The sequence below is a fragment of the Alteromonas sp. MmMcT2-5 genome (assembly GCF_022348315.1).
Taxonomy (GTDB): Bacteria; Pseudomonadota; Gammaproteobacteria; order Enterobacterales; family Alteromonadaceae; genus Alteromonas; species Alteromonas macleodii.
Window position 1 is genome coordinate 1 of record NZ_JAKRFB010000024.1, and the last position, 57,671, is coordinate 57,671.

A 57,671-nucleotide genomic window follows, 5' to 3' on the forward strand; every position below is an offset into this window, starting at 1 on the left:
ATTTTTGATCGGATAACGCCGAAATAGGCGATCGGATTAGACCGAAATCAGTGATCGGATTGAACCGAAATGGGTGATCGGAATGGGCCGGAACATGCAAACGGTATTAAATCCAAAACCTGAAAACACTTTGCCCAGCTCTTCAACATTGTCATAGTCAATATCACTGCTAGTTAATATTTTCATGCGTTACTCCTTGTCTATTTTTTTATTTCTATTAAACCATCCTCATGGGCTTTATTTATAAACGTTTTAAGCGCTTCCTCAACTACTTTGACAGTGGAGTTAGAAAAAGCTTTTAAAATCTTTTCAATTGAAACTTCCAATTTTTCTGCATTTTGAAGGTCCTCTTCATCTTTTAATGTGGATTTTAGATTCTTATCATTTAAAAATTTAGAGTACTTCGCATTTTCTTCTTTTGCATTTTTATTAAACTTAATTATTTTACTATTAAGTCCCTCTAATGATTCGATTAATAGTGCTCTCAACTTATAATTAGACAATGGGCCTACTTCTGCATATAACTTTAGTGTTTGACCTTGAATTGCAATCCAGCAAATTAAAGGGTAACCAGCCCACCACTTCTCGCACCCAGCCCAACAGTAAAATTCTGCCTTTTCGAGTTCATTCAACCAACTCTCAGGCAAAAATGAAAAATTTGTTGGTGTGTCATTAAAATATCTAAATTTAATGCCTTCTTTAATAAATATCTCGCCTTCTGATTTCAAAGATTGTGAAACAAACTGAAACTCGGTTGATTTGCCATTTTCATAAATAAAATCGATTGCCGCTTTATGCTCACGATACATTTTTATTGCCAAATTTTTCATATTAATACTTTCTTCATTCATCCCTGTTATCCTTCCTAAGGTGTCTTTGTAGTGTTCTATAAATGTATAAACTTTGGAGGAGATTACATCTGCATGATGCTCTAGTAATAAACCAATTAACTCAAAGCAAGCGGCATAATTTAAAGTTGAATAGCTTTGTTCCTCTGGCTCTTCTTCATTTAAGGTTAGAAATATACCGATTACGTCATATTCATCGAAACGCTCTTCAACATCTTCCCTATATTTAGGGAAGATGCGAATAAGTCCCCGATGTGAGATCATAGCTGCATAGTAAATCACAGCCATTACCGCCCATGAGCCAACAGTTAACTTTTGCCGATAGTGAGTTTTCCAGCAAGCGCCGCCAGACTCGTAAAGAGATATTCTTATCCAGAATGGATAAACTGCTGCCGTGGCCTCAACTGCTGGAAGTGATTGAACCCTTTTATCCTAAAGCTGGCAATGGTAGACGTCCGTACGCGCTTGAGACCATGTTTCGCATTCATTGTATGCAGCAATGGTATAGCCTCGGTGATGAAGCCATGGAAGATGCGTTATATGAAATTGCCTCGATGCGTCAGTTTGTGCAACTGTCATTGGATAAAGCCATTCCAGACCGCACTACCATTATGAACTTTCGGCACTTGCTGGAAAAGCACAAGCTGACTCGCAAATTATTCAAAACGGTCAACCAATGGCTGTCTGACTGCGGTGTGATGATGACGCAGGGTACACTTGTGGATGCGACGATTATTGAAGCACCCAGCTCCACTAAAAACAAAAAGAATGAACGAGACCCTGATATGCATCAGACCAAGAAAGGCAATGAATGGCACTTCGGTATGAAAGCCCATATTGGTGTGGATGCCAAGAGTGGCCTCACCCATACGCTGGTGACCACCGCCGCAAACGAGCATGACCTGAACCAGTTGAAGAACCTGTTGCATGGCGAAGAAGAATTCGTTTCCGGCGATGCCGGTTATCAGGGCGCTTCGATGCGGGAAGAGTTGCAAGATACGAATGTGGAATGGCTGATTGCTGAACGCCCCGGAAAAGTCCGGGCACTGAAAAAGCATCCTCGCAAAAACAAAACGGCCATTAACATCGAATACTTAAAAGCCAGCATCAGAGCAAAAGTGGAGCATCCGTTTCGGATCATCAAATGTCAGTTTGGCTTTATCAAAGCACGTTATAAAGGGCTGATGAAAAATGACTCACAGTTAGCCATGTTATTCACCTTAGCGAACCTGTTTAAAGTAGACCAGATGTTAAGGCGACAGCCAAGATCTATCTGAAATCCGGGAATAACCCGGAATAAGGCCGAAATCAGGCCTAAAACGGCAGTATATTTGCCGAAATTGAAATTTTAGCGTTCAAAAATTAGACGGTAAGTGCAAAGGCTGGTTCAAGAACTAAATTGCAGGACTTATTCGCAGTTTCCTTAAAGTAAATTCATAAAACCATTATATTGCGACAAAATAAGTCGCCAGTTAAAGTGAAGCAATGACTTATTTTGTCGCAATAGTCATTTGTTGTGTGCAGAAAGCAATTTAAGAATTAATTATGCCAGCAAGAAAAGTGAAATCGTTAACTAGAACTCTAGCCATGCTTAAGTGTATTCCTGTCGCGCCTAAGTTCTTAACTACTAATCAAATACACAGACATTTGTTAAGTATCGATCCTGATGTCAGTCTAAGAACTGTCCAACGTGATTTAATTGAGTTATCGGATATTATGGGCTTAACTTTTGGAGAGTCACCAGAAGGTTACAAATGGTCTTTTGCTTTTGATTCTCCCAACCAGTTCATTCCAGCAATTTCTAGGGAGGAAGCGCTATCTTTAAAACTGGTGAAGGAACACCTTAAGCTATACTTGCCTAGTCACGTCTATAACCGTCTGACAGCGCTATTCAAGAAGTCAGACGACGTTTTAAAAAAATCATCAGAGACAAAAGATTGGCTTAATTTAGTGCAACCAATGCCACAGGCGTTATCGTTTAAGCCGACGAATGTAAAACAAGAGTTTATTGATAGCATTTATCAAGGTCTGTTAACAAAATCTTGGCTGAAAATTCAATATGATACGAAGAACAAAACCTATAAGATAAAACCATTAGGTGTGATAATTCGTGATTCAAAGCTTGTTTTGGTTTGTCAGTATGACGGCTTTGATAATATGCGAAACCTATTAGTGCATAGATTGAAATCTGTAGAAATATTAAGTCAAACATATCAGTCTGACTTCTCTTTAAAAGCCTATATTGCCAACCAAGCCGCTGGCGTTTTACTGAAACAAGAAAAGATTGAATTAACGTTTGAAGCTAAAGGCTACGTCAAAAATTTATTAAACGATAGCGAACTCAATGAAAGTCAGGAAGTATCCTTGTTATCCGATGGCTGGGTTTCGGTTAAAGTCTCTGTGCCACACACCGTCGAGCTAGAAAATTGGATACTTAGCCAATTGCATGAAATACGATTACTAGGCCCTGACTTCATAAAACAACGCGTACTGGACAAAGCGAAACAAGGGTTAGAGCTAAATAATATCTAAGTGTCATATTTTATCGTTTCGATACTCTACTATTTTACCGTTATTAGAGCGTTTTGGTCTTTGCAAATTAAAAGGTCAACACCATGAAAATTAATATAATTCTTTTCGCCAAAACCAACCAATACCGAAGTCAAAATGCAGAGACTTGTCCAAGGAATTCGGTGATTGGAGTGCTATATTTAGGCGATTCAATCTCTGGTCAAATGTAGCTGTACTTGCAAACTTGTCTAAATCCTTTAGCCAAGAAAGTGACACGTTATTGCAGTTTATTGAAGCTTCTATTTAAAAAAATGGCATTGCATTATTTGTTGTGTGGTTGTGCGAAACAGAATGGAAAATATTCTAGAGTTACTTTGTTTATTACAAAATGCCGTAAGAGGAAATCTCAATTTCTTCAACGATAAATAACAAGGGGTGGAAACAAAATTTGGTCACGAGTGGTCACGAATTGTGACCACTCGTGACCATCCTGACAAAATTCATCTATTCTCAAAGGAAAAAATAAAGGGAGGCGGAAGCTTTGAAAAAACTGCATAGAACTAATTAATCTATTGCCATCAATGACTTAATAGAATGAAAAATTTTTAAAATGGCAATTAATGTAGTTTTCAGGATAAAAATTAATGGTGCGTCTACCCTGATTCGAACAGGGGACCTCTACCATGTCAAGGTAGCGCTCTAACCAACTGAGCTATAGACGCATATAGAATTTTGTTGCACCTGATAGGTGGGCGAATGCCAAGCAACGGCGCGTATAATACTTAGCACGAGCGTTGCCTGCAAGGAAAACTTATCAAATGACGATTCAAGTGACTAATTTGACAGCAATTAGCCACTTTCTTCAACAATTGCGATTAACTTAAATCATTTTAAATGGAAGCGGCTTGATAGCGTCTACTAAAGATCCGTCGTTAACAGCACGCATAAAATACTCCCCCAATCTGTCGGTTTCTTTTAAAACCGTTTGCCAATATTTGATGCGTGTATCTGCATCGAGCACCTCGAAATCTTTTCTGTCGGGGATTTTGCTATAAGGTAAGTTCGCCACAAACGATGCCGAAGGCACTAGCATTACAACGTTATCATAGCTTGACCGATGAGGCACCCTGCCCTTCAAGCCCTTATCGAACCAGCCTGGAATGGGCTTGTCGTAAAAATGCGGATATAACACTAAGCCATCGTCTGGCCCAAAGGACAAATCGAAGTGGTAGTCAATAATACCGCCATCTCGATACATTCCAGCTGGCGCACCTTCAATTTGCTGTACGCCCTCAATAACAACAGGAATAGAACCAGACGCTAGCAGCGCGGTATGAATATTTCCATGCGTTAATGCATGGTACTGAGTAGGCAGTTGATACGGGTCGTTTATCGCAAACTCCGTACCCGGCGTTGAGAACACGTAGCGTGTATATAAACGTGAAAGGTGTCGTCGGTTCACTGTATTGGCCGCTGCACTCATCGCCAAGCCCGAAAGTTGCCTAAACTTACTTTCAAAACGAGTAGCACCTAAACATTTAGCAACGATCAGGTGAGCTTTAAAGCGGGAGTTAGACAGCACTTCTTGCTTACCTGCTTCATCCACCATTTCTTTCAGCAGGTCTTCAGCTTTAGCCGTAATTTCTCTAGGCGTAGGCTTATCACTGCTATAGGTCGTTGTTGAATAAGAAGAGGCTAGACGATTTATGGCTGCTAGGGGATCATTTTGAACAGCGCAAATGGTACGAAACGCACCTGCTGAAGAGCCAATCACGTGAATTTGATGCTTAACGTTGGCAAACCACTCAGGGAACAGTACGCGATCTAGACCAGCCAGAGAAAACCATTTCGGGCCGCCAGATGCCCCCAGAAAATAGCTAAATAACTCAGGCGTAAATCCGTTTTTCATTATGGATTCACGTGCTTTTTTACCTGCGTATATTTCTAAGGGTGCCACTCAATGTCCTCGCTGTGCGCCGAATAGAAGCGCTTGATAAATATTTAGGGGGTAGCAAGCCATGACTAATAAATCCAATAACTTACCCATTTAATTAGTTTCGGGGGAATTTAACAGTTAAAGGCGCGAAAGTAACCTTTATAGCAATGCCCTCACATCTGCTCAGACCAGACTTTTCAACGACTTCACCCGAATCTTAAGGCGTTAGTGCATCTATCACTTTTACAAATATTCGATACTCATCTTCAGTGATATTTTCCAAACGCTTATTTTGCCAAGCCACAATTTTAGGCAACAGCGCCCGATAGATTCGCTCTCCTTCCACTGACAATGAAATTAATGTGGCCCGTTTATCTCGCTTGCTCACACGCTTAACGATAGCATCTCGCTTAACCAATCGCTCCAGCGCTCGCGAAACCTGCACTTTATCTAGTCGTGTTGCAATAGCGATTTCTTTTGCCGTTAGCAGTGATTTTGGCGAGCTTTCATTTCGGCCGCCTAATGTGGCTAAAATTCGCCACTCTGGTTTAGTAAGTTTATATTCTGCATATTCTTTTGAGAGCGATTCACTTAAATCGCTCGCAAGCATGGCTACCTTGTAGGCAAGCATATCTTCTAGCTGCATTTTTTAAGCCCTTTTCACTGCATTACTCTTGCTATTTTTACTTCTGTGACCGCCCTGAAAGCCATGGTTGTTTTTCATTTACCTTAGGCGTTACTTATACCCACAGTGTCGCTACCATCGGTCGAGCGTTCAGGCGCGTTCAACATTAACCCAGGTAACTCTCACAGCTAATATCGTGCATTAAAAAACACGCAATACGTGTAACCTTGTAATGGGCATCACATAAAAGGTGTAAAGCTAGCGTACCAAATGACGTTGGTTCTATTCCCTCTACTCGCCCATCGCCATTGATTTACATTTCATTTACCTCTAGCCTAAATCACATAGTTTCATTTGTAACTACTTTATTTTGCATTCATCTGTACAGCCACATCGATGGCCGCCTGTGGGAGGGTTTATGGATAATTTGTCGTATTTAACGGGTTTTAATAACGAGCACGAGACAGAGGCACTGCCGGGTGCCCTTCCTAAAGGCCAGTTCAGCCCACAAAAAGTGAATTATAAACTTTACGCTGAACAGTTTAGCAGTACAGCATTTACTGCCCCACGAGCAGAAAACCGCCGCAGCTGGACCTATCGTTTACGCCCCTCTATTGCCATGGGCGACTTTGAAAAAATTGATAACGGCCTGGTAAAAACAGCACCTGAGTCTGATGTCCATTGCCCTCCGAATGTACTTAGGTGGGACCCTGTTCCCTTACCAGACAAAGACGTTGATTTTGTAGACTCGCTTGTAACCATCGCCACTAACGGTGACGCTAAAGCCCAAGTAGGTATGGGCATTCACTGCTACAGTGCCAGTGCTAATATGCAAAATCGTGTTTTCTACTCATCAGACGGAGAAATGCTTATTGTCCCCCAGCTAGGTGACATGCTGATCACCACCGAGTTTGGTAGACTCAACTTGTCTGTAGGTGAAATAGCCGTTATTCCTCGTGGCGTTCGTTTTTCGGTTAACCCTATTAATGGGCCAATTCGCGGATATATATGCGAAAACTACGGTCATCCTTTTGTGCTGCCAGAGCGCGGCCCGGTAGGCGCGAATGGCTACGCGAACCAGCGTGATTTTTGCTATCCCACGGCCTGGTTTGAAGATAATGAGACGCCTCACACTTTGGTAAACAAGTTCTGTGGAAATTTGTTCGAAGCAAAACTCGATCACTCTCCCTTTGATGTGGTGGCTTGGGTAGGTAACTCTGCCCCTTATAAATATGATTTGTCCCGTTTCAACGTTATGAACACCGTAAGTTTTGACCACCCGGATCCGTCTATATTTACCGTGCTTACCTCACCATCTGAGCTGGAAGGTACGGCGAACGTTGACTTCGTTATTTTCCCTCCAAGGTGGATGGTTGCTGAAAATACTTTTCGCCCGCCGTATTACCACAGAAATATTATGAGCGAGTTTATGGGGCTAATTGAGGGGATGTACGACGCCAAAGAACACGGTTTTGTGCCCGGCGGCATGAGCCTTCACAACTGTATGACTCCCCATGGCCCAGAAGCTGAAGTATTTGAAAAAGCCTCGAACGCCGAGCTTTCACCACAGCGTTATGAAAACACGCTGGCGTTTATGTTTGAATCTCGCTATGCCATTGCGCCAACGGAGTTCGCTTTAAACAGTGATATTCGTCAACGAGATTATTTGGCGTGCTGGAAAGGCCTTAAAAAGTACTACGATGGTGAAAAATAAGCGCCCTGAGATTAGTAACGTTACACGTCCTGATACCCAAACAAGCAGTTGTACTGATTTTTGAACACTACCGACAAGCATCACTTTTGCTTAATCGCATTTATTTTCAAACAGTTAGGGGAAGTTAGCTTTCCCTAATTCAGCATCTCATTCACGGGTGAAAACAAAACGTTACAGCTTTGCTTTCCATGCCCAAAATCCTTGAACTCGACACCTATTGCTTGCTTTTTCACTGCGCCCTTACAATCAGGTAACAATTATAAAATGTGATTTACGTTGAGGATGTATCGCTATGGCTGATTTGTTTGAAAACCCTATTGGTTTAGACGGGTTTGAATTTTTAGAGTTCACTGCGCCTAAAAAGGGCATGTTGGAACCCATTTTTGAAGCTATGGGCTTTACCCTTGTTGCTCGCCACAAATCAAAAGACGTGGAATTATGGCGTCAAGGCGACATCAATTTATTAAGTAACTACGAAAAGAAATGTCATGCAGCCTATTATGCCGAAGAACACGGTCCATCAGCGTGCGGTATGGCATTCCGCGTTAAAGATTCACAGCACGCATATAAAGAAGTGCTTGCCCGCGGTGCTCAGCCTATGGATACCCATACCGGTCCAATGGAACTGAAACTCCCTGCTATTAAAGGTATTGGCGGTGCGATGCTTTACCTTATAGACCGTTATGAAGGCGAAAATACCATTTACGACATCGACTTCAATTGGATTGAAGGCGTTGATCGCCATCCTGAAGGATGTGGCTTCCATACGCTCGATCACCTCACCCATAACGTGTACCGCGGCCGCATGAATTTCTGGGCAGGGTTCTACGAAAAGCTATTCAACTTTAAAGAAATTCGCTATTTCGATATTAAAGGTGAATACACGGGTCTATTATCGAAAGCAATGACGGCGCCAGACGGTAAAATTCGCATACCGCTAAATGAAGAGGCGGTTGGCGGTGGTGGCCAAATTGAAGAGTTCTTAATGAAGTACAATGGTGAAGGTATTCAGCATATCGCTTTCGCTTGTGACGACCTAGTGGCGTGTTTAGACAAGCTTAAAGCGAAAGGCATGAAGTTTATGACGCCTCCACCAAATACCTACTACGATATGCTTGAAGAACGTCTTCCTGGGCACGGCGAAAACGTAGATGAGCTACAAAAGCGCGGTATTCTATTGGACGGCACAACGGAAAATGGTGAGCCTCGCCTACTGCTTCAGATATTTTCTGAAACCGTTTTCGGCCCAGTGTTCTTTGAATTTATCCAACGCAAACAAGACGAAGGTTTCGGCGAGGGTAACTTCAAGGCACTATTTGAGTCGATTGAACGCGATCAGGTAAATCGAGGCGTGCTAAACAAGTAATTCGATAGCTAACACAATACTAGGGCAGCAAGTCTCATTACTTGCTGCCTTTTTCATAAAGCGCGCACGCAGCGCCGCTTGGGTCAATGATGACACAAAAGCTGTCTTTTCCGTGATGACGTATATCACCCGCCTGTTTTCCACCTTTGGAAGTAACTTCTTTCAACGCAGCATCTAGATTTTCTACGGTAAAGTAATTAATCCATCCGCTTGGGTACTGCGCGTTTACACCCTGCTTATGACAAATGCCGCCCACAGGTGTGCCGTCGGCCTTCATCATGACATAATCATTGTAGCCGCCCATATCTATGGGCTCTTTCTTCCATCCCATCACCGCTTCATAAAAGCTGACAAGTTCGTCTGCGTTTTCTACCGTAATATCGCACCATGAAGAATCTGACATTGTCTTTCCCTCTGTTTTTTGTTTAGGGCTGTTGTTTTGTTAGGGCTCTATTTATGGTTGAGGCATTTGTTCTAGTCAGCGCTCTTGTTCTGGTTAGAGATCAAATACCCAGTAATCTACATAACTGATAAGCGCAATGCCCCATTGCTTCAATAAGCAAAACCCAAGACTAAATTAACTACTAACAGTAGTACCTTACTGAATATTTGTTAACTAATAGATCATTCTAATGTACTGATGTTTTAAAGGTAAAAAGGCTAGAGTCTATTGACCTTTGCTGTACATCAAAGATCAACATGGCAAAAAGAGCTCGATCATTTGAATCTCGCGTTTTAGTAATACGCAAATTTCTGAAAAAAGCCATGGTTGTCAAGCTAAGAAATTGCAAAATTACAAAACATTTTTTATTTTAGTTGTAGACATGGCCTGTGGAAAATGCTTGTGAAATTGAGAATGTTATCCACTGAACATTGTTTGTACAGTTTATTTATCCCTTTAAATACATACACTTACAACAAAGCCCCAAACTACTCAACAAACTTATCCACAGATTAAGTGGATAACACGTAGCACTTAATCACAGTTAGTGGTTTAATGTGAATATCTTCGAAGTTATCTTTTTTTCGGTTTCTCATGCCCAAACAAACACTTTTAGTCAGAGAATCTTTGTTTACCATTCACAGCTTGGATCCTGAAACCAATATCCCCGCATCTGTACTTAATAGCCCTCTTTTTTTCTTAGGTAAAACAGAAGATGAACTATCTATTGTTGTGCCTGACTCGGTAGACGTACCGTCACTAGATAGTGATGAAGGTTGGCGTGCACTTGAACTGTTAGGGCCTTTGCACTTGTCCATGGTAGGGATCATGGCCCAAATCGGCCAAGTGTTAGCATCAGCAAAAGTGGCCATATTTGTGGTATCAACCTTCGACACTGACTTCTTTTTAGTAAAAGACAATAAACTAAAAGATGCCATTAGTGCGCTTAAGAAAGCTGGCTATTCGGTAAGTGAGGACGTCTAATACCGTGAATGCTAAGCAACTACAATACGCACCAGACAGTTTTACCAAGCAGTTTGTAACTTTAAGCCCATTTTCAGGGCAAGTGGTTTCACTCTCACACATTGACGATCCCTATTATAAAAGTGGCCTTATGGGGCCTGGTGCAGCAATAAGCTCAACATCAAATACTGTCTTATCGCCTTTCGCTGGTAAAGTATTGAGCGTTTCCCCGCTAGATTACGCTATCGACATACAGTCTAGCGCGGGCCTTAAATGCAAGATTAAATATGGTGGCGATACTAGTCATTTGCATGGCGCACAATTCGCCTGTTCTTTGAAGCGGGGCGATGAAATAAGACTTAAACAAGTACTTTTTACCGTGAATGCTGCATGGCTAAAGCAGCGCGGTGTTAGCAATGCCTGTTCAATGACGTTGCTTAATGCAAATGCGCTTATCGGCGTGGTGCCTACGCATCAAAAGTTTGTCGAAGCGGGCGAAGATACGTTGTTGACACTTTACCTCTAAGGCCTGTTGACCTAATTGTAAAACAGGCTTTCAGCCCTGAATGATTTACTATTAAAAATCATCGCAAGTGAGTTTATCAACGTATCAACAGCTTGTATGATGGAGCACATTGAAAAACAAAAATGTACAGGCGCACTGTTTTCGGGCTATTGCGGTTTTCTATTTTCTCTAGCTCTTCAAAACAACGCCACATAATGGCACTGTTCTAACCAGCGTCTTTCATTTACAAACAACAAAGTAGTACGGAATAAATCACCATGAGCACAATCCTTTATGGGATCCCAAACTGTGACACCATTAAAAAAGCAAAAAAATGGTTAGCAGACAACGATATCGCTTTCACATTTCACGATTACCGCAAGGACGGGATAGATAACGACTTTCTTGTACGCGCCGAGTCTGAGCTTGGCTGGGAAGCAATGCTCAACAAACGCGGCACGACCTTTCGCCAGCTAGAAGAGCAAGAGAAAGCGAATCTAGATAAAGATAAAGCACTGGCCCTGCTAGAGCTTCATCCTGCCATGGTTAAACGCCCTATCCTTGTTCATGACAACGCGTTTTATATTGGCTTCAAACCCGCGCAGTATGAGGAAATATTTTGCTAAACGACTCTGTTATTGAAATTGCGAAAGAATTAATAAACCGCCGTTCTGTAACGCCAGAAGACGCAGGTTGCCAAGAAGCCATGGGCGAGTTTTTAGGTGCTTTAGGGTTTAATAATGAAACCATGGTATTTGAAGACACGACGAACCTTTGGTCTCGCAGAGGTAAAGAAGGCCCGGTATTTTGTTTCGCAGGTCACACTGATGTAGTGCCTAGTGGCCCTGAGTCAGCATGGAAAACACCGCCATTTACCGCGACAGAAGTTGACGGCTATCTGCATGGGCGCGGCGCAGCTGACATGAAAGGCAGTCTTGCCGCTATGCTAGTAGCCACCCGCGAGTTTGTGAACAAATACCCTGATCACAAGGGAAGTATTGCGTACCTTATTACTAGCGACGAAGAAGGCCCTTTTATAAACGGTACCACCCGCGTTATTGATACCCTTGAAGCCCGTAACGAAAAAATTGATTGGTGTATTGTTGGCGAACCCTCTTCAACCGATGAAGTAGGCGATATCGTTAAGAATGGCCGTAGAGGTTCATTAACGGGTGATTTAATAGTAAAAGGTATCCAAGGCCATGTCGCCTACCCTCATTTAGCTAAAAACCCTGTTCACAGTGCAATGGCGGCCCTTGACGAGCTAGCTAAATCTCATTGGGATAACGGTAACGACTTTTTCCCTCCCACCAGCTTCCAGATATCAAACATTCACGCGGGTACAGGTGCGGGCAATGTGATCCCGGGCGAGATGCAGGTTTGCTTCAACTTCCGTTTTTCAACGGAAGTAACCGACCAAATTCTCATTGAGAGAGTCACGGCAATTTTGGAAGCCCACGAACTGGAGTACGAGATTAAATGGACGTTTAACGGTCAACCCTTTTTGACCGATACGGGTGCCCTGTTAGAAGCCACTCAAGGTGCAATAGCGGCGGTTAAAGGAACACCTACCGTGCTGTCTACTGCTGGCGGTACATCAGATGGTCGCTTTATCGCGCCAACAGGCGCACAAGTGATAGAGCTAGGCCCGGTGAATGCCACTATTCACAAAATTGACGAGTGCGTGAAAATGTCTGACCTTGAACAGCTTGCTGATATGTACTTCGGTATCTTAGAACGCTTGCTGGCTCAATAGCCGCTATTGATGGTTATGAATCAAGTGCCAGAAAAAGCGTGGTTAGGCCAGCACAACGACTATCTCGTTGATGCTGGCAACGGCCATAGACTGCATCGCGACGTGATATCGCCGTTTCTTGCCATGCAAGATGCTGCGCAAAAAGACGGTATAGACTTACAGTTGGTCAGTAGCTTTCGAGGCTTCGACAGGCAAACTGCCATTTTTAACCGCAAATGGGCAGGTCAAGCACAGCTTCTTGATACCAACGGTGATGGACTGCCATTCGAGGCACTAAGCGATAATGAAAAGCTTCATGCTATTTTGACATGGTCAGCACTTCCCGGCGGCAGTCGCCACCATTGGGGCACTGACATCGATGTGTACGACAGAGCTGCCGTGCATAACTGGGGGGGCAAGTTTAATCTTGTCGAAAGCGAATACCTTTCTGGCGGACCGTGCCATGCCCTTTCATGTTGGCTAGCTGACAATATGGAACAGTTTGGCTTTTATCGTCCTTTTTCTGTTAATAGGGGTGGCGTCGCAGTAGAGCCATGGCATTTAAGCTTTCGAAACACAGCGTGTGCTTTCGAAAATGCCAGGCACTTAGATGGCTTTACGAAAGCCATCGAACAAAGCGATATAGAAGGCAAAACATGTATTTTGCCACAGCTACCTAGCTTGTATAATCGCTACGTATTGAACAAAGGGCTGTAGCCTACGGAATTTTTATGAGTACTACCTGGGTCATTATCATTATTGTTTTAGTGTTGGGCGTTGTGATTGGGAATATCACGCTGCTTAAATACAGTGCTAGATTTAAATTTCCGACACCTTCTAAACCTTATGATGATAGTGACGACGATTCAAACAAGGACAGTGAAAGCGCGAATACATCCGTTAAAGACCAAGATAAAGACAGCAACACCCCAATGAAATAACCCTATTCTGATAGCGTCTGTCGCGGCATTTTAATCGAAGCCTAAGTAAAGCTTTTATAATTCGAGGCTTTTATAATTAGAGGCTTTTATAATCAAAAGCTTGTACCCATTGTTTATGCCGAAGCGGGCACTTCAGTATTAGGACTCTCAATTATTCATTCACAAATCACTTTTCACATTTAAACACACTCTAAGAGGTTCTAGACGTGTCTAAAAAACAATCCTTACTGGGCAATATCGGCGTACAAGTTGTCATTGCTATGATTATTGGCACCGCTGTTGGCGCCTTTATGGGTGAAAGCGCTGAAATGTTCGCACCACTAGGTGCCATTTTTATCAATTTAATTAAGATGCTGGTCATTCCACTGGTGGCAGTAGCGCTTATCTCTGGCGCTGCGGGGCTTGGCAACAGCACTAATGCAGGAAAAGTGGGGCTATCTACCCTTGCTTATTTTGCGTTAACGTCAGCACTTGCCGTAACACTGGCCCTCATTATGGGTGAAGTGTTTAAGCCAGGAATGGGTATCGACGTTTCAGCGGTAGAAGGTATGTTCTCTGGTGAATACGCCTCTAAAGGTGAGCTACCTTCATTTTGGGCTACTGTTACGGGTATGATCCCCACTAACGTATTTGCCTCGTTAACCAACGCGAACATTCTTCAAATTCTGGTGTTTTGCTTGTTCTTTGGCCTCGCCCTTTCTAATCAGCCTAAAAAGAACCGCGAGCCTATTTTAAATGGCGTGAACACTATCGTTGATGCCATGGTGTGGATGATCAACTGTGTGATGAAAATCGCGCCTATCGGCGTATTTGGTTTAATGGCAGAGGCAGTAGGAACATTTGGTTTTGCCGCGCTCATGGTGGTATTCAAACTCTTCTTGGTGTTTACTGCGGCAATTTTAGTATTTGGTTTTGTGGTTTACCCGCTTTTGGTACAGCTATTTACAAAAACGTCGGCTAAATCATTTCTCGTGGCTATGAAAAAGCCTCAGGCGGTTGCTCTTTCAACCGCGTCATCCATGGCGACACTGCCGGTCACTATGAATACAGTAGAGAATGAGCTAGGTGTCAGAAACGCAACGGCATCTTTTGTACTGCCGTTAGGCGCCACCATCAACATGAGCGGAAATGCCATTTATTATGGCTTGGTAGCGGTGTTTTTTGCGCAGCTTTTCAATATAGATTTATCAATGGGCGCTTATGTTGCCATCATCCTAACCTCTACCCTTGGCGCGGTTGGTCAAGCGGGCGTTCCTGGGCCATCATTCTTGGTCGTTGCCGTGTTGCTTGCTGCCGGTATTCCCATTGAAGGTTTACCCCTGCTATTTGCCTTGGACAGAATTTTCGACATGATCCGCACTGCGCTAAATATTACGGGTGATGCAGCATGCGCAGTTATCGTAGATACGATTGCCATTGATGCTGATGCTATTGAAGAGCAGCCAATAGAAAATACGGCCAAATAAAGCCTAGTCTTACAGATAGAAAAGGGCAGCAAAGCTTTTTGAAACGCTTAGGCTGCCCTTTTTTAAATGGATTGTGTCGCTTTTTGCTTATCGCTATTTTATACCAGTCTGCATAGATAATTACCCACTCAGCGAGACTTAAAATGTTCGTAATCGCGGCGTGTTACCGCAGGTATAGTGGTTCTACATTAAGGTGACACAACAAAGAGTACGGACATTTTAAACTCGCCCTTCGGGAAGGTCTGGCAAGCTTCCTAACTTCATTCTGGGAATTTGAAAGGGAACAGCCATTCCTGCATTCCCACGCTTCGCTAGGAAACTTGCCAGCACCTTCTGAGTGGGCAATTATATATGCGGATTGGTATTAATCGGCACTTAATTGATAAACGTTAATTCACCAAAGCATACGCCCTTCATAATCTTATAAAGGGGTTGTTTTCACAGCGGTACCGCTAATGCTCACCATAAGCATACTGCCTTTATCGCCAATCACTTGATAGTCTAAGTCGATGCCAACCACAGCATTTGCGCCCATGCTTCTGGCTTCATGCTCAAGCTCAGTAAACGCTAACTTACGTGCGGTGGTTAACTCTTCTTCATACGACCCAGAACGACCACCCACGATGTCGCGAATAGAAGCGAAAAGATCTTTAAATACGTTTGCGCCCATCACGGCCTCGCCCACAACAATACCGTAATAAGCTTCAATTTTATGCCCTTCAAGCGTTGGGGTAGTTGAAACAATCATGCGTAACTCCTTTTAATGTGAACTGTTTATTTGTCGCTATTAAGGGCGTGCGCCCTCTAGCTGTTGTTTTCAAACCACTGCTTAACAGACTTAACAAGTGCCTGAGCATCGTTAGTGTTATATGCCACTGCTGGCTGGTTGCCCCATACAGGTTTTGGCCACGCACAATCATTTTCAAAACGTGCGACGTGATGAACATGAAGCTGCCTTACCACATTGCCTAGTGCTGCCACATTAAGTTTAAGTGGTGAAAACAAGGACTGCATGGCTTTTGATGCCAATGCGGACTCTTTGAGTAAAGTAATCTGCTCTTCTTCAGACAAATCGATAATTTCCGCAATATCATTTTTCATTGGCACTAAAATGAGCCACGGAAACTGACTATCATTCATCAACAGTACACGACACAGCGAAAGATCACAGACAAAAAATGTATCATTGTGTAAACGGCTATCAAGTTTAAACATCTAGCTTATCCAACGTAGTAGGCACAACGGTTAACAAGGCGCGTTGCCCAATGGCCACTTTTGCATTCGGGAAAACAATGGCTTCACCGTCCTGCTCTGCTATGTACTCTTTACCCGGTTCAGAAGCCAATACCGTGCCTTTAGGGTAGTCAGTGAAGTTTGGCGTATCGTCATCGAAATGAAGCGTAAACTGTTCTTCGTTTCGGTTTATAACTTGGTTCACGCGATAAATATCAAGGTCATCCATATCAACCGTCGGCGCATACTCGGTTTGGGTAATTAGCTGCGTTATCGCTTGTTTCGCATCTTCAAATCGACGCATATCGTTTTGCCCAAATGGACGCACTTTGCCAAGTTCAACCGTAAACGCGTGCGCGTTGTATTGATATGACGAGAAATAGCTAAAGGTCGTTGTCGAGCTTTCCGACAGCAATATGGTTTTCACACCACACGCTGCGAGAAATGCCAGCTGCCCTTTGCTGTGTATTCTGTCATGAAGATAAGGATATACCGCAAACTTTTCATTTTTAGAGGCGCGAATTGCAGTGTGTAGGTCGTAGTGATATCGGGTGCCCTCACCCGCTTCAAAGAAAGACGCCACAGCATCTTCGAGCTGTTTAGCACGAACGCGCTCTGCGTTCACTAAACCTTCGCCCTTAGAGTGTGCACCGCTAAACAAGCGGTTCATGTTCTCTTCAACGAAGCGCTCTGCAATATCCATCGCTGGCAGGTTGCCAAATAAGAACAAAACATCATGTGCCAGCGTTATGTTCCCTGTAAGGATCCCCTTAACCAAATCATCACAGATTTCGATAGGTGCGGTTTCATTACCGTGCACACCACACGATAAAACAATGCGTTTATTAGGCTTGGAGGTTGGCTGAACTGAAAAACTAATAATGCCAGGTGCGGTAATATCGACGAGCGTACCATTAGCTAATGTAAATTGATGAGAGCGTTCAAATAATGCGGAATTACGGCGAGAAAGTGTTAAAAATTGGCCGCTTTCGATAAGTTCTTGCATAAGTGTGAGCTTTGTCTACGTTGTCTAATCTCGAATGCTTCCAGTGTACCCAGACAGGCCTTCAAAATCACGTTATCTCACTGTTTAATTCCCAGTAGCTGTAAGCATTGAACAACGGAACTACAGATTGCCGCACTTTCAGATACTACGCTTGAGCGCGTCTAGGCGAGTTGCCGATAATTATCTCTTGTTGGGTAAGCTGTACGAAATCATCGAATGGAATGGCGCGAGAGAACAGGTATCCCTGCCCTTGTGTCACCCCTATTTCTCTGAGTATGTGAAGCTGCTCTACGGTTTCTATGCCCTCGGCGACTACACAGCACTCTTTTGCATGCCCTATCACTTTCGCCGCTTCGATAATGGCGCGATTAACAGGGTGAGCTTCAAGTTCCATCACAAAAGACTTGTCGATTTTCAGCGCATCCAAATCCAGATCTCGAATATAAGCAAGATTTGAATACCCTTTACCAAAATCATCTACAGAAATAGATACGCCTAAGCTTCGCAGCTCATCTAACTGCTTTTTCACCATTAATGAATTAGACAATGCCACGTCCTCGGTAAGCTCCAGCTCAATTAACGAAAGCGGCATTGAATAGGTACGACTCAGCATCGTCAGGGTTGGAACTAACTGGTTGTCGTATAACTGTGTGGGAGAAATATTCACAGACAGCATTAAAGACCGCTTCATTAGGTCCAATTCCGAGAGCGCCCTAAAGGCTTGCTCAAGCGTCCAGTAGCCCAGTTCACTCATCATATTATACGACTCGGCCGCTTCGATTAGCGGACCTGGAAATAAGACGCCATCAAGAGGGTGATTCCAGCGAAGTAAGCACTCAGCCCCCACTACTTCTAGCGTTGTCAGATCGACTTTTGGTTGATAGTAAAGCTCGAGTTCATTTTGTGCTAATGCACGTTTTAAATCTGCCTTTAGCGCCAAACTTCTGCCCGTGTCGGTTTTGTCTGACTTAGTCAACGCGAAGTAATTTTCGTATTTGTTTTCTTTTGCTTGTTTTAAAGCCGTTTCCGCTCGGGAAACAAAGGAAGTGATATCAAAGTCATTCTTAATACTGCACACCACACCTACGTTAAAGTCTGCAATAAAAGCCGTACCATCGTAATGCATTGGCGTTTTGAAATGCTCGACTAAGCGTTCGAACATTTGTCGCATTACGGTTTCATTACTTTCATTGGGAAAAACGATGCCAAAAACATCACCACTGATACGGCCAATCGATACCGCAGTTCCAAATAGGAGTTGTATGCGGTTGGCTATTTCAAGTAAAAAGCGATCGCCTACATGAATGCCCAGACTGGTTGTCACATCAGAAAAACGCACTACATCGACCAGCATCAATGAAATAGAAGCACTGCGAGATGCTTGCTTCGAAATGCTATCGATAAACGCATAGCGATTGGGAATGGTTGCCAGTGATGTGTGTTGGCTCATGATGTTTTCCTTGAGCTTTACGCTTCGAGGTACTAAAAACAACTAGTTATATAAAACCATGGCGCTACGAAAGGCGCAACGACAGTAACGTATTATTTTGTATACCGTCTTATACTTTTGTACAACATTAGCCTAATATTGGACAAAAAACATGGCGGTAGTACTTATTTCTGGTGACGTTAAGAACAAACTGTGCCGTATTTTGAACCCAATACGAAACAATGAAGAAGTATTTAGAGGGTAATAAAAAACCCGGCGAGTGTACCACTGCCGGGCTATTTCTTTACGGTTCTGCGATTAGCTTTCAATCTTACACGGTGAAAGTTTCCAAACGCGTTCTACGTAGTCACGAATTGAACGATCTGAGGTAAATTTACCCATCTTCGCTGTATTGATGATGGCCATTTCTGCCCAACGCTCTTTGTCGCGGTATGCAGCATCAACTGCAATTTGTGCATCAGAATAAGCACGGAAATCTGCAAGCACCATGTACGGGTCACCGTTATCAAGTAAGCTTTGCTTAATTGACACCAATGCACCTGGTTTACCTGGCGTAAAGTAATCCGTTTCTAACCAATCCAGCACAGCTTTAATTTCTGGATCTTTATAGTAGTAGTCATGTGGGTTATAGCCATTCGCTTTAAGCTCGTTCACTTCTTCTACTGTAAGTCCGAAGATAAAGATGTTGTCATCGCCCACTTCTTCAGCAATTTCAACGTTTGCACCATCAAGTGTACCAATAGTTACCGCACCGTTCAGTGCAAGCTTCATATTACCGGTTCCTGATGCCTCTTTACCTGCCGTACTGATTTGCTCAGATACGTCTGCCGCTGGAATCATTTTTTCAGCCAGTGATACACGGTAGTTTGGTAAGAATGCTACTTTAATCTTGTTATTTACGCGCGGATCGTTGTTGATCTTATCCGCTACCTTGTTAATAGCGAAGATAATATCTTTCGCAAGCTTGTAGCCTGGTGCCGCTTTAGCACCAAACACAAATACACGCGGGTGCATATCGTAATCAGGGTTTTCTAGAATACGACGGTATAGCGCCATAATATTCAGAAGCGCTAAGTGTTGACGCTTATACTCGTGCAAACGCTTAATCTGCACATCGAAAATGGCGTTAACGTCTACTTCTATATCAAGTGACTTGCGAATTTCCTCTGCTAGCAACTCTTTGTTCTCAAGCTTCACTTTCATGAACTGTTTCTGGAACGTTTTATTGCTCGCAAATTTAGCTAACCCTTGCAGTTTGTCTAAGTCGCGCGGCCAGTCTTCACCAATCTTTTTATCGATTAGCTTAGACAGCGCTGGATTACACGCTTTCAACCAGCGGCGTGGCGTAATACCGTTGGTAACGTTAGTTAGCTTACCTGGATACAGTTCATCAAACTCTGGGAACAGAGACGACTTAACAAGACGAGAGTGCATTTCTGCCACACCGTTAACAGCAAATGAACCGATTACCGACAGGTGGCCCATACGAACCATCTTCTCGTTACCTTCTTCAATGATTGAAAGCTTAGCTTTCATGGCATTGTCGCCAGGCCACTTCTTATCAACCTCTGCCATAAAGCGGTGGTTAATTTCATAAATGATTTCTAGATGACGAGGAAGGATCTTCTCAATCATGCGCGCAGGCCACTTTTCAAGTGCCTCTGGTAGCAAGGTGTGGTTAGTATATGCAAATACTTTTGTACAAATCCCCCACGCTTCATCCCAACCAAGCTCTGCGCGGTCAACAAGAATGCGCATTAGCTCTGGTATAGAAATAGCTGGGTGCGTGTCGTTTAGCTGAATAACAACCTGATCGGCGAAACGGCTCCAATCGTCACCATGAGCACGCTTGTAGCGACGGATAATGTCTTTAAGCGAGCACGAGCAGAAGAAGTACTGCTGAATAAGGCGAAGCTCTTTACCCGCTTCGGTCTCATCGTTTGGATAAAGTACTTTTGAAATAGTTTCAGCTGATACATTTTCACGCTGTGCATCAACATAACCACCAGCATTGAATACGTCCCAATTGAAGTAGCCAGACGCTTCTGACTGCCACAACCGCAATACGTTTACGGTTTTACCTTCATAACCTACAACAGGAATATCCCACGGCACACCTTTTACAATTGAGCCAGGGTGCCATTCTTTCAGCACACGTCCGTTGTCGCCGTATTTCGTCTCTACATAGCCGTAAAGTGATACTTCTTGAATAGATTCTGGACGGCAAATTTCCCAAGGATTACCGTAGTGACGCCAGCTGTCTGGACGCTCGATTTGCTCACCGCTTTTAATTTCTTGGCGGAACAAACCGTGCTCGTAATGAATACCATAACCTATTGCAGGTAATTCCATTGTCGCTAGTGAGTCGATGAAGCAAGCCGCTAGTCGGCCAAGGCCACCATTACCCAGCGCCATATCTGGCTCTTCTTCAAGAATGTCTGAAATTTCAACACCTAGCTCTTTCAACGCGCCACTCGCTACATCGAATAAGCCAAAGTTTTGCAGGTTGTTTGAAAGCAAACGGCCCATTAGGAATTCGGCAGAGAAGTAATGAACGGCGCGCGTGTCGTTCAGGTAATGACTTTTCTGGGTTTTACGCAACCCTTCAAGTACTTGTTCTTGAATGGCAGCACAGGTTGCTTTCCACCAAGCGTGATTGTTTGCTTTGTTTTCGTCGGTGCCTAGCGTGCAGTGTAAGTGTTTAATAACCGCTGCTTTGAATGCAGCCTTATCGATCACTGGAGAGGGTTGCGTCTTGGTCGCTTTTGCGTTCATTTTGCGTCTCACTCTTAAGTAGAAGCGGTGTTTACACACCGAAAACGTAATTTAATTACAGAATAACTTCAGAATATGACAGCAATATAGCAGCGCTTAAACGATTATGTTGTAATAATTTTGTTAAAATAACAAAAAATCGCATGAATTCGTATGCATTCATGCGATTTATAACAATTCATTTACAAAAAGGAATTTAAAGTGATTTATTTTTGTACTTATTTAATTATTTTTCCGACTAAGGCTTCGGCTTCAGCAATTAGATCCTGTAAGTGGCTTTCACCGTTAAAGCTTTCCGCATAGATTTTATAAATTTGTTCGGTGCCAGAAGGACGCGCTGCGAACCAGCCATTTTCTGTCGATACTTTAACGCCACCAATTGCCGCGTTATTACCTGGTGCATGGGTTTGAACGGCAGTGATAGGCTCGCCCGCCAACGTATCGCTAGTGACGACAGATGCATCCATCGCCGAAAGCTTTTGCTTTTGTTCAAGGGTTGCTGCCACGTCAACACGGCTGTAAACCGGCGCTGCAAATTTTTCCGTTAGCGCTTTGTAGTGCTCGCCAGGATCTTTACCTGTGATGGCTAGGATTTCAGCTGCCAGCAAACAAAGAATAAAGCCGTCTTTGTCTGTCGCCCACGTGCTTCCATTGCGTTCAAGGAAAATTCCACCAGCACTTTCTTCACCCGCAAAACCAATAGTGCTGTTTGATAAACCATCAACAAACCATTTAAAGCCTACTGGCATTTCAGCTAAAGGTTTACCTAAGCTGTTGGCTACGCGATCAATCATACTGCTAGACACCAGTGTTTTACCGATATTTAAATCGCTAGGCCATTCTGGGCGGTGAGTATAAAGGTAGTTAATAGCCACGGCCAAATAATGGTTTGGGTTCATTAGGCCCGCACTTTTGCACACAATACCGTGACGATCGAAATCAGGATCATTGCCCCAAGCTAAGTCAAAGTTATCTTTCAGCTCGATAAGCCCTGCCATCGCATAGGCAGACGAACAATCCATGCGAAGCTTACCGTCTTTGTCACGGCGCATAAAACCAAACTGTGGGTCAACCGCGTCGTTAACAACGGTAATGTCCAAGCCATATTTATCTGCAATTCGCGACCAATAACCTATGCCTGCACCACCTAATGGGTCAGTACCTAACTTCAAGTTAGCTTTTGCAATCGCTTCCATGTCGATAACGCTTGCAAGGTCTTCAATGTAAGGTTCCATGAAGTCTTCTTCACGAACCAATTTGCGCGCGGTAGCTTGACGAATATCAATGCGCTTAACATTCTTATTGCCATGGGCAATTAATTCATTGGCGCGTTCTTGAATTTGTTTGGTTACATCACTATCGGCAGGGCCACCGTGAGGCGGGTTGTACTTAAATCCACCGTCTGAAGGAGGGTTATGAGAAGGCGTAATGACGATACCATCTGCCTTGTCGGTGTTACCTGCGCGATTGTAGCGAATAATAGTACGTGAAATAACAGGTGTCGGCGTATAGCCCATGCTTTCATTGTCTGCGCGCTGCACGACAACATTGACACCGTTTGCACACAAAACTTCGATAGCGGTAATCATGGCAGGCTCAGATAACGCGTGGGTATCTTTACCAACGAACAGCGGACCGTCGATACCTTCTTGTTTACGATACTCTACCAATGCTTGGCAAATTGCACTGATGTGGGTATCGGTAAACGTAGCGTTGGAAGCTGTACCTCTGTGACCTGACGTGCCAAAAGAGACCGCTTGACCCGGGTCATTCATATCCGGTTTATAGCTGTAATACTGGCTCACTAACTGCGCTACGTTAATGAGTTGCTCTTTTGCTGCATGCTGTCCAGCCTGCGGATGTAATGCCATGAAAAAAATCCTTATTTAGAAGTTTCGTTGTTCTATACCTTGGCTTGCTATTTACCTTCTGAAGAGAAACGCGCAATCACGGTTTCAATAACATCGGGTTGATAGCCTAAGTTACGCAAAACTTGTTCCAGCATATTCGTTTTCTTGGCAGTATTGTTATTTGTTACCACCCAGAACGGGCTATCAGGGATAGCTTTAGGATTAGTACTGCTGCCGTTTTCCAACAATGCCGCCTTACTTGTCGCAAAGTACGTACGGTTTTTACCTTTTATACTTTCAACACGAGTAAAGTTTTCTGCATTAAGCTTGTGCGCTGCACTTAAAACAAACAGGAATTGATCAACGCGCTTGGTAAATGTGCCTAATGCATCTTTTGACACCGCTTCAAGAATGTCTCTTTTCGAGTGAGCTTCTGTTGCTGGCGTTACTGAAGAAACTTCCGAAACCTTTTTAGCTGCCCTTGAGTTCGCAGGCGCTTTTGCTGCCGTTGCTTTAGCTGGAGCTTTCTTCGCTGCAGCCTTTGGCGCTGCTTTAACTGCTGAACTGGCTGTCGCTTTAGAAGGCGCTTTGGTTTGTACTTTAGTCGCCACTTGAGTTTCAACTTCGGGTGTTGACTCACTTGCGTTATCTGCGGTTTCTACAACGTCTGTACTTTTTGGTTCGCTTGTTTTTACAGATGTAGATGAAGCCCCACCATGCTGGACACCGTGGGACACGGCACCGTCTTCAGGCAAAAGTAAACGTCTTAAAATTTGTGATGCACTCTCACCAATATGCTTCGTTTGGCTGGCGATGAAGGCATATAAATCGTCATCTATTTCAATGCTTTTCATAACTACTTCCTTTTTAAGAGGCACCATTATAGACAACACAGATAAACTACGCAGCACTTAATAACAGATGTTTTGCGGGAATCTATGCTAATAAGATAAGAAAGTGACGTTTTACTGCTTCCCATTCCGTCGTATTTGCTGTCGATAAAGTCCATGTAAGCCGTTTTTACTTTTTCAAAAATAGACGTCGCCTTAACAACATTAAGAACATAGGAGAAACAACGCAACGAACCATCAAGTCGCTGATATACCTGCGTATGAAATTTAACAGGCATTTCAATAGAAAGCCTTTCACTATCGTTGCTATTATTAAGAAGTAGTGACCTTCGAAACACCACATTGTCGGCACTCGTTACCGTTCGCTAAACATGTAAGCTAGAACATGAACTCAGACATGAACTTAAACATCATTGCGCAACATCCTTAGAAAAGCCTTAATCGCTTTCTCACTGTTTAATACGTAGTGTGACAGAGTAACTTTAAACTTAAGTGACAATCATATGCGCCAAGATATCATTAACGTACAGCGGGCTCTTAGTCAGAAAATTATTGGTAAAGATCACCAATTAAAACTCGCAATAACTTGTTTACTTGCCAATGGCCACTTATTAATTGAAGACTTACCGGGAATGGGTAAAACCACCCTTTCTCATGCGCTTTCACAAGTTTTTGGCCTACAATATTCTCGCATTCAATTTACTTCTGACTTACTCCCATCAGATATGTTGGGCGTAAACATTTTTCATAGTAATGAACAAGACGAGGCAAAGCGCTTTTCGTTTAGACACGGCCCTATTTTTAGCCAAGTGGTGTTAGCGGACGAGCTAAACAGAGCCAGCCCCAAAACACAAAGCGCCCTGTTAGAAGCGATGGAAGAGCGACAAGTAAGTATAGATGGTGTAACCCACGCGCTACCCTCTCCATTTTTTGTTATTGCTACACAAAACCCAAGCTATCAATCGGGCACTTATCCCTTGCCAGAGTCCCAACTCGACCGTTTCTTTATGCGTATCTCTTTGGGCTATCCAGCGTGGGAAGCAGAAAAAGCCATGCTATTGCAACAGGATGCATCAGCACCGCTTGCACAAATACTAAATGAGGAGAATTTGCGCGAGATGCAACGAGAGGTAGCCACTATTCATACCAGCGATGCCATTATTCATTACATTCTAAGATTGGTGAGTGAAAGTCGAGAAAGTAATGATTACCCTAACCCCCTATCGCCACGAGCGAGTAGAGCGATACTACAAGGTGCCAAAGCTTGGGCGTTTGTTTCCGGAAAATCATATGTTACTCCCGAAGATGTACAGGCCGTCTTCGTGGCCATTACCGCTCATAGGCTAACATTGTCTTCACATCAGTTGGCACAAGGGCAGCAAACCCATGCTTTTGACGGTGAAAAACTGAGCAAGAAATTACTCGATAGTATTGACCCACTGGCAGCCTAGCATTCATGAATTTTCGGAGCGCTAAAGGTGCGTAGAATGCCAGCTTCACTTTCGAATTACCTACAACGTAGGCTATTAAAGTGGTTAGACAGGCGAGTTCCGGCTTCTCACGAACATCACCTCAACTTAAACAGTATTTTTATATTGCCGAGCGGATTCGGTTGGTCTTTTATTATTCTATCGCTGTGTTTGTTTTTACTTGGCACTAACTACCAAAACAACTTGATGTTGCTGCTTAGCTATTTGTGCTTAAGCATTATGCTATTAACGCTGTTTTACACTCATCAAAACTTTGCGCGTTTAGCGCTTAAAGCGACGCCCCCCAGTCCATTTCACTGTAACTTACAGGGTGAATTGCAGCTTCAGGTTATCCCTCACGCGGCAGCGCCAACGAAAACGTGCAATGGTGTATTAGCAATAAAGTGGCTAAATACAGCGCGTCCCATGAAAACCGCTGTTCATGCAAGCAATCAAGACACCTCAGTGGATCAGCAGACGTACAGCTTTTCTTTAAACGACAATGAAGTTACGGATACAAGACAAACGCAAACCCTCAGCGTGCCTCTTTCAATACCAGTACGGGGGCGATTTGCACTGGGCAGACTAACCATTGCATGCGATTTTCCGTTGGGATTATACAAATGCTGGACCCACCTCGATTTTGACCAACAGGTTACTGTCTATGCAAAACCTCAAGAAGGTCCGGTCACTGTTAATAAGGTAGCGAGTTCTAATGAGTCGGATAGCGTCAGTCAGGTTAACGACCTTACAAGTAACGAGGACTTCTACGCATTAAACGATTACGAAGTTGGACAGCCGCTTAATCGCGTATCATGGAAGCATGTGGCGAAAAACGGAAATTGGGTTTCGAAATCCTTTACCTCCTTGCAAAGCGACAGTTTTGTACTTTCAGTTCCCTCAAACATCGATGTGGAAACTGCCGTGTCGGCACTTACCTATGCAACATTGTCTTGGACAGGCGCAGACCGGGTATTTGGAATACAGTACAAAGGGCTTAACATTGCCCCTGCTCGCGGGGTAAAACATAGGCACGAATGTCTTAGTGCGCTTGCTTGTTTGAATTCGCATTCATCACAAGCTTCTTCGACCTCAAATAAAACGGTCTCAATATCTTCCATAAAGAATGAAAGAGCGAGGTCAATAAAATGAGCTCCGCTATCTTAAGCCGTTTAACGCAATTAACCGTTGTTAAAAGCGTGTTTAGCCAACCAACCTCCGTGGCTGTGCTTATGCTCTGCATAGCTTTCTCTCTTATTCTTTTTACTCTCACCGCGCCGCTCATGACATGGGTAATTATGCTAGGTGGATGTGCTGTGATAGTGAGGGCCGCAGGCCTTAGTGCGTTAAATAGTCTGCCGACATCACGCACGGTTAACTTGCTGGCGATATTGGCAGTGTTCGCATTATCGTGGTTCGGCTTTTCAGTAGGATTGCTTGATAGCATGATCAACCTATTGACCGCCGCATGCGCGCTCAAAATCATGCTGGTTGAGAAAAAACGAGATTTTCACTTAATTGTATGTACCTGTTTGTTCTTAATCGGCTGTGGATTTATTTCGTCTCTAAGCGTATTTGCGTGGATTGGCTATACAGGAATACTGGCCCTGCTGCTATTTGCGACTGCCATTTATCACGGTGCAGGAATACCCAAATCAAAAAGCATTAAATTCGTGACCGTGCTTATTGTCCAAGCTTTCCCTATCGCGCTGCTACTGTTCTTACTGCTTCCCCAACTCCCTCCGCTTTGGCAGATGCCCACGTCAAAATCTACTGAAACCGGGCTTTCTGACACAGTGACGCCTGGTGATATTGCGTCACTGGCAAGTTCGTCTGAATTGGCTTTCAGCGCCACATTTGAAAACGCAGAAGCAATCCCTGTTGCACCGTCCAGGTATTGGCGCGCTATGACCTTAGAACATTTTGACGGGAAAACCTGGTCTATTAGCGACAAACGCAAACAGGCAGAGCAACAGCTAGCTTACATGGGCAAGCCAACGCCCTTGTCAGCTCTGGCCGAGGAAAACACGCCTCAAGTGATAAGTTATGAACTTATCGTGGAACCCACTCAGCAAACGTGGCTGTTTGCGTTAGCGCCTTCGACACCCAACAACCGCGAGAACAGTATTTTCGTAAGAAGTCTTTTTGATTTTACGTTAAGGGCGAATAGCCCAATATCCAGTAAGAAAGCGTTTTATCTGCGCTACTATCCAACTGCGCAAATCACTAGCGCAATAGGAAATTTTGAATCACAACTAAACCTTCAGGTTTCCATGAATGGTAACCCTCAAGCCAGGGCATGGGGACAGACGCTTGCCAAACAATATTCAGGCGCACAGCAAATAGTTAGCGCAATAATGCGTGAATTTAATCAAGGTGGCTTCCGCTACACCCTATCGCCGAACGCCATGCCTACCGACCCCATCGACCGTTTTTTATTTGAAGAACGCTCAGGTTTTTGTGCCCATTACGCAGGCGCCATGGTGTATGTGCTTCGCGCCGCAGGGGTACCGGCAAGAATGGTGACAGGCTACCAGGGCGGAAGCGCACTTAATGACAATGTGCTGCAAATAAGGCAGTACGATGCACATGCGTGGGTGGAAGCATTTATTGATGGTGTATGGATTCGACACGACCCAACGAGTATGGTGGCACCGTCACGCTTAACCTTCGGGCTTGAACTTGCGTTGGAAGAGCTTGGGGAGTCTCGTGAAGCCAGTATTTTGGGCGACCTTAGCAACGCTGCTATTTTTGCAACATTACAAAGCTGGTTTCAACAGCTCGATTACTCGTGGAGTAAATGGGTACTGGGCTTTGACAATACTGCGCAAACCAACATGCTTGAAGAATTACTAGGCTCGCTAACGCCGCAAAAAATGCGAGTTGTATTTCTTTCCGCCATTGGTCTAATTGGGCTTATTTTAGCACTTTATTTTTTACCCAAAACGTATCGCAACACACTGTCGCCCTCACACAGAGTTTTACTAAACGCAATAAAATGCGTTGAAGCTAAAACAGGAAAAGAAAGAGGGAATAAAACCTTGTCCGCCTTTATGAGTGAAGTTAACCCTTTGATAAACGAAGATGCTGCCAAGGCACTAACACTTCTGTGTGAACAATTTGAGCACGAAAAATACGCACACCGAACACAAGAGACAAAAATTTATCCAACCATGAAGCGTCAGTTAAAAATGTTAAAACAGGCATTAAAGTAGGAAATGGTTAAACCGATTGCACCTTAAACACTCACACTCCCCCCTTTTTAGTGCAGGCTAATTAATAGTGCCTTGGCGCAAGCGTCTATCAATACAGCCACGAATTTACACAAGCCATTGTTTTAACTAGCAATAAATAACACATTTAGGTACATTTTGGTTATTGGCACTTTTTTAGCTTTGTACAAATGGATAACAAAAGTACGAAGGCGCTTATACAAGTATTAGTTGCCAACGGGCTTTAGAGTACAAAGGCGTACACATAACCGACGGTTTATTTGTTAGCTACCACAATGCATGAGTTTTGGACAAAGGCGTCCCCAGTTCTTTCTTACGAGAGCGCTGCGGACGCCTTTTTTTGATCTTCTGGAACGCATTGAAACAGTAAACGCCAACACACAGATGACAACTTATTAATAACGACAACGTGAGGTGAAACCATGGCTTATCTTCTCCCCGCTGAGTTTGCAACCAAGATGGTAGATGCAGGCGAAGCCAAAATTTATATGTCTACACGAGATACTCTAATCCGCGCTTATATGGCAGGTGCAATATTGGCCCTTGCCGCTGTTTTTGCCGTTACCATTGCCGTTCAAACCGGCGTATTTCTTCTTGGCGCAGTGTTATTCCCAGTGGGCTTTTGTATGCTCTACCTTATGGGGTTTGACCTATTAACCGGCGTGTTTGTACTTACCCCGCTCGCTTGGCTCGCACAGCGACCTGGCGTCACGCCAAAACAAATTCTACGAAATTGGGGATTAGTATTTTTAGGTAACTTTGGCGGCGCATTAACCGTGGCCTTTATGATGTCGTTTATTTTTACCATGGGGTATAACGTGGATGGCGGTGCCATCGCGACTAAGGTAGCCAGCATTGGCGAAGCTCGTACATTGGGCTACGCAGAACACGGCGTTGCAGGCTGGTTCACCATTTTTATTCGCGGCATGTTGTGTAACTGGATGGTGTCGCTAGGCGTAGTGGGTGCAATGATTTCAACTCACGTTAGCGGAAAAGTACTAGCCATGTGGATGCCAATCATGCTGTTCTTCTTTATGGGTTTTGAGCACTCAGTAGTAAACATGTTCCTTTTCCCATTTGGCCTTATTATGGGCGGCGACTTCTCGGTTATGGACTACTTCATTTGGAACGAGATCCCAACTGCACTTGGAAATCTTGTTGGTGGCCTCGCCTTTACTGGACTAACCCTGTACACCACCCACGTTAAGACGCTACCCAAACGTACTATCCCTGTTGATAAAGCCGCTGCATCGCAAACACTGCCTATTTAATTAAGGCGCTTATCTTAAAGCCATCATGCCTTGTCCCTACAAGACACGTCATGATGGCGTTATCCGTTTCCTTGGAAATAACTAATTGGGCTCATAATTAAATATGCAGGTAAGAAACAATTAAACATGAATGAGCGAGCCGCGTTAAACGCCCCAATTAACCCACCAGCTAACACGCTCAGTGTAAGTGCATTTTCTACAGCCGGCGTTAAAGCGATAAACCAAGATGCATACGCTTTTCATGTTTCTGATAACCCAAATCAAAGCAGCGTTTTTGTTATCGCCGACGGTGTAAGTAGCAGTACGGTTAGCCAAGTTGCTAGCGACTTTGCTACCAGTCAGTTTATTAAACTGTTTAATATGGCGCCGGAACAATGGTCGGTTAAGATGCGCGCTGAAACCATTATTAAAGAGATAAACGCGCTGCTTTACACACGTACGCAAAGAAGTCCCTTCTGCTATACACCAGAAAAAGGTTATGTGTGCACGTTAACAGTGGCGGTGGTAACAGGCAATCACATGGATGTATTTCATGTGGGAGATTGTCAAATTCAGGCTATTTCTAAGAACGCACAGTCGCCTGTCTTACTCACAAAACCTCATCGTCAAGTATCGGAAAGTGAGCCTTCGCAGAGTTATCTTACTAAAGCATTAGGCGTTCAAGCACATATAGACATCGACCACACAACACTCACCCTCAACTCATCGAGCACGTTTTCGATAAGTAGCGACGGGGTTTATGAGTTTGTTTCGCTATCTACCATTCTTATGAAAATCAGTGAGGCCGATACGCTTTCTGAAAACCAAGCTGCGTTGGTAGTACATGAGGCATTTACTAGAGGGAGCGATGACAACCTCACCTTACTTCTCGTAAAGGTTCTTGTAGCTAGCCATGATGGCCTAGACGATCACAGACACCCACTGTATACAGGCGTTTCAACTTCACCTCATTCATCTGTACTTAACAGGCCGTTGGGCAACCAACTGATAACCAATTCTGAGGTTTCTGATGCTGCGATTCATTACTCAAATCAGCAGTCTGATGAACATGTATGCGAAGAGCCTGCTGCCGCAAACTTTAAGACGGGTGATGATGTTGATGGACTGAAGCTAGAACGACAGCTTTATACGTCGGCCCGAAGCCATGTTTTTATTGCCACCAATTCGTCTTGTGAAGCTACGCACAGAAACAGCCCTGTGGTTGTAAAAACGCCGGCTACCGACTTTACCCTATCACCAGAAATGGTAAATGGGTTCCTAATAGAGAGCTGGTTTTCGAGACGGATTAATTCGGCACACGTTATTAAAAGCCCAACGTTTACTGATTTGGGTCTACCGTACTCTCCTTCTGCTTTTTACAGCGTAAGTGAATATGTGCAAGGTCAAACGCTAGCTCAATGGGCTGTTGATAACCCTACGCCGCCATTAGAGCAAGTTAGAAATATAATCGAGCAGGTTGGTAAAGGTTTACAGGCAATGCACCGTCAGGGCATTGTTCATAGGGATATACGCCCTGACAATATTATTATTAGCGAACAAGGGCACTGTACAATTATAGATTTGGGTTCAGCAGCCTTAGCCGATGCCCCAAGCCTCTATAGTGACACACCTATTCCTGGCGCTGCACTTTTTTCCGCACCTGAATACTTTTTAGGAAATGTTGGCACAGAGCGCTCTGATCTGTTCTCCTTAGCCGTACTCACCTACTATCTCTTGTGCGGGCGTTACCCCTATGGCACAGAGCTCGTTCATTGTCGCACGTTGGCCGAGCAGAAAAAGTTAAAATACCAAACCGCATTGGCTCCTAATCGGCCAATACCTAATTGGGTTGATAGCGCTCTTAAACGTGCTTTGCATGTGAACCCTGACAAGCGATTTTCTTCACTATCTGAGTTTCTTTTTTCGCTTCGCTACCCAAATCCATCACAACATACGGAGTACGAGCCGTTAGTAAAACGACACCCTCTTTTTGTGTACAAGGTGCTGATACTGGCACTTATTTTTAGCAATCTAGTTACGCTCATTTTGTTTAACTAACCCTTTAAGGAAATGTAAATGATTACATCGAGAACCCAAGTTACCGACATGATCCAGTCAGCCAAAATTTTAAAAGGCATAAAGTGGAGCCAGATTGCCGAAGTTGTTGGTCAATCAAAAGAATGGAGTACAGCAGCTTGCTTAGGACAAATGGCCATGACAAAACAGCAAGCTGAAGCCGTGGGTGAGTTACTTGAGCTTACCGACGAAGCCATTGCTTGGCTTCAAATCGTGCCTTACAAAGGCTCGTTACCCACAGAAGTCCCTACCGACCCACTTATTTACCGCTGGTATGAATTGGTGAGTGTGTATGGCACTACATTAAAGGAATTAATTCATGAAGAGTTTGGCGACGGCATCATGAGTGCCATTGATTTTTCGATGGATTTACAGCGCGAGAACGACCCTAAAGGCGACCGTGTCAACGTAGTGATGTCAGGGAAGTTTCTGCCATATAAGATGTACTAAACGTATTTCAGGATGGGACACCCGACATAAAAAAAGCCGGTCATGCGACCGGCTTTTTAGTATTTTTTGAAGCGTAAGCTAACCCAAGGTCAGCTTACGTTCGCAAAGGCTAATTACTTAGCAGCTTTACGTGCTTTCGCTTCTTCAATTACTTTGTCAGCTACGTTCTGAGGACAAGCTGAGTAGTGGCTGAATTCCATAGAGAACTGACCACGACCAGATGTAATAGTACGTAGGTGACCGATGTAACCAAACATCTCAGATAGAGGTACGTCAGCCTTGATGCGAACGCCAGTAGCGCCAGCTTCTTGGTCTTTGATCATACCACGACGACGGTTAAGGTCACCGATTACGTCACCAACGTTGTCTTCTGGGCTGAATACGTCAACTTTCATCACAGGCTCAAGAATTTGAGGACCTGCTTTTGGCATTGACTGACGGAATGCACCTTTAGCTGCAATTTCGAACGCGATTGCTGATGAGTCAACTGCGTGGAAACCACCGTCGAATAGCTCAACTTCAACGTCTAGTACTGGGTAGCCCGCTAGAGGACCTACTTCCATCATACCTGCAAAACCTTTTTCGATTGCAGGGAAGAATTCTTTAGGAACGTTACCGCCCACAACAGTAGATGTGAACTTGAAGCCAGAGTTAGTTTCGCCCGGACGGATGCGGTAATCAATCTTACCGAACTGACCAGAACCACCAGACTGCTTCTTGTGCGTGTAGCTGTCTTCAACTGCTTGTGTGATAGTTTCACGGTAAGCAACTTGAGGTTGACCAACTTCTAGCTCAACGCCGTAAGTACGCTTCAAGATGTCTACTTTGATATCTAGGTGAAGCTCACCCATACCTTTAAGGATGGTTTCGCCAGAATCTTCGTCAGTTTCAACTTGGAAAGATGGGTCTTCTGCTACTAGTTTACCAATAGCGATAGACATCTTTTCGTTAGCGCCTTTGTCTTTTGGCTTAACAGCAATCGAGATTACTGGCTCAGGGAAGATCATTGGCTCTAGTGTACAAGGGTGCTTCGGATCACATAATGTGTGACCAGTTTGAACGTTCTTCATACCAACAACTGCTAGGATGTCACCCGCTTGTGCTGAAGTAAGTTCAGTACGTTCGTCAGCGTGCATCTCAACCATACGGCCGATACGCTCAGTTTTACCCGTTGCGCTGTTAAGAATAGTGTCGCCTTTGTTTAGCTTACCAGAGTAGATACGGATAAACGTAAGGGCACCGAAACGGTCGTCCATGATTTTGAACGCAAGTGCACGGAACGGCTCGTCAACAGATACTGTTGCAACTTCACCAGTAGGCTCGCCCGTTTCTTCGTCAGTTAGATCTTGTGGATCTACTTCTGTTGGAGAAGGTAGGAAGTCTACAACCGCGTCTAGAACAAGCTGAATACCTTTGTTCTTGTATGCAGAGCCACAGTAGGTTGGGAAGAACGCTAGGTCACGAGTACCTTTACGGATACAGCGCTTGATGTCTTCTAAAGACGGCTCTTCGCCATCCATGTAAGCCATCATTAGATCGTCGTCTTGCTCAACAGCAGTTTCGATTAGTTGCTCACGGTACTCGTTAGCCTTATCAACCATATCTGCAGGGATATCTACAACTTCGTAGTTTTCAGGAAGACCTGAATCGTCCCAGATGTACGCTTTCATATCTAGAAGGTTAACAACACCTTTAAACTCGTCTTCGATACCGATTGGAAGCGTCATTACTAGTGGGTTAGCAGCAAGTACTTTCTTAACTTGACCTACAACACGGTAAAAGTCTGCACCCATACGATCTAGCTTGTTAACGAAAATACAGCGGGCAACGCCAGATTCGTTAGCATAGCGCCAGTTAGTTTCTGACTGAGGCTCAACACCGCCAGAACCACAAAATACACCAATACCGCCGTCAAGCACTTTCAGTGAACGATATACTTCAACTGTAAAGTCAACGTGTCCCGGAGTATCGATGATGTTCATACGATGATCTTTCCAGAAACAGGTTGTTGCGGCTGACTGGATGGTAATACCACGCTCAGCTTCCTGCTCCATGAAGTCAGTTGTAGTTGAGCCATCGTGAGTGTCACCGATTTTGTGAATACGGCCGGTAAGCTTCAAGATACGTTCTGTTGTGGTAGTTTTACCCGCGTCTACGTGGGCGAAAATACCAATGTTTCTGTAATGAGATAGTTCTGACATTAGTTCACTTTCATTGGTTCAGTGTAAAAAAACGGCCGGATTATAAAGGATTTCTATACCAGATTTACACCTTTTTTAGCATAAACCTTAAATTCGTTTGCCAAAATCCGCGCCACCATTAATTCTTTTCTTTAAGTATCAATAACTTATTAATTAATGACACTTTTTTGAAAAATAACAAAATCACACCTCATCTTTTGAAGTGCGAACAATTGTTACTGTAACTTCATCTCTGTCGTGGTAGAGATGCCTCACCTTCACCGCAAATGCATCTTCCAAGGCATTTAATCGGCCTCTTAGCAACGTCATGGCTTCAACTACAGTTTCATAACGTTGTTTCATAGGTAACTTTAAATTGAATATTGCGTGCGTTGCCCAGTGCTTAACTAACCAATCACCCATCAATTTAGCTACCCTATCGGGTTGCTCTATCATATCACATACCAGCAAATCTACACGACCAAATTGTGGTCGATAGGTAAACCCGTCTGCCGCGTGATGTTCAACCAAGCCCGTGCTCATTAAACTATCGGCTACAAGTCCATTGTCGATAGCTTCAACATACATTCCGCGCTTCACCAGCTGATATGTCCAACCACCCGGGCATGCACCTAGGTCCACGGCACGTCCACCGCTTCGAAGTACCTTAGCCTGCTGTTTGTCGCTCAGCATATTCACTAAGGCATCTTCAAGTTTAAGCGTCGAGCGGCTCGGCGCATCACTTGGGAACTTTAACCGGCAAATACCCAAGTGATCGCCACTAGCATGACTGGGTAATGTATAGCCAATATGGCAAATCTCAAATGACTCAAAGAAAATATGTAGCTTTGGTTTACCTAAATTTTCCTTTGCGGTGAGCCATCCCGCTTTTCTTAGGGCTTGGCGAAGAGGAACAGTAAACTTTCGGCAGAACTTTGCGAGGGTTTTACCTTCTTCTGTATCTGGGTATTCGACGTCTATGGCGCCAAAAATTTGAAATGGTTTTTCTACCTCTTTCAAAGCCTCGAGCACTTGCCCTACCCTGTCCAGTTTCTCTATATCGTTTAGCGTGGCAAAAACAGCCACCAGTTGACGAGGGAAGATACTGTCGTGAACAGCAAACTGGGTAATGGTTTGCTCAAGCTGCGAGCCATCATATAAATGATAAAGTACAAAGCCACTGTTCTTCTTAGATAATGGGTAGCCATAACACTGGGCTTCACCGTAACGAGAGGTAAGCTCGTTAGCCGTATCGTTTTCATAACCAGGTCGGCAATAACCTAAAATACTGGTGTTAGACATTACCTGCCCCCGGCATGTGGTGAGTTTTGTTCTGCTCTTCTTTTTGTTGCTTGTTTAAATCATGACCTTTTATCAGTCCTATCACTAACAACACCCATCCAATAATAAAGAACATGCCACCCAAAGGGGTTATCGGGCCAAACCATTTTATGCTGCTTATTCCTAGCGCGTATAAACTTCCACTAAACAACACCGTACCGGTAACGAAACAAAACGCTACCCGATTTGCCCACGTCGATGAGACAACGCCTGACAGCGCAGGCAAAAGCAGCAAGGCTAATGCGTGATACATTTGATAACGCACGCCAATTTCAAACGTGTTGAGCTGCTGTGCAGTTAATACGCTTTTTAAACCATGTGCGCCAAACGCACCTAGTACCACAGAAAGGCCCGCTAGCAATGCGCCAGTAATAAGATAAGGTTTAGCAACGGTGGCAAACCTAAGTTTTTCAGTTTTCATTAAATTAGTCTTTCGCTCTGATTTCTAATTAACCATTAATTATTTAAATGGGCTTCAATAAAAGAAGCGGTAAGCGTGGCAGCGGTAACAATATGTTCTTCCTGCGTTTTGCCACTTGCTTTGCGAGGCTTAAAACTGTGATCGCCGTCGTCTAAATAGGCGCATTCAATGTCTGTAGATAATACGCTGCGCTTTTTGTAATCCTCTACTTCGCTCTTTGTACCAAAGGTATCTCGTTCACCCTGAATAATAAGCAAAGGCTTAGACGCCGTTTGCAGATGGTCGGTGCGTGTTTTTTCTGGCTTACCAGGAGGATGGAACGGATAGCCCAGCGCTATCGCGCCTTTTACATTGCTCACCGCTTCGTACACCATGGTCGCCATACGCCCGCCCATCGACTTTCCACCGATGAACACAGGCAAGTTATGCAAGGCTTTGTTATCTTTGCTGCAGGTTTCAATCACCGCAGTAAAATGTGACATAAGTTTATCGGCTTTATCGGGAGGCCTACGCTTACCGGTAGCTTTTATGGTTTGCATATAGGGAAAGTTAAAAAGAACGGTTGATATACCTCTAGCAACAAGTTCCTTCGCAATGTCTTGCATGAACTCATGTTCCTTACCGGCGCCGGCTCCATGGCCTAGTATCAAACACGCTAAGGGCTTATCGGCTTCATGCAATTCAATGTCAAAACTAGGCTGTTCAGCAATGGTGTTCAACTTAGTCATATTACAACAAGTCCTCTTGTTCAGCTTCGACCAGCGCTAAGATCCAGTCTCTAAATGCCGCAATCTTACCGAGTTCAGCCTGTGATTCCTCACACACGAGATAAAACGCATCGCGACTCTCCACTCGTTCTTCAAACGGCATAACTAGCCTTCCCGCTTCAATTTCCGGCCTTGCAAGTACCGTGTTACCCAACGCAATGCCTTGACCGAGTGCAGCGGCTTGCAAAACTAGCATGGAGTGACTGAAAACCGGTCCTTGGTTAACGTTTACGCCAACCACACCTACATGCTTCAACCAATTTTTCCATGCAGTACGGCTTAAGTCGTGTAGCAACACGTGGTGCCGTAAGTCAGACAGGCTGGATAAAGGTTTGGGGCCTTGAAAAAGCATTGGAGAGCAAAGCGGAGTTAGAAACTCTCGATGTAGCTGGTCGGCTTGAAGACCAGCCCAACGACCTTTGCCGTAATATATTGCAACGTCTACATCGTCTTCTAAGAAGCCTTCATCGAAATCAACTGCCTTGATGCGTACGTCGATGTCTGGATGCGCCAAACTAAACTTATGAATACGGGGTACCAGCCATTGGCTCGCAAAGCTGGGCGGCATCGCTACCGTGATAGCACCTTTACTGCCCTTCGCAAGTAGCCTTTCTGTCGCATCTTGTAAGTTTTTGAAGATATCTTTTAGCTCAAGAAAATAAGCTTGACCTTCTTCGGTTAGAAGCAGGGTTCTATTTCTTCGAAGAAATAGCTTCATCGATAAGAAATCTTCAAGCGCTTTTATCTGGTGGCTAACGGCAGCTTGCGTAACAAACAGCTCATCGGCAGCCTTAGTAAAGCTCAAATGGCGAGCAGCCGCTTCAAACGATTTCAAGGCGTTGAGAGGGGGTAAACGTCGATGCATATATCGTTTTTAATCCAGTGTGACCGAAGCATGACAAATTCATTAGTTTTTCTAATGACAACCCATACTTTTACTCGTTTTATTTTTCACCACCCACTGACTATAATTTACCCGAAATTAAAAAAGAACATTTAATTTCAGCATTTTATGATGAACATTTGTTAAACATTTTAACATTCATCAACAATTATTTAATTATTTTTATTAGGTGTGAAAATGAAAAAATTACTTTTAGCTAGTGTTTCTGTAATGGCTTTTGTAAGCGCTGCTGCAAATGCTAACGCACAACCAAAAAAGATCAATCTACAATCGTTAATCAACACAGCAATGACCAGCGTAAAAATGGCCGAAGTACTGCCAGAAAACGATGCGCACATTGTTGTGAAAAAGCAGTCTAAAGCGATTTTAGCTGAAGAGACGCAAGTTCAGCTTCACAAGAACTTATTAGCAATGACAAAAGGTGAAGAGCGCGTAAACGTTTCTGAAGCGGAATAAGCAACTCACACACCTGATACGCATGCCGGTGCTCGCACCGGCATACGCCATCAAATACTAGCTTAGGTATTACTTGTATCTAACGCGTCAAAACCTTTCACCAATTCGTCTAGTGCTTTCATCTGCTGCAAGTAAGGCTCTAATTTTGCCAACGGCAGTGCGCAAGGCCCATCACATAGTGCTTCATCAGGGTTAGGATGCGCTTCTATAAATAGCCCTGCCAAACCTAATGCCATACCACTTCTGGCCAACTGTGCAGCTTGAGCTCTACGACCATCTGCAGACGTCGCACGGCCACCCGGCATTTGAAGTGCGTGAGTCGCATCAAATATTACTGGGGCATATTCTTTCATTGCGTCCATGCCAAGCATATCCACAACTAAATTGTTATATCCAAAGCAGCTACCACGCTCACAAAGAATAACCTTATCGTTCCCCGCTTCGCCTAGTTTTCCTATGATGTGACGCATTTCATGCGGTGCTAAGAATTGAGGCTTTTTCACATTGATAACGCTACCGGTTTTTGCCATTGCAACCACAAGGTCGGTTTGGCGCGCCAAGAAAGCAGGCAGTTGAATAACATCCACCACTTCAGCTACGGGAGCTGCTTGGTGCGGTTCGTGCACATCAGTGATAAGCGGAACGTTAAAGGTCGACTTAATTTCTTCAAAAATACGCAACCCTTCTTCCATGCCAGGCCCACGGTAAGAAGTCACAGATGAACGGTTCGCTTTATCAAACGAGGCTTTAAAAACGTACGGGATATTGAGCTTTTGCGTTACTTCAACATAGTGCTCTGCGATACGCATAGCGAGATCGCGAGACTCAAGTACGTTCATTCCTCCGAACAGAACAAACGGCAAGTGGTTGGCAACGTCAACGTTACCTACATTAATAATCTGTTGAGATTCAGACATTATCTATTTCCAATTAAATCTTAAAAAAGAGGTTGTTTGGTTACAGCAACCATAGCCGTTGCCATAAGCACAACAAGCGCTGCTACGAAAAAGCTCCATTTGCCTAACGCTGTTTTGGCTTTTTTCAATGCAAACAATCCAAACACTATGTACAGCACCACGCCCACAACTTTAAATGTGAGCCATGCATTAACTAAAGGATATTGAGACAAAATAATGCATAGCCAAATTGCGCTGGCTAATAGCACGGTATCAATGATATGAGGGAGAATTTTAACCCATTTTTTGCTAAGTGCTGTAGCGTCGAATTGACTCCATATAAAGCGAAAGACAAAAAATAATATGCTCAAGCCAACGGCGGTCATGTGAAGGTGTTTAGCCATCATGTACATAATGTGTTCCTGTTCTTATTAGATAGTAAGGCTGCTTCTGGTTACTTTAACACAGGTGTTAATTGAGCCGATTTAGTTTTACAGCAATGCAAAATTCGACAGACTCAGAATACGAGTAGCAGACTCAAAAAAACAGGTGCATGTAGCACCTGCCTTCGTTTTAATTATGGCGCCTGTCTAGAGGCTGTTATTGTAACGTATTACAGTACGTAAATAACGGAGAAATAAATCATTATGCGTCAGGGAATTGAGCTTGAATTGCCATAAAGGCCGGAAGGTCATTTAGCATACACTGAACTAAATCAGGGTCGAAGTGCTTGCCACTTTCCTCTTTCAATACGGCTTCAACCTTATCAATTGTCCACGCTGGCTTATACGGCCTTGCGTTTAACAGTGCATCAAACACATCAACTAACGTGGCAATACGGCTTTTTATATCAATTTCTTCGCCTTTAAGCCCGTCTGGATATCCCTTTCCATCCCAGCGTTCGTGATGCTGCTTTGCTAACATTGCTGCAAGTTGGATAGTGGGCCGGCTTGAATCTCGCAAGATCTGGTAACCAAATTCAGCATGCTGACGTATTTTAAATACTTCCTCTTCGGTTAACGGCGTCGTTTTGTGCAAAATAGATTTAGGCACTATAGACGTCCCAATATCATGGAGTGGCACGGCAAGGCGTAATGCGTGGATGTCTTGCTCGTTCAGCCCAACCTTTTCTGCCAACAGTTGCGCCATTTCAACCATTCTTGTGAGATTATTTGATGCATTTGACTCATGCTCTAACGCTCGACCTAAACGCTCAATTATTTCTTTCTGCGTCGCTTCAACATCTACGGTTTTAAGTACGTTGTCAAAAGCAAGCTGAACACTGTCTGAAAAGCGTTTTACCAGATGACGATCACTTTCCCCTATTCGTCTCGGTAATCCTGACAAGTACAAGAGTGCGCCATTGTGGCTTTTACTGTTGCAATAAGCCACAACGTGATCTTCTGCATAAACAATTTGCTTATCGCGCATGGCTCTTGCGCACAGGGCATATTCTTGTGCGCTAATCGCGTCTTTTAAAGGCACCCCTTCCTTACTGGCGTACTCACCGTTGCCAGCAAAAACATATAGTTCGTCGTCACCCAATTTGTTGTTGCTGGTATTAATAGTACGCGATGTGGTTGCCACCGCTGTAGTAATGTAGGCTGCATCCTTTGAACAGCCCAGAATAGATGCCAGCTGTTGAATAATCCCCTGCATGAACTTTTCGAGGGAACGGGAGGAAAATAAATCCACAGACGCATCTATAATTTTTTCAAGGCCGCGTCTATTTTCTTCGATAACGATAATATCTCGATATGAGCGGAGCGCTGCAATGATAACAGTAAAGAGTTTTTGCGCGGTCAGTTCGGTTTTCGACTTGTAGTCGTTGATGTCGTAATTAATGATGACATCTTTTTCAGGGGCTTGGCCAGGTTGTCCAGTACGCAAAATAATACGCGTGAAATGATTGTCTAATTCGTTACGAACATACTCCGCCACTTTAAGACCGGCGTCATCAGTCTCCATAACAACATCAAGTAACACAACGGCGATATCATCATGGGTTTTGAAAATGGCCTTCGCTTCCTCTCCGCTATAGGCACTAACAAACTCAAGGGTTTTGCCGTTTAAACTAAAGTCATTTAGCGCCAGCTTGGTAACGGCGTGTACTTCGGGTTCATCATCAACAATGAGTACTTTCCAGCTACCCAGATCATCTACTTCATTTTCATCGTCATCTTCTGCGAAAAGAAAGTCATCATTCATCTGGTACGTCCTGTAGTGTAAGAGATTGTTTAACTTAGTGCTTTTTGAGGTCTTACAACCGCTTAATAGATACTAATGTAAAACAAAATATTAGCAAGTTTGCAATTAAATTTTGATAACTACAGAAAAGATAACTTCTTTGGAGGTTAAAAACTACTGCCACTGTCCTAGCGTTACACGGTCATTGTTGCCGTAATCTTTAACAGTTTTGACGTCTACAAATCCCGCATCTACGAGCAAAGCGTTAACCGCTGCCCCTTGGTCAAAACCGTGTTCGAATGCGAGCAGCGCGCCTTTTTTGAGGTATTGAGGTGCGTTATTGATTATGTGTTTAATGTCGTCTAGACCATCACTACCCGAAGTTAATGCTGTTTTAGGCTCAAAACGCACGTCGCCCTCATTAAGGTATGGACTGGATTCTTCTATATAAGGTGGGTTTGAAACAATAATGTCGAAGGTTTGACCTGCCAGCGCACTAAACCAGTCACTTTGCACAAAATGCGCATTGGCTATGCTATTAGCTTGAGCATTGCGGGTAGCAAGGTTCACCGCCCCCTCTTGGTAGTCTACGCCAGTAACGGATGCTTCTGCCAGTTCGCTCGCTAATGCCAGCGCAATGGCGCCCGTACCTGTTCCCAAATCACAGATAGATAAGGATGCAGAGGATTGTTGATTTGCCCAATTGAGCACCTGCTCAACCAAGACTTCAGTATCCGGTCGCGGAATTAATGTATCTGGCGAGGTAAACAGTGACAGGGTCCAGAAATCACGCTTACCGATAATATACGCCACGGGCTCACCCCGTTTACGCTTGGCCACATCCGCTTCAAATTGGGCTTTCTGGGCGGCATCCAAGGTTTTATCAGGCCATGTGAATAGGTAAGTTTGTGACTTACCTAGAATGTTCGCCAACATGACTTTCGCGTCAATAGAGGGTGACTCCCCACCCTCTAGTTGCTCAGCAGCCCATGTTAAGGCGTTGTCTATGCGCATTGTTTTTCTATAAACAGTTTGTTTAACAAGACAGCGTTATTCGTCAGAAAGAGAGGCCAGCAGATCGGCCTGATGCTCTTGCAAAATTGGGTCGATAAGCTGTTTCAGATCACCTTCCACCACTTCATCTAATCGATAAATAGTCAGGTTGATACGGTGATCGGTTACACGTCCCTGCGGGAAGTTATAAGTACGAATTCGCTCAGAGCGGTCGCCGCTACCGACTAGGCTCTTACGGGTAGATGCCTCTTCTGCTGCACGCTTTTCTTCTTCAATCTGATTTAAGCGCGCTTGAAGTACCGACATCGCTTTCGCACGGTTTTTGTGCTGTGAGCGCTCGTCCTGACATTCCACTACCAAGCCTGTTGGCAAGTGGGTAATACGAATAGCCGAGTCGGTTTTGTTAACGTGCTGACCACCCGCACCTGATGCACGGAAGGTATCGATGCGAAGCTCTGCAGGGTTAATTTCAATTGCCTGCGACTCTGGAATTTCTGGTAATACCGCCACGGTACATGCCGAGGTATGGATACGGCCTTGTGATTCGGTTTCTGGTACACGCTGTACGCGGTGACCGCCCGACTCGAATTTCAATACGCCGTACACGCCATCGCCGCTAACATTCGCAATGACTTCTTTATAACCGCCGTGCTCACCTTCATTGGCGTTAACCAACTCTAAACGCCAGCCACGACTTTCGGCATAACGGCTGTACATGCGGAACAAGTCACCTGCAAATATTGCCGCTTCGTCACCACCTGCACCTGCGCGAATTTCCAAGAAACAGTTGTTATCATCGTTAGGATCTTTTGGCAGGAGTAGCACCTGAAGTTCAGTTTCAAGGCGTTCAATTTCCGCCTTGGCATCTTTCATCTCTTCCTGTGCCATCTCGCGCATTTCAGCGTCATCTTCGTTCAACATTTCCTGCGCTGAAGCCAAGTTTTCTTGTGCTTGCTGATAAGCATTAAAGCCTGCCACTACATCTTCTAGCTGACTGAACTCTTTTGACAAGTTGCGAAACTTATCCTGATCGCCGATAACTCCAGGGTCGCCTAACAACGCCTGAACTTCTTCGAAACGCTCGACTAAGTGTTCGAGTTTCCTAACTACCGACTCTTTCATATGCTTCTTATTACCTTATTTATTATCGTCTGACGAAAAGTCAGATAAATCTAATGCCTGTCCCATCCATCGGCTCAATGCCGGGTCATCGTGCATGGCAGCCTCGCGTAACGCTAAGGTTGTTGGGTGCAATAGCGTATTGGTTAATTTATACGCCATTTCTTCTAATACCGTTTCGGCATTTTTACCTTCCGCTAATTGCGCTTTGGCTTTTTCCACAATATCGTCACGCTGTGCCATGCCTTTTTGGCGATACTGTCTTACTAAATCTATCGATTGCTGCGACTGCTTCCACGTCATGTAGTCGCCAGCTTGTTTGTCGATGAGCTTTTCGGCTTCTTTTGCTGCTTGCTCGCGGTTTTCTAAATTCTTCTGAACAATATGCTGCAAATCATCAACGGTATAAAGATAGGCATCGCCTAGCTCGTTAACCTCTGATTCGATATCTCGTGGTACTGCAAGGTCAACCAAAAACATCGGCATGTTTTTGCGCTGCTTAAGGGCTTTCTCAACCATTCCCTTGCCTATTAAAGGCAGTTGGCTTGCGGTAGAGCTTATCACGATATCGAAGTCTTTTAAGTGCTCTGGCACTTGCGATAAGGTAAACACACTCGCATCTAGTGTTTCGGCTAAGGCTTCTGCTCGCGCTACGGTTCTATTCGCCACCGCCAAACAGCTCACGCCCTGCTCTTTCAAATGCTGAGCCACAAGTTCAATGGTTTCGCCAGCTCCTACTAATAACACTGAACGTTTTGGTAGTTCAGCGAATATATGCTTGGCCAACTGAACGGCTGCATAAGCCACGCTTACCGCGTTTGCACCTATATCTGTTTCACTGCGAACTCGCTTCGCCACCGAAAACGTATGTTGAAACAGCTTATCAAATTCGCTGCTCACCATACCTGAGTGTTTTGCATCACCAAACGCCTGCTTCACCTGACCTAAGATTTGAGGTTCTCCCAAAATCAGTGAATCAAGTCCGCTGGCTACACGCATAATGTGCTTTACCGCTTCATCCTGCGCGAGCACATAGCTGTTATTGGCAATCTCTTCTACATCCAAGTGATGGAAGTCACTTAACCATTGTAGAAGCTTTTGGCCGGTGTCGTCTTGAGTATTAACGTATAGCTCAGTGCGGTTACAGGTCGATACAATGACAGACTCATCTACGCCTTCCAGCTTTTTTAAACTCGCAAGCGCTTCCACCAGAGAATCTGGTGTAAAGGCCACTTTTTCGCGAAGTGCTACTGGTGCTGTTTTGTGGTTAATACCGAGGGCGAGTAAAGTCATTAAAATCTGTGCTGGCAACGTCGGAGCGGCATTGTACGAAAAACCCAAAATGATTGAAAGTGTTGGTGAAACTGTGTTCCCATAATGTCACAATTAAATGTGTTTTATTTTTATACAGGTAACGCGCCTTAATGATTCGCTTTATTTCCCTACTGTTGTTTCTCTGCTTCGTACTGAGCGCATGCACAACCGCTCCCAAAGGCCCAGAAAACGCGGTAAACCTCACGGCCCAACTTGAAAAAGTTGCTGAAGTACATCAGTGGCAAATGCGCGGAAAAATTGCATTTCGCCAAGGAAAGGAAGCGGCCAGCCTTAATTTAGTCTGGAAAAACGATTCCGGTGATTTTGATTTTCGATTAACCAATTTTCTAGGGGTAAGTCTGGTTAACCTTAACGTTACCCAGCAGCAGTCGGTATTAGAGGCTGACGGTGAAACGTATGTAGATGCTTTACCAGAACCACTTATTTATCAGATTACGGGAATGGTCATTCCGGTGGAATCACTATTGTCTTGGGTAAAAGGCTTACCGCTAGACGGTGATAAATTCACCCTAACTGAAAAAGGGTTGGTTAATACCCTTGAAAGCTATTGCCAAGGTTGCCGCAATTGGCAAGTTGCTTACGGTAACTACGGTAGTATTGAGCTAGATGATGGCACATCTGTATGGTTGCCTCACAGCATAACGCTTACCCAGAATGAAACGCCGGACATGCCTAATACTCAGCTTAAAATTAAAATTTATCAGTGGACTCTGTAGTGAACTCATCTGTTTCAGAACATAAAGATTGGTGGCCTTCCCCTGCTAAACTGAATCTTTTCTTGCATATACTTGGCCGCTACGACAACGGCTATCACCAGCTTCAAAGTCTGTTTCAAATGCTGGATTACGGCGATGCACTCGCCTTTGACATAAGTACAGACGACACAACCATACGCATGGAAACCCCACTGGATGGGGTTCCAGACGATGACAATTTAATTGTAAAAGCAGCGCGACTGCTGGCAACAAAAACAAAATGTGATAAAGGTGCCGTTATTTCGTTAGACAAGCGCCTTCCTATGGGGGGCGGAATTGGCGGGGGTTCATCGAATGCGGCAACCACGTTAGTGGTGCTTAATCACCTTTGGAACACAGGGCTAAGTGAAGATGAACTGGCTGAGCTTGGGTTATCTTTAGGCGCTGATGTACCTATTTTTGTGCGAGGTCTAACGGCATTTGCAGGAGGCGTTGGAGAAGAGATAACGCCAGCTCCCCAAAAAGAACAGTATTTTCTTGTAGCGAACCCAAATGTTCATGTCAGCACAGCCGAAGTGTTCACCTCGCCGGATTTGCCCAGAAATACACCTGCGATACGTTGGGAAGACTATAAATTTGAAAAAACTTGGAATGATTGTCAGCAATTAGTCGCGAATCGCTATCCTGAAGTTGCAAAATTATTACAGTGGTTGGTACACTACGCACCGTCGCGAATGACGGGCACAGGTGCATGCGTGTTTGCCACTTTTTCTGACTACACTTTAGCCGAACAAGTTAGGGCTCAAATGCCTGAAACTTGGCAGAGTTTTGTCGCAAAAGGTGTGAATCGCTCACCACTATTAGACAAATTAGAACAACAAAGATAGCGTGTACGCCACATCGGACAAGAACTTAAAAATTGGGGTATAGCCAAGTTGGTAAGGCAGCGGGTTTTGATCCCGCCATTCGTAGGTTCGAGTCCTGCTACCCCAGCCAAACCTCTTTTATCAACGCACTGAGGAACCACTTGTGCCAGATATGAAGCTCTTTGCAGGTAATGCCGTACCAGAACTTGCCCAGAAAGTTGCCGATCGCCTCTACACCAAACTTGGAAATGCCAAAGTTGGCCGTTTCAGTGACGGTGAAATCAGCGTAGAAATTCATGAAAACGTCCGTGGCTCGGACGTTTTTATTATCCAGTCTACGTGTGCGCCTACTAACGATAACCTTATGGAACTTATTGTGATGATCGACGCACTACGTCGCGCATCAGCTGGTCGTATTACAGCAGTAATTCCTTACTTTGGTTATGCACGCCAAGACCGTCGTGTTCGTTCAGCTAGGGTGCCTATTACTGCGAAAGTAGTGGCTGACTTCCTGTCTAACGTTGGTGTTGACCGCGTACTTACTATCGACCTACACGCCGAACAAATTCAAGGTTTCTTTGATGTTCCGGTGGATAACGCATTCGGTACTCCTATCCTTCTTGCTGACATGGTAAGACGTGATTTTGCCGACCCTGTAGTCGTTTCTCCTGACATTGGCGGTGTTGTACGTGCACGTGCTACTGCGAAACTACTTAACGACACCGACCTTGCCATTATCGATAAGCGTCGCCCTAAAGCGAACGTGGCTCAGGTAATGAACATCATTGGTGACGTAAAAGACAGAGACTGCATCATTGTCGATGACATGATTGATACAGGCGGTACGCTTGCAAAAGCAGCTGAAGCACTTAAAGCACATGGTGCGCGTCGTGTTTATGCTTACGCAACTCACGCTATCTTTTCAGGTAACGCTGCAAACAATCTTAAAGAGTCTGTTATTGACGAAATTATCGTTACCGACTCTATCCCATTAAGTGCAGAGATGAAGCAAATTGGAAAAGTAAAACAGCTTACTTTATCTGAGATGCTTGCAGAAACTATTCGTCGCATCAGCAACGAAGAGTCTATTTCAGCAATGTTTGAATACTAAAATTTAAATATTGTTACTCCTACAAAAGAGCTGGCCCATGTAAGTGGCGCCGGCTCTTTTTTTACCTTTCTTTTTTCTTTGAAAGCGAACATCACCTTAAAAATAAGAACAGTACATCAAGCCAAACACATTCCGTTTAGGCCTTAAATATACTTTATTGCCGTTTTCCGACTCGTTAATGTGACTTTCTTTTCATCTATTTTAGGTTTAACGTTAAGAATTGTTGCGCGTTAAAACTACTATGAAGGACATAAAATGAAAACAAAAACACTATGCCTTGTTGCAGTAATTACTGCCCTCTTAAATACAACGGGCTGCTCTGGAGATGACGACTCAGTGAAACAAGCAGATCTTGAGAAACAAGGAACTGAGATGAAAGACAAATCTTCCACAGTTCAAGCTAATGATAAGAGTTCTATGCCCAAGGAACTGGTAGCCGAACCTGTTACCCAGGCTGAAGCAGTAGAAGATAATGCAAAAGGTGAAATGACTATGAAGGGTAGTATTATTTATAAAGATCTCGAAGGCGGTTTTTACGCTTTTATTGCTGAAAATGGCGATCGTTATACGCTACATGGTTTAGATGAAACCTATCAAAAGAACGGCCTTGTTGTGGAAGTTAAAGGTACGCCTAAACCTGATATGATGACCTTTACGCAATTCGGTACGGTGCTTCAAGTATCAAGCGTTAAAGTACTCGATACCAGTAAAGTCATTGATAACCTGCAAACACAATGATCGTGAATATTGCTTTGCGTGTAGCAAATTACTGACAAAAATAATTAAGCTAGCGATTTAGCAATTATAGAATTTTTGCTTACGCGTTAATGTTGCGTAGCAACACTTAAAAGGACGGTTATTGATGATTAATGCATATGCCGCTAAAGAAGCGGGTGGAAAACTAGAAAAGTTTCAATACGACCCCGGTAAGCTTGGTTCACATGATGTTGAAATAGACGTTGAAAGCTGTGGTATCTGCCACAGCGACCTAAGCATGCTCGATAATGAATGGGGCATGACAGAATATCCCTTTGTACCTGGTCACGAAGTTGTCGGCACAATTAGCCAAATAGGTGAACATGTAACGTCACTTAAGGTGGGACAGCGTGTCGGTTTAGGCTGGCATTCAGGCTACTGCAATAGTTGTAGAACCTGCGAAGAAGGCGATCATAACCTGTGTGCCGATGCTACGATGACCATAGGTGGTCGTCACGGTGGATTTGCAGATAAAGTGCGCGCCCAAGCACGTGCCGTTATTCCCCTTCCCGATGCTATCGATAGTACAAAGGCAGGCCCTCTTTTTTGCGGAGGTATTACCGTCTTCAACCCATTAGTCCAGTTTGGTATTAGTCCTACCAGTGAAGTGGGTGTAGTTGGTATTGGCGGCCTGGGTCATCTTGCCCTGCAGTTTTTAAATGCATGGGGATGTAAGGTAGTCGCGTTCACTTCTAGCGAATCTAAAAAGACGGAAGCGCTAGAGCTAGGTGCGTCAGATACGATTAATAGCCGTGATGAAGATGAGATAAAAAAAGCGCGCGGTCGGTTTGACTTAATTATTTCAACCGTAAATGTAAAGCTTGACTGGAACTTGTACCTATCTACATTGGCACCGAAAGGCCGGCTTCACTTTGTAGGCGCCACCCTTGAACCTCTAGATATTGGTGCATTTAACTTAATTGGTGGTCAGAAAAGTGTGTCAGGCTCGCCAGTGGGAAGCCCCGCGACCATTAAAACCATGCTAGATTTCGCTGCACACCACAATATTGAACCTGTGACCGAAACCTTCAAGTTTGATGACGTAAATGAGGCTATTGCGCGATTAAGAGAAGGTAAAGCCCATTACAGAGTGGTGCTGACGAAGTAAACGCTTGTGTAAAGAGTTGCTATGTTCCTAAGGCTTGTTGACCTTATCAAGCCTTGGGAAAAAGACAATTAGCGGTCAAGTTAGTCTTCACAAAATGCTTTTTTCTATAAATATGATAGAAGCGCGCCAAGGTGCGCTTCTTTTATTGTGAGTAACGCAAATACTTGCATTTGCTTAGTTGGATATTTTATCTGCCTTTGTAATTGTATGTTTTGGTAGGTGGTGTTAGAATTCGCCGCCCTTGAATTTTGGGTTGGTGTTTTATTGCGCATAGAAAGTTATTTTTAAACGTAATTCACATCATTTTACCGTGGGTTTTGGTCGCAAAAATCCACATCATTAGACTTATATTTTTGGAGACAGACAATGTCTGAAGCAAATTTCAAACTAGACGCTTCTGTTCGTACAGACCTAGGGAAAGGTGCGAGCCGCCGCCTACGTCGCGAAGATAAGCTTCCTGGTATCATCTACGGTGGTGAAGAAGCACCAGTTTCTATCACACTAGATCATAACAAAGTAAACAACTCTGCTGACTTTGAAGCGTTTTATTCTCACGTTCTTGAGATTAACCTTGACGGTAAAGTTGTTGAAGTTCTAGTTAAAGATATGCAACGTCACCCGTTCAAGCCAAAGATCACACACATTGACTTCCAACGTGTAATCGCTGGTCAAGACGTTCACACTAACGTACCACTTCACTTCGTAAATGAAGAGAAATCTGCTGCTGTTAAAGCTGGCGGTATTGCTGAGCACCACGTAACTGAAATCGAAGTTACTTGTCTACCTAAGAACCTTCCTGAGTTCATCGAAGTAGACATGGCTGGTGTTGAAATGGGTCAAACGCTACACCTTTCTGACCTAACTCTTCCAGCTGGCGTTTCTTCAGTTGAACTTGCGAAGAACGACGAAGCTCACGACCTAGCGGTTGTAACTGTTAAGCCTGCTCCTAAAGCGGCTGACGCAGAAGAAGACGGCGAAGAAGCAGCTTCTGAGGAATAATCCTCTTGGCTGATATCCGCCTTATCGTGGGTCTGGGTAATCCAGGCCCCGAATATGAAAATACCCGACACAATGCCGGTGAATGGTTTCTCAACCAACTAGCCGACGCCTACAACGCCCCGCTAAAACCAGAAACCAAATTCTTCGGTAAAACTGCTCGCATTACCATTGCAGGCAAAGATATCCGTTTGCTCTACCCCACTACCTTTATGAATAAAAGTGGACAAGCCGTAGCAGCACTGGCTAACTTTTACCGCATAGAACCAGAACAAATATTAGTAGCGTTTGACGAGTTAGATTTACCCCCAGGTGTTGCAAAATACAAAGTGGGCGGAAGCTCTAGTCAAAATGGCGTACGTGACATTGTGGCTAAAATGGGTAACAACAAGAATTTTTTGCGTTTGCGCATAGGTATTGGTCATCCAGGTCATAAAAGCCGCGTTACCGGCCATGTTCTTGGAAAACCACCAGCAGAAGAAAAAGCAGCCATTGAAAGTGCCATCGATGAAGCGGTACGCTGTACAGAAATTTTGCTTAAAGAAGACCTTAAGCAAGCACAAAACAGGTTACACTCGCACAAAGGGTAAACCTAGCCAGTTATCACTTTTCCAAACTAAGGATCCATACCATGGGTTTTAAATGCGGTATTGTTGGCCTACCAAACGTAGGTAAATCAACACTTTTCAATGCATTAACTAAAGCAGGTATTGAAGCGGCAAACTTCCCGTTTTGTACTATCGAGCCAAACACAGGTGTTGTTCCTGTGCCAGATCTTCGTTTGGACAAGTTGGCTGAAATCGTAAAACCTCAGCGCGTTATTCCTACTACCATGGAATTCGTAGATATTGCTGGCTTGGTTGAAGGTGCTTCTAAAGGTGAAGGTTTAGGAAACAAATTCCTTGCTAACATCCGTGAGACTGACGCTATTGGTCACGTAGTACGCTGTTTTGATGATGAGAACATTGTTCACGTTGCAGGTCGCGTTAGCCCTAAAGACGATATCGATGTTATCAACACCGAGCTTGCACTTGCCGACTTAGAAACAACAGAAAAAGCACTTCACCGTGTTGCTAAGCGCGCAAAAGGTGGCGATGCTGAAGCTAAGTACGAAATGAAAGTGCTTGAGAAGATTAAGCCGCACCTAGACGAAGGCTTGTTACTACGTTCACTTGAGCTGACTAAAGAAGAGCTTGCGGCAATCAGCTACATGAACATGCTGACCCTTAAGCCAACCATGTACATTGCAAACGTGAATGAAGACGGTTTTGAAAACAACCCGTACCTTGATCAGGTTAAAGAAATTGCAGCAGGCGAAAATGCCACTGTAGTTGCAGTGTGCGCGGCAATCGAGTCTGATATTGCTGAGCTTGAAGACGACGAACGCGAAGAGTTTATGCAAGACATGGGTCTAGAAGAACCAGGTCTTAACCGCGTAATTCGTGCGGGTTACAGTCTTCTTACACTACAAACCTATTTTACTGCAGGCGTAAAAGAAGTACGTGCGTGGACCTTCCCTGAAGGCTCAACTGCACCACAAGCGGCAGGTAAAATTCACACCGACTTCGAAAAAGGCTTTATTCGCGCTGAAATCGTAGGCTACGAGCACTTCGTTGAGTTCAATGGCGAGCAAGGTGCGAAAGACGCAGGCAAATGGCGTTTAGAAGGTAAAGACTATATTGTTAAAGACGGTGACGTTATTCACTTCCGCTTTAACGTGTAATTTCTATTGTAGAAATTAGCACTGTTTACTAAAGCCACCGCAAGGTGGCTTTTTTGTTTCTAGCGAATAATTGTGAAGCGCACATAGGCCTGATATAACTAGAAAAAAACTAACGGCCTTTGCAATGACTTTTAATCAGTTTACCTCATCGCACCCTTTAACTTTACCTTGCAGCAAATCACAGCGAGCCAAACGATTTTCAGTATTAAGAACCTCAATTAAAGTGTTGTGCTTGTTAAGCCTGGCTAATTTTTCTTTTGCCAGTGAACCTCAAACTAATCCAGTGAATTCACAAATCAATAGCGACGCTGTTGAAAAGGCACCAGCATTAGCGAGTAACACCGCCAGTTGGTATCAAGTACGTCACAGTAATACTGTGACGTTTAAAACAGCGTATGGTGATGTGGTTATTGCGCTTCACCCTGCCCTTGCGCCGAAACATGTGGCCAGATTTAAAAGTTTAATAGACGCAGGCTTTTATAACGAACAAGCATTTTATCGTGTAGTAGACGGGTTTGTGGCACAAGCAGGCAGTAACGATACTCACGATGCCTCAAAATTTCCGCCGACACTGTTTAAGCCAATCAACGCTGAATTTACCCAACCGCTCAATAGCAATGTCAACGTAGTTGAGAGCAAAGATATGTTTGCGCCTAACACCGGCTTTTTAGATGGCTTTCCAGTAGGCATTGATCAAAGCCGTAAAGAAATGTGGGGGCTTCACTGCCCAGGTGTTGTGGCTTTTGCTCGCAATAGCGAGAAAGATACGGCCAGTACGGAATTTTATATTGTGATTGGGCAAGCACCACGACACTTAGACAGAAATATGTCGGTCGTTGGTCGCGTACTGCAAGGTATGGATGTGCTTCAAAAGTTGCCGCGAGGAAATATGGACAGAGGTGGCGTTCTAGATGATATAACGCAAGAAAGCAAAATTAAGCAGGCTTTTGTGCATGCAAACAACGCTACACCTTATTTTCTGCAAACACCGCATCATGAAGAATACAAAAAACGGGCAAACACAGGAAGAAACTTAGATAACCCGTTTTTTCATGACAATACGTATGGCCCGCGCCCTATTGACGTATGTTATTACCAAACAAAAACCAGTAACAAAGCGTGGTAAATAGCTAGCTTATTTCGTGCAAGTTGTTCAATTTCACGGCTTTTTGCGCGTATTTCGCCCTAATGCGCACACTTAATGAGCATTTAAAAAAAGTTAGTAAAAAAGGGGTTGACGGTTGCCAGTCATATACGCATAATACGCGCCACTTCCTGAGAGGGAAGAGAATAGCAAGGCTACGTAGCTCAGTTGGTTAGAGCACATCACTCATAATGATGGGGTCGCAAGTTCGAATCTCGCCGTAGCCACCAATTCTCACTTATCTCTTTTAGGAAAGTCTAGCTGCGCGGAAGTGGTGGAATTGGTAGACACGCTGGATTTAGGTTCCAGTGCTTCACGGCGTGAGAGTTCAAGTCTCTCCTTCCGCACCACGACTGGGGTATAGCCAAGTTGGTAAGGCAGCGGGTTTTGATCCCGCCATTCATAGGTTCGAGTCCTGTTACCCCAGCCATTCTTTTTGAATGACTATTATAGCTAGCGTCTACGCGGAAGTGGTGGAATTGGTAGACACGCTGGATTTAGGTTCCAGTGCTTCACGGCGTGAGAGTTCAAGTCTCTCCTTCCGCACCATTTGGGGTATAGCCAAGTTGGTAAGGCAGCGGGTTTTGATCCCGCCATTCATAGGTTCGAGTCCTGTTACCCCAGCCAAATTCTTGAGAAGCCGCTCATCGAGCGGCTTTTTATTGAAGATAAAAGTTTAGGCTACGTAGCTCAGTTGGTTAGAGCACATCACTCATAATGATGGGGTCGCAAGTTCGAATCTCGCCGTAGCCACCAACTTTTACTTATTCCTTAATTGGAAGTCTACATTGCGGAAGTGGTGGAATTGGTAGACACGCTGGATTTAGGTTCCAGTGCTTCACGGCGTGAGAGTTCAAGTCTCTCCTTCCGCACCAATATTGGGGTATAGCCAAGTTGGTAAGGCAGCGGGTTTTGATCCCGCCATTCATAGGTTCGAGTCCTGTTACCCCAGCCATATTCTTGAAAAAGCCGCTCTTTTGAGCGGTTTTTTTGTTTGTACTCTCGTTTTGTTCAGCAAATGTGTTCTTCTCCCCCATGAATGAATAAATTTGCTATATGCGAGTATAAAACGTCATAGTTTCAGTACGTTTTCATTGTCCAATCATTTAATTGTCGTGCTAGTATTGGTTTTTATCGATATAGCTCGGCTTATTCCAAGGTTTAGTAAATACAAGTTTGCTTAAGCCGAAGCGTTTGTTCTGACAACGCACCTGTCATGTTCAGTTCATTTCTACACGCCGAGCAATAATTAAAACAATAACGAAGGAAAGTGCGTGATAAACGAATTCGTTTCATTAGTTAACAATATTCTTTGGGGAGACGGTCAGGTACTTATCATTATGCTGCTTGCATGTGGTATCTGGTTTACCGTTAAACTTGGCGGTGTGCAGCTTAGGCACTTCGGCCATATGTTCAGCCTACTAAAGGGCAGTAACACTTCTACTAAGGATGGGATAAGTTCATTCCAAGCTTTGTGTACCAGCTTATCGGCTCGTGTAGGCACGGGTAACTTAGCTGGCGTCGCGGTTGCTATATCTCTAGGCGGTGCTGGCGCTATTTTTTGGATGTGGATGATTGCCCTTTTAGGTATGGCCACTGGCTTTGCCGAAAGTGTACTAGGTCAGCTATATAAAGTCCGTGACGAAAACGGCGAGTTCCGTGGCGGTCCCGCTTATTACATCAAGCAGGGTTTGAACAAAACCTGGCTTGCAGTCGCATTTTCTCTATGTTTGTTCTTTGGCTACGGCTTTGTCTTTAGCGCCGTTCAAGCCAATACTATTACCGATGCATTAAACAATGCATACTCATTCCCCACGGAATATGTAGGCCTAGCCATTATTGCACTAGCAGCCTTAATCGTCGTGGGAGGCCTTAAAAGCATTGCGCGCTTTGCCGAGTTTGTGGTGCCCTTTATGGGAATTGGCTACGTGCTTGTGGCATTGGCTATTACCTTCATTAATATTTCCGAACTGCCAGCCATGCTGCTCGATATCGTTAAATCAGCATTTGGCTTGCAGGAAGCTGGCGCTGGTGCACTCGGTGCGGCCATTAAAAATGGTATTCAGCGCGGACTGTATTCAAACGAAGCGGGCAGCGGCTCTGTACCGCACGCTGCGGCGAGTGCTGTGCCAAACCCTAATCACCCCGTATCACAGGGTTACATTCAAATGCTAGGCGTTTTCTTAGATACACTCGTGCTATGTACGTCTACTGCCTTCATCATTTTACTTGCTGGCGGTTCAAGCTCTGATCAAATGGAAGGCATACGCCTAACCCAAGATGCGATGAGCAGTCACCTAGGCGAAGGCGGTACTGACTTTGTGGCAGCCGCCATCAGCTTATTTGCATTCACGTCTGTAGTGGCAAACTATGCCTATGGCGAGAGTAACCTGCATATGTTCAAGCTAGATAATAAAATAGGCCGTGCAGTTTACACTATTGGTTATTTAGGCATGATTTACTGGGGCGCACAGGCAGCCCTACCTCAGGTATGGGCCATGGCCGACATGGCGTTAGGCCTAATGACGGTGATTAACATCATCGCTATTGTGTGGATGACTCCTACCATTGTGTCTATCAGCAAAGACTACTTTAAGAAAAAAGACAGTGGCGCAAACATGGAATACAAAGCGGGCGACTGTGAAATACAGGGTAAGTCAGAAGATGGTATTTGGGATTAAGTCCGGCTTTTACTAGGTTAGTGTTTTAAAGTTAGATGTTACCTGGCTAACTTTGACCTAGTGAGATTAAACAAAAGAAAGGCTAACCTCGGGTTAGCCTTTTTCGTTTGTAGCAATTGACCGCAAGTAAAACACTGGTTTTGATTTACCTGCAACAAATGAAATGGCGGCCTACAACGCTACTGGCAAATGCCCTGTCTTCACCCATATTATTGTTTCCTCATCCACGTAAGGATGATGCTGACTCATATGAGGATTGCGCAACCATGTGCCTTTTGGGTATGCACCATGTTCGTCTTTAAATGTACCCGATAGCACAAAAATTTCTTCACCTCCGAAATGCTTGTGAGGCTTAAATACCTCACCAACTGGCCACTTAACTAGCGCCACATGTTCATGCTCAAAGTTGTGTAGCGGCATCACTTGTAAACCGCCCTGCCCTTGCAGCCATTCTGCCGTGTTAGTGTTCACCCTAACCTCAGCCAAATCGCGTTTATCAAACTGATTCAGCTTCACTAAAATAACACAGCCTTCTTTACTGAACGGGCTGTGCTTACTGCCTGGAGGATTGCGCAAGTAAGTGCCTGCAGGGTAATCACCGTGTTCATCGGAAAACACACCTTCAAGCACCAAAATTTCTTCACCATAAGGATGACTGTGCTGCTTAAAGCTCGCGCCAGGCTCGTACTTCACGACGCTAGTTGTATGACCAGACTCTTTTGCTTCACGCTCTAAAGGCTTCCGCCATACCGTAGAAGACGGTGACGCTTGCCACTCTTGCATTTGCGTATTGATCGCTAGGCGTTCATCAAAGTTCATATTTAGCATTTAGGTCACCGGTTAATATTGACGCGTTGTCACTGTTTTATTAAAGACCGTTACTCTGGTCTTAGCATTTCGAAAAAGTTATCTCGGGAAATAGTGTAATAATCGCCTCGTCCGCCACCACGGGTAACTGGCGCACTTTTCAGCGTGCTGTAAACGCCGTTTTCTATGAGTGACTTATCAATGTGTACACCCACTACTTCACCCATGATAAACCAGCTATTCACCTCCTCACCTGAGGCGGTCTTAAGCTGTACCACATCAGTTAGCTTACATTCCATGCTCACCTTACTCGCTTTTACGCGGGGAACGCTTACTACTTCACTTTCTACAGTTTGAAGCCCTGCATGGTCAAATTCACTTTCTTCAGGTGCCAGAGGTTTACTCGTCGTGTTCATCGCATCAATCAAATCTTCCGATACAAGATTCCAGCAAAACTCACCCGTTTCCT

The 57,671-nt window shown here is 44.2% G+C and carries 53 protein-coding genes and 10 tRNA genes (1 of these 63 running past the window's edge); 37 read left to right on the forward strand and 26 right to left on the reverse strand.

Going from position 1 to position 57,671, the window contains the following annotated elements; genetic code table 11:
• Positions 1–36: 36 nt before the first annotated feature.
• Both MHN09_RS11555 and MHN09_RS11560 read right to left on the reverse strand, forming a co-directional pair.
• Complete coding sequence (locus MHN09_RS11555; RefSeq protein ID WP_239218244.1) at positions 37–186, reverse strand: hypothetical protein; 150 nt, start codon at positions 184–186, stop codon at positions 37–39.
• 14 nt (positions 187–200) lie between these two features.
• On the reverse strand, positions 201–1,136 hold the full coding sequence (locus tag MHN09_RS11560) for a PD-(D/E)XK nuclease family protein (RefSeq protein WP_239218246.1): 936 nt from the start codon (positions 1,134–1,136) through the stop codon (positions 201–203).
• A gap of 8 nt (positions 1,137–1,144) precedes the next feature.
• Between MHN09_RS11560 and MHN09_RS11565 the strand changes: the two genes are divergently transcribed.
• Entirely contained in the window at positions 1,145–2,125 is a 981-nt protein-coding gene (locus MHN09_RS11565) for an IS5 family transposase (RefSeq protein WP_230237739.1), read from the forward strand.
• A gap of 268 nt (positions 2,126–2,393) precedes the next feature.
• Positions 2,394–3,380 (forward strand): WYL domain-containing protein, encoded by a 987-nt coding sequence (locus MHN09_RS11570; protein WP_187447301.1) that lies wholly within the window; start codon positions 2,394–2,396, stop codon positions 3,378–3,380.
• A 624-nt stretch (positions 3,381–4,004) separates the two neighbouring features.
• On the opposite strand, the gene MHN09_RS11575 is transcribed toward MHN09_RS11570, so the two are convergent.
• The 3 genes from MHN09_RS11575 to MHN09_RS11585 all read right to left on the reverse strand — a co-directional run bounded on the left by MHN09_RS11575 (position 4,005) and on the right by MHN09_RS11585 (position 5,941).
• Positions 4,005–4,081, reverse strand: a tRNA-Val gene (locus MHN09_RS11575).
• A gap of 158 nt (positions 4,082–4,239) precedes the next feature.
• On the reverse strand, positions 4,240–5,316 hold the full coding sequence (locus MHN09_RS11580; RefSeq protein WP_239240809.1) for a patatin-like phospholipase family protein: 1,077 nt from the start codon (positions 5,314–5,316) through the stop codon (positions 4,240–4,242).
• A 196-nt stretch (positions 5,317–5,512) separates the two neighbouring features.
• Positions 5,513–5,941 (reverse strand): MarR family transcriptional regulator, encoded by a 429-nt coding sequence (locus tag MHN09_RS11585; RefSeq protein WP_014976177.1) that lies wholly within the window; start codon positions 5,939–5,941, stop codon positions 5,513–5,515.
• A gap of 397 nt (positions 5,942–6,338) precedes the next feature.
• On the opposite strand from MHN09_RS11585, the gene hmgA reads away from it, so the two are divergent.
• Positions 6,339–7,634, forward strand: a complete 1,296-nt coding sequence (gene hmgA, locus MHN09_RS11590; protein WP_075176321.1) for a homogentisate 1,2-dioxygenase — start codon at positions 6,339–6,341, stop codon at positions 7,632–7,634.
• 292 nt (positions 7,635–7,926) lie between these two features.
• Positions 7,927–9,000, forward strand: a complete 1,074-nt coding sequence (hppD, locus tag MHN09_RS11595) for a 4-hydroxyphenylpyruvate dioxygenase (protein WP_014949049.1) — start codon at positions 7,927–7,929, stop codon at positions 8,998–9,000.
• Between the two features lie 37 nt (positions 9,001–9,037).
• Here hppD and MHN09_RS11600 read toward each other — a convergent pair whose 3' ends face one another.
• Positions 9,038–9,403: a VOC family protein gene (locus MHN09_RS11600; protein WP_014976174.1), complete on the reverse strand. Its 366-nt coding sequence runs from the start codon at positions 9,401–9,403 to the stop codon at positions 9,038–9,040.
• 633 nt (positions 9,404–10,036) lie between these two features.
• On the opposite strand from MHN09_RS11600, the gene MHN09_RS11605 reads away from it, so the two are divergent.
• The 7 genes from MHN09_RS11605 (at position 10,037) to MHN09_RS11635 (ending at position 15,052) form a co-directional block, all read left to right on the forward strand.
• Complete coding sequence (locus tag MHN09_RS11605) at positions 10,037–10,426, forward strand: ACT domain-containing protein (RefSeq protein ID WP_014949047.1); 390 nt, start codon at positions 10,037–10,039, stop codon at positions 10,424–10,426.
• Between the two features lie 4 nt (positions 10,427–10,430).
• A complete protein-coding gene (locus MHN09_RS11610; protein WP_239240812.1) occupies positions 10,431–10,931 on the forward strand; it encodes a PTS glucose transporter subunit IIA in 501 nt (166 codons plus the stop codon).
• 257 nt (positions 10,932–11,188) lie between these two features.
• A complete protein-coding gene (locus MHN09_RS11615; protein WP_014949045.1) occupies positions 11,189–11,536 on the forward strand; it encodes an ArsC family reductase in 348 nt (115 codons plus the stop codon).
• Positions 11,530–12,666 (forward strand): succinyl-diaminopimelate desuccinylase, encoded by a 1,137-nt coding sequence (dapE, locus tag MHN09_RS11620; protein ID WP_239240815.1) that lies wholly within the window; start codon positions 11,530–11,532, stop codon positions 12,664–12,666. The genes MHN09_RS11615 and dapE overlap by 7 nt, the downstream gene beginning before the upstream one ends.
• A gap of 9 nt (positions 12,667–12,675) precedes the next feature.
• Positions 12,676–13,362, forward strand: coding sequence for a M15 family metallopeptidase (locus MHN09_RS11625; protein WP_239240818.1), 687 nt, complete (start codon positions 12,676–12,678; stop codon positions 13,360–13,362).
• 14 nt (positions 13,363–13,376) lie between these two features.
• Positions 13,377–13,586, forward strand: coding sequence for a DUF2897 family protein (locus MHN09_RS11630; protein WP_014949042.1), 210 nt, complete (start codon positions 13,377–13,379; stop codon positions 13,584–13,586).
• Between the two features lie 206 nt (positions 13,587–13,792).
• Positions 13,793–15,052, forward strand: a complete 1,260-nt coding sequence (locus tag MHN09_RS11635) for a dicarboxylate/amino acid:cation symporter (protein WP_239240821.1) — start codon at positions 13,793–13,795, stop codon at positions 15,050–15,052.
• A 421-nt stretch (positions 15,053–15,473) separates the two neighbouring features.
• Here the strand turns inward: MHN09_RS11635 and MHN09_RS11640 are convergent, their stop codons facing one another.
• The 7 genes from MHN09_RS11640 to seqA form a co-directional block, all read right to left on the reverse strand.
• Complete coding sequence (locus MHN09_RS11640) at positions 15,474–15,800, reverse strand: heavy metal-binding domain-containing protein (RefSeq protein ID WP_014949040.1); 327 nt, start codon at positions 15,798–15,800, stop codon at positions 15,474–15,476.
• 56 nt (positions 15,801–15,856) lie between these two features.
• Entirely contained in the window at positions 15,857–16,267 is a 411-nt protein-coding gene (locus MHN09_RS11645) for an HIT domain-containing protein (RefSeq protein ID WP_014949039.1), read from the reverse strand.
• Complete coding sequence (gene astE / locus MHN09_RS11650; protein ID WP_101564059.1) at positions 16,260–17,291, reverse strand: succinylglutamate desuccinylase; 1,032 nt, start codon at positions 17,289–17,291, stop codon at positions 16,260–16,262. The genes MHN09_RS11645 and astE overlap by 8 nt, the downstream gene beginning before the upstream one ends.
• A gap of 145 nt (positions 17,292–17,436) precedes the next feature.
• Positions 17,437–18,741: a bifunctional diguanylate cyclase/phosphodiesterase gene (locus MHN09_RS11655; RefSeq protein ID WP_039230212.1), complete on the reverse strand. Its 1,305-nt coding sequence runs from the start codon at positions 18,739–18,741 to the stop codon at positions 17,437–17,439.
• 297 nt (positions 18,742–19,038) lie between these two features.
• Complete coding sequence (locus tag MHN09_RS11660) at positions 19,039–21,516, reverse strand: glycogen/starch/alpha-glucan phosphorylase (protein ID WP_239240824.1); 2,478 nt, start codon at positions 21,514–21,516, stop codon at positions 19,039–19,041.
• A 218-nt stretch (positions 21,517–21,734) separates the two neighbouring features.
• A complete protein-coding gene (pgm, locus tag MHN09_RS11665) occupies positions 21,735–23,387 on the reverse strand; it encodes a phosphoglucomutase (alpha-D-glucose-1,6-bisphosphate-dependent) (protein WP_239240826.1) in 1,653 nt (550 codons plus the stop codon).
• A 47-nt stretch (positions 23,388–23,434) separates the two neighbouring features.
• The gene (gene seqA, locus MHN09_RS11670; RefSeq protein WP_239240828.1) at positions 23,435–24,220 is read right to left on the reverse strand and encodes a replication initiation negative regulator SeqA; all 786 of its coding nucleotides are present in this window, start codon (positions 24,218–24,220) and stop codon (positions 23,435–23,437) included.
• A 500-nt stretch (positions 24,221–24,720) separates the two neighbouring features.
• Here seqA and MHN09_RS11675 point away from each other — a divergent pair, with 500 nt between their 5' ends.
• The 6 genes from MHN09_RS11675 (at position 24,721) to cynS (ending at position 32,695) form a co-directional block, all read left to right on the forward strand.
• Positions 24,721–25,668, forward strand: a complete 948-nt coding sequence (locus tag MHN09_RS11675) for a MoxR family ATPase (protein WP_239240830.1) — start codon at positions 24,721–24,723, stop codon at positions 25,666–25,668.
• A 36-nt stretch (positions 25,669–25,704) separates the two neighbouring features.
• Complete coding sequence (locus MHN09_RS11680) at positions 25,705–26,838, forward strand: DUF58 domain-containing protein (RefSeq protein WP_239240832.1); 1,134 nt, start codon at positions 25,705–25,707, stop codon at positions 26,836–26,838.
• A complete protein-coding gene (locus tag MHN09_RS11685) occupies positions 26,835–28,901 on the forward strand; it encodes a DUF3488 and transglutaminase-like domain-containing protein (protein ID WP_239240834.1) in 2,067 nt (688 codons plus the stop codon). Before MHN09_RS11680 ends, MHN09_RS11685 begins: the two co-directional genes overlap by 4 nt.
• 440 nt (positions 28,902–29,341) lie before the next feature.
• Positions 29,342–30,190, forward strand: a complete 849-nt coding sequence (locus MHN09_RS11690) for a formate/nitrite transporter family protein (RefSeq protein WP_014949030.1) — start codon at positions 29,342–29,344, stop codon at positions 30,188–30,190.
• 126 nt (positions 30,191–30,316) lie between these two features.
• Positions 30,317–32,227: a protein phosphatase 2C domain-containing protein gene (locus MHN09_RS11695; protein WP_239240835.1), complete on the forward strand. Its 1,911-nt coding sequence runs from the start codon at positions 30,317–30,319 to the stop codon at positions 32,225–32,227.
• An 18-nt stretch (positions 32,228–32,245) separates the two neighbouring features.
• On the forward strand, positions 32,246–32,695 hold the full coding sequence (gene cynS / locus MHN09_RS11700) for a cyanase (protein ID WP_239240837.1): 450 nt from the start codon (positions 32,246–32,248) through the stop codon (positions 32,693–32,695).
• Positions 32,696–32,808: 113 nt separating this feature from the next.
• Here cynS and fusA read toward each other — a convergent pair whose 3' ends face one another.
• The 5 genes from fusA to MHN09_RS11725 form a co-directional block, all read right to left on the reverse strand.
• Positions 32,809–34,896 (reverse strand): elongation factor G, encoded by a 2,088-nt coding sequence (fusA, locus tag MHN09_RS11705; RefSeq protein WP_049588862.1) that lies wholly within the window; start codon positions 34,894–34,896, stop codon positions 32,809–32,811.
• 183 nt (positions 34,897–35,079) lie between these two features.
• Positions 35,080–36,177 (reverse strand): 23S rRNA (cytidine(2498)-2'-O)-methyltransferase RlmM, encoded by a 1,098-nt coding sequence (rlmM, locus tag MHN09_RS11710; protein WP_239240839.1) that lies wholly within the window; start codon positions 36,175–36,177, stop codon positions 35,080–35,082.
• A complete protein-coding gene (locus MHN09_RS11715; protein ID WP_168532828.1) occupies positions 36,170–36,637 on the reverse strand; it encodes a DUF423 domain-containing protein in 468 nt (155 codons plus the stop codon). The genes rlmM and MHN09_RS11715 overlap by 8 nt, the downstream gene beginning before the upstream one ends.
• Before the next feature lie 35 nt (positions 36,638–36,672).
• Positions 36,673–37,365 carry an alpha/beta family hydrolase gene (locus tag MHN09_RS11720; protein WP_014976158.1) on the reverse strand — a complete coding sequence of 231 codons (693 nt, stop codon included), beginning with the start codon at positions 37,363–37,365 and terminating at the stop codon, positions 36,673–36,675.
• Between the two features lies 1 nt (position 37,366).
• Positions 37,367–38,269 (reverse strand): transcriptional regulator GcvA, encoded by a 903-nt coding sequence (locus MHN09_RS11725; protein ID WP_014949024.1) that lies wholly within the window; start codon positions 38,267–38,269, stop codon positions 37,367–37,369.
• 216 nt (positions 38,270–38,485) lie between these two features.
• Between MHN09_RS11725 and MHN09_RS11730 the strand changes: the two genes are divergently transcribed.
• Positions 38,486–38,764 (forward strand): hypothetical protein, encoded by a 279-nt coding sequence (locus MHN09_RS11730; RefSeq protein ID WP_239240842.1) that lies wholly within the window; start codon positions 38,486–38,488, stop codon positions 38,762–38,764.
• Positions 38,765–38,826: 62 nt separating this feature from the next.
• On the opposite strand, the gene kdsA is transcribed toward MHN09_RS11730, so the two are convergent.
• From kdsA to hemA, 6 genes are all read right to left on the reverse strand, one after another.
• Positions 38,827–39,681: a 3-deoxy-8-phosphooctulonate synthase gene (kdsA, locus tag MHN09_RS11735; protein ID WP_014949022.1), complete on the reverse strand. Its 855-nt coding sequence runs from the start codon at positions 39,679–39,681 to the stop codon at positions 38,827–38,829.
• 20 nt (positions 39,682–39,701) lie between these two features.
• Positions 39,702–40,067, reverse strand: a complete 366-nt coding sequence (locus MHN09_RS11740) for a SirB2 family protein (RefSeq protein WP_230598726.1) — start codon at positions 40,065–40,067, stop codon at positions 39,702–39,704.
• A 238-nt stretch (positions 40,068–40,305) separates the two neighbouring features.
• Entirely contained in the window at positions 40,306–41,868 is a 1,563-nt protein-coding gene (locus tag MHN09_RS11745; protein ID WP_014949020.1) for a response regulator, read from the reverse strand.
• A 153-nt stretch (positions 41,869–42,021) separates the two neighbouring features.
• Positions 42,022–42,861, reverse strand: a complete 840-nt coding sequence (prmC, locus tag MHN09_RS11750) for a peptide chain release factor N(5)-glutamine methyltransferase (RefSeq protein WP_239240845.1) — start codon at positions 42,859–42,861, stop codon at positions 42,022–42,024.
• A gap of 36 nt (positions 42,862–42,897) precedes the next feature.
• The gene (gene prfA / locus MHN09_RS11755; protein WP_239240848.1) at positions 42,898–43,983 is read right to left on the reverse strand and encodes a peptide chain release factor 1; all 1,086 of its coding nucleotides are present in this window, start codon (positions 43,981–43,983) and stop codon (positions 42,898–42,900) included.
• Positions 43,984–43,998: 15 nt separating this feature from the next.
• Complete coding sequence (hemA, locus tag MHN09_RS11760) at positions 43,999–45,273, reverse strand: glutamyl-tRNA reductase (RefSeq protein ID WP_014949017.1); 1,275 nt, start codon at positions 45,271–45,273, stop codon at positions 43,999–44,001.
• A 131-nt stretch (positions 45,274–45,404) separates the two neighbouring features.
• Here hemA and lolB point away from each other — a divergent pair, with 131 nt between their 5' ends.
• From lolB to MHN09_RS11855, 19 genes are all read left to right on the forward strand, one after another.
• Positions 45,405–46,031 carry a lipoprotein insertase outer membrane protein LolB gene (lolB, locus tag MHN09_RS11765; protein WP_049588857.1) on the forward strand — a complete coding sequence of 209 codons (627 nt, stop codon included), beginning with the start codon at positions 45,405–45,407 and terminating at the stop codon, positions 46,029–46,031.
• Positions 46,031–46,897 carry a 4-(cytidine 5'-diphospho)-2-C-methyl-D-erythritol kinase gene (ispE, locus tag MHN09_RS11770; RefSeq protein WP_049588856.1) on the forward strand — a complete coding sequence of 289 codons (867 nt, stop codon included), beginning with the start codon at positions 46,031–46,033 and terminating at the stop codon, positions 46,895–46,897. The genes lolB and ispE overlap by 1 nt, the downstream gene beginning before the upstream one ends.
• A 33-nt stretch (positions 46,898–46,930) precedes the next feature.
• Positions 46,931–47,006 (forward strand) — tRNA-Gln (locus tag MHN09_RS11775).
• Positions 47,007–47,039: 33 nt separating this feature from the next.
• Entirely contained in the window at positions 47,040–47,987 is a 948-nt protein-coding gene (locus MHN09_RS11780) for a ribose-phosphate pyrophosphokinase (protein ID WP_014949014.1), read from the forward strand.
• A gap of 255 nt (positions 47,988–48,242) precedes the next feature.
• Positions 48,243–48,725 carry a ribose-phosphate pyrophosphokinase gene (locus MHN09_RS11785; protein WP_239240851.1) on the forward strand — a complete coding sequence of 161 codons (483 nt, stop codon included), beginning with the start codon at positions 48,243–48,245 and terminating at the stop codon, positions 48,723–48,725.
• Between the two features lie 124 nt (positions 48,726–48,849).
• Positions 48,850–49,851, forward strand: a complete 1,002-nt coding sequence (locus MHN09_RS11790; protein ID WP_049588854.1) for an NAD(P)-dependent alcohol dehydrogenase — start codon at positions 48,850–48,852, stop codon at positions 49,849–49,851.
• A 366-nt stretch (positions 49,852–50,217) separates the two neighbouring features.
• Complete coding sequence (locus MHN09_RS11795; protein WP_014976150.1) at positions 50,218–50,850, forward strand: 50S ribosomal protein L25/general stress protein Ctc; 633 nt, start codon at positions 50,218–50,220, stop codon at positions 50,848–50,850.
• 5 nt (positions 50,851–50,855) lie between these two features.
• A complete protein-coding gene (gene pth, locus MHN09_RS11800) occupies positions 50,856–51,437 on the forward strand; it encodes an aminoacyl-tRNA hydrolase (RefSeq protein ID WP_014976149.1) in 582 nt (193 codons plus the stop codon).
• 41 nt (positions 51,438–51,478) lie between these two features.
• On the forward strand, positions 51,479–52,570 hold the full coding sequence (gene ychF, locus MHN09_RS11805) for a redox-regulated ATPase YchF (RefSeq protein WP_014949009.1): 1,092 nt from the start codon (positions 51,479–51,481) through the stop codon (positions 52,568–52,570).
• A 283-nt stretch (positions 52,571–52,853) separates the two neighbouring features.
• Entirely contained in the window at positions 52,854–53,696 is an 843-nt protein-coding gene (locus MHN09_RS11810; RefSeq protein ID WP_239240854.1) for a peptidylprolyl isomerase, read from the forward strand.
• A gap of 171 nt (positions 53,697–53,867) precedes the next feature.
• Positions 53,868–53,944 (forward strand) — tRNA-Met (locus MHN09_RS11815).
• 35 nt (positions 53,945–53,979) lie between these two features.
• Positions 53,980–54,064 (forward strand) — tRNA-Leu (locus tag MHN09_RS11820).
• Between the two features lie 4 nt (positions 54,065–54,068).
• Positions 54,069–54,144: transfer RNA gene (locus MHN09_RS11825), tRNA-Gln, on the forward strand.
• Between the two features lie 34 nt (positions 54,145–54,178).
• Positions 54,179–54,263: transfer RNA gene (locus MHN09_RS11830), tRNA-Leu, on the forward strand.
• A gap of 2 nt (positions 54,264–54,265) precedes the next feature.
• A tRNA-Gln gene (locus tag MHN09_RS11835) sits at positions 54,266–54,341 on the forward strand.
• A 52-nt stretch (positions 54,342–54,393) separates the two neighbouring features.
• Positions 54,394–54,470, forward strand: a tRNA-Met gene (locus MHN09_RS11840).
• A gap of 34 nt (positions 54,471–54,504) precedes the next feature.
• Positions 54,505–54,589 (forward strand) — tRNA-Leu (locus MHN09_RS11845).
• 4 nt (positions 54,590–54,593) lie between these two features.
• Positions 54,594–54,669: transfer RNA gene (locus tag MHN09_RS11850), tRNA-Gln, on the forward strand.
• A gap of 319 nt (positions 54,670–54,988) precedes the next feature.
• On the forward strand, positions 54,989–56,395 hold the full coding sequence (locus tag MHN09_RS11855) for an alanine/glycine:cation symporter family protein (protein ID WP_014949007.1): 1,407 nt from the start codon (positions 54,989–54,991) through the stop codon (positions 56,393–56,395).
• 171 nt (positions 56,396–56,566) lie between these two features.
• Here the strand turns inward: MHN09_RS11855 and MHN09_RS11860 are convergent, their stop codons facing one another.
• Both MHN09_RS11860 and MHN09_RS11865 read right to left on the reverse strand, forming a co-directional pair.
• Complete coding sequence (locus MHN09_RS11860) at positions 56,567–57,223, reverse strand: cupin domain-containing protein (protein ID WP_049588852.1); 657 nt, start codon at positions 57,221–57,223, stop codon at positions 56,567–56,569.
• A gap of 50 nt (positions 57,224–57,273) precedes the next feature.
• Positions 57,274–57,671, reverse strand: the 3' portion of a protein-coding gene (locus MHN09_RS11865; RefSeq protein ID WP_080986466.1) for a flavin reductase family protein. It continues 223 nt past the right edge of the window; only the last 398 of its 621 coding nucleotides appear in the window; its start codon lies beyond the right edge, outside the window — the gene reads right to left on this strand; it ends in the stop codon at positions 57,274–57,276.

What these genes read in the sequence shown, in the direction of transcription:
- MHN09_RS11565 (WP_230237739.1), top strand. Translation starts at nt 1,145, where the DNA reads ATGAGCCAACAGTTAACTTTTGCCGATAGTGAGTTTTCCAGCAAGCGC.
- MHN09_RS11860 (WP_049588852.1), bottom strand. Translation starts at nt 57,223, where the DNA reads ATGCTAAATATGAACTTTGATGAACGCCTAGCGATCAATACGCAAATG.
- MHN09_RS11555 (WP_239218244.1), bottom strand. Translation starts at nt 186, where the DNA reads ATGAAAATATTAACTAGCAGTGATATTGACTATGACAATGTTGAAGAG.
- MHN09_RS11730 (WP_239240842.1), top strand. Translation starts at nt 38,486, where the DNA reads ATGAAAAAATTACTTTTAGCTAGTGTTTCTGTAATGGCTTTTGTAAGC.
- MHN09_RS11790 (WP_049588854.1), top strand. Translation starts at nt 48,850, where the DNA reads ATGATTAATGCATATGCCGCTAAAGAAGCGGGTGGAAAACTAGAAAAG.
- ychF (WP_014949009.1), top strand. Translation starts at nt 51,479, where the DNA reads ATGGGTTTTAAATGCGGTATTGTTGGCCTACCAAACGTAGGTAAATCA.
- rlmM (WP_239240839.1), bottom strand. Translation starts at nt 36,177, where the DNA reads ATGTCTAACACCAGTATTTTAGGTTATTGCCGACCTGGTTATGAAAAC.
- hemA (WP_014949017.1), bottom strand. Translation starts at nt 45,273, where the DNA reads ATGACTTTACTCGCCCTCGGTATTAACCACAAAACAGCACCAGTAGCA.
- pgm (WP_239240826.1), bottom strand. Translation starts at nt 23,387, where the DNA reads ATGGCATTACATCCGCAGGCTGGACAGCATGCAGCAAAAGAGCAACTC.
- MHN09_RS11615 (WP_014949045.1), top strand. Translation starts at nt 11,189, where the DNA reads ATGAGCACAATCCTTTATGGGATCCCAAACTGTGACACCATTAAAAAA.
- MHN09_RS11560 (WP_239218246.1), bottom strand. Translation starts at nt 1,136, where the DNA reads ATGGCTGTGATTTACTATGCAGCTATGATCTCACATCGGGGACTTATT.
- fusA (WP_049588862.1), bottom strand. Translation starts at nt 34,896, where the DNA reads ATGTCAGAACTATCTCATTACAGAAACATTGGTATTTTCGCCCACGTA.
- MHN09_RS11715 (WP_168532828.1), bottom strand. Translation starts at nt 36,637, where the DNA reads ATGAAAACTGAAAAACTTAGGTTTGCCACCGTTGCTAAACCTTATCTT.
- hmgA (WP_075176321.1), top strand. Translation starts at nt 6,339, where the DNA reads ATGGATAATTTGTCGTATTTAACGGGTTTTAATAACGAGCACGAGACA.
- MHN09_RS11625 (WP_239240818.1), top strand. Translation starts at nt 12,676, where the DNA reads ATGGTTATGAATCAAGTGCCAGAAAAAGCGTGGTTAGGCCAGCACAAC.
- hppD (WP_014949049.1), top strand. Translation starts at nt 7,927, where the DNA reads ATGGCTGATTTGTTTGAAAACCCTATTGGTTTAGACGGGTTTGAATTT.
- MHN09_RS11720 (WP_014976158.1), bottom strand. Translation starts at nt 37,365, where the DNA reads ATGACTAAGTTGAACACCATTGCTGAACAGCCTAGTTTTGACATTGAA.
- MHN09_RS11640 (WP_014949040.1), bottom strand. Translation starts at nt 15,800, where the DNA reads ATGATTGTTTCAACTACCCCAACGCTTGAAGGGCATAAAATTGAAGCT.
- MHN09_RS11585 (WP_014976177.1), bottom strand. Translation starts at nt 5,941, where the DNA reads ATGCAGCTAGAAGATATGCTTGCCTACAAGGTAGCCATGCTTGCGAGC.
- MHN09_RS11570 (WP_187447301.1), top strand. Translation starts at nt 2,394, where the DNA reads ATGCCAGCAAGAAAAGTGAAATCGTTAACTAGAACTCTAGCCATGCTT.
- MHN09_RS11725 (WP_014949024.1), bottom strand. Translation starts at nt 38,269, where the DNA reads ATGCATCGACGTTTACCCCCTCTCAACGCCTTGAAATCGTTTGAAGCG.
- MHN09_RS11795 (WP_014976150.1), top strand. Translation starts at nt 50,218, where the DNA reads ATGTCTGAAGCAAATTTCAAACTAGACGCTTCTGTTCGTACAGACCTA.
- MHN09_RS11660 (WP_239240824.1), bottom strand. Translation starts at nt 21,516, where the DNA reads ATGAACGCAAAAGCGACCAAGACGCAACCCTCTCCAGTGATCGATAAG.
- MHN09_RS11745 (WP_014949020.1), bottom strand. Translation starts at nt 41,868, where the DNA reads ATGAATGATGACTTTCTTTTCGCAGAAGATGACGATGAAAATGAAGTA.
- MHN09_RS11740 (WP_230598726.1), bottom strand. Translation starts at nt 40,067, where the DNA reads ATGATGGCTAAACACCTTCACATGACCGCCGTTGGCTTGAGCATATTA.
- astE (WP_101564059.1), bottom strand. Translation starts at nt 17,291, where the DNA reads ATGCAAGAACTTATCGAAAGCGGCCAATTTTTAACACTTTCTCGCCGT.
- MHN09_RS11605 (WP_014949047.1), top strand. Translation starts at nt 10,037, where the DNA reads ATGCCCAAACAAACACTTTTAGTCAGAGAATCTTTGTTTACCATTCAC.
- seqA (WP_239240828.1), bottom strand. Translation starts at nt 24,220, where the DNA reads ATGAAAAGCATTGAAATAGATGACGATTTATATGCCTTCATCGCCAGC.
- kdsA (WP_014949022.1), bottom strand. Translation starts at nt 39,681, where the DNA reads ATGTCTGAATCTCAACAGATTATTAATGTAGGTAACGTTGACGTTGCC.
- MHN09_RS11675 (WP_239240830.1), top strand. Translation starts at nt 24,721, where the DNA reads ATGCGCCAAGATATCATTAACGTACAGCGGGCTCTTAGTCAGAAAATT.
- MHN09_RS11785 (WP_239240851.1), top strand. Translation starts at nt 48,243, where the DNA reads ATGAAAACAAAAACACTATGCCTTGTTGCAGTAATTACTGCCCTCTTA.
- MHN09_RS11645 (WP_014949039.1), bottom strand. Translation starts at nt 16,267, where the DNA reads ATGTTTAAACTTGATAGCCGTTTACACAATGATACATTTTTTGTCTGT.
- MHN09_RS11680 (WP_239240832.1), top strand. Translation starts at nt 25,705, where the DNA reads ATGCCAGCTTCACTTTCGAATTACCTACAACGTAGGCTATTAAAGTGG.
- MHN09_RS11685 (WP_239240834.1), top strand. Translation starts at nt 26,835, where the DNA reads ATGAGCTCCGCTATCTTAAGCCGTTTAACGCAATTAACCGTTGTTAAA.
- lolB (WP_049588857.1), top strand. Translation starts at nt 45,405, where the DNA reads ATGATTCGCTTTATTTCCCTACTGTTGTTTCTCTGCTTCGTACTGAGC.
- MHN09_RS11600 (WP_014976174.1), bottom strand. Translation starts at nt 9,403, where the DNA reads ATGTCAGATTCTTCATGGTGCGATATTACGGTAGAAAACGCAGACGAA.
- MHN09_RS11690 (WP_014949030.1), top strand. Translation starts at nt 29,342, where the DNA reads ATGGCTTATCTTCTCCCCGCTGAGTTTGCAACCAAGATGGTAGATGCA.
- cynS (WP_239240837.1), top strand. Translation starts at nt 32,246, where the DNA reads ATGATTACATCGAGAACCCAAGTTACCGACATGATCCAGTCAGCCAAA.
- prmC (WP_239240845.1), bottom strand. Translation starts at nt 42,861, where the DNA reads ATGCGCATAGACAACGCCTTAACATGGGCTGCTGAGCAACTAGAGGGT.
- MHN09_RS11695 (WP_239240835.1), top strand. Translation starts at nt 30,317, where the DNA reads ATGAATGAGCGAGCCGCGTTAAACGCCCCAATTAACCCACCAGCTAAC.
- MHN09_RS11655 (WP_039230212.1), bottom strand. Translation starts at nt 18,741, where the DNA reads ATGAGCCAACACACATCACTGGCAACCATTCCCAATCGCTATGCGTTT.
- prfA (WP_239240848.1), bottom strand. Translation starts at nt 43,983, where the DNA reads ATGAAAGAGTCGGTAGTTAGGAAACTCGAACACTTAGTCGAGCGTTTC.
- MHN09_RS11630 (WP_014949042.1), top strand. Translation starts at nt 13,377, where the DNA reads ATGAGTACTACCTGGGTCATTATCATTATTGTTTTAGTGTTGGGCGTT.